Genomic DNA, 45,287 nt, shown 5'->3' on the forward strand with positions numbered 1-45,287 from the left:
TCTCGGCCGTGAAGATCGCTCTGCCGTGAACACTGCTCGGCTCAGCGGCCGTTGCTGCGCACTCCCAGCAAGACATCCTCCCACGACGGCATGGCCGGCTTTCCCCGTTTGTCCTTCGCGTTCGCATGGCCCGGCGCCGGCTTGGGTTGCGTCGGCTCGGGCTCGGGCTCGGCCTGCACTGCGGGTGTCTCCGCGGGTTCGGGCTGCTCCGCCGTGGTTTCCGTGTCCGAGTCCGCGTCGACCCCGTAGTAGTCGTCGAGGGTCTGCTGCGACGGCGAGTCCTCCTCGGCGGCGACGACGGGGGCCAGCCCTCGGAGCTGGCGGCCGAAATCGGGGTCGATCAGCTCGGACGCCGCGTCGTCGAGGGGCGTGACACTGCCGCCGTGGGCATCCGGCTGGAAACGCCAGTGCGCGGTGTTGGTGGTGCGTCCCGCGGGCCACGTCAGCTGAGCGATCCAGTGATTGTCCTCGTCGCGCCACGCGTCCCACTCGGCCTGGTCCATCGAATGCCCGCGGCCGCGGAACGCGAGTCCCACGATCTCCACGAGGGTGAGCACGGCGGGCCCGTCGGCACGCAGGGGGTGGCCCAGCTGGGCGAGTTCGGCGGCGCGGGAGCGTTCCAGTAGAACCGGGTGCGCGTAGCGCTCCACCTTGCTCGCCGGCATACCCGACTCCTTGGCCACCTGCTCGATGGAGGCGCCGGACCGGATGCGCGCCTGGATCTCGCGCGGTCGCATCAGAGAATCCATCTCGATCTCGATCTGTCCGAGTCGCGCGGCGTCACCACGGGCGGCGGCACGCAACTTCTCGTCGGCCGGCAGACGGAACTTCTCACCGGAGGAATCGGCACAGACGATGTGCTTGCCGTCCGACGCCAGGCCGATCACGTGGATCTCTCGCACGATCACTCCTTTGCGTCGCGACGGCCCCTGCCCCTCGGCTGCTCGCTGTCCGAGCACGGGGCCGGATTCGGTGCCACCCCCGACTGTAATGCACCACAGTGCAGCAGTCGGGGGGACACGCACGCTCTCACGCCAGGTGTTCGACCACGTGATCGATGCAGGCGGTCAGGGCGGTGACGTCGTCGGGCTCGACGGCCGGGAACATGCCGACGCGCAGCTGGTTGCGGCCGAGCTTGCGGTAGGGCTCCGTGTCGACGATACCGTTGACGCGCAACGTCTTCGCGACGGCTGCAGCGTCGACCTTCTCGTCGAAGTCGATGGTGCCGACCACCTGCGAGCGATGCTTCGGGTCGACGACGAACGGCGTCGCGTACTCGGAGCGCTCGGCCCAGTCGTACAGCCGCGACGAGGAGTCGGCGGTCCGTGACGTCGCCCAGTCCAGGCCGCCCTTCCCGTTCAACCACTCGATCTGGTCGGCGAACAGGAGCAGCGTCGCCACCGCGGGGGTGTTGTACGTCTGGTTCTTCGTGCTGTTGTCGATGGCGATGGGCAGCGACAGGAAGTCGGGGACCCAGCGCTTGCTCGCCGCGATCTCGTCGACGCGGGCCAGTGCCGCGGGGCTCATCAGCGCGACCCAGAGGCCACCGTCCGCAGCGAAGTTCTTCTGGGGAGCGAAGTAGTAGACGTCCGAATCGGCCACGTTCACGGGCAGACCGCCGGCGCCCGAGGTGGCGTCGATCGCGATGAGGGCGTTTTCCGAGTCCGCGGGACGCGACACGGGAATGGCCACACCGGTCGAGGTCTCGTTGTGAGCCCACCCGATCAGGTCGACCGACGGATCCGACGTGGGCTCAGGAGCACTGCCCGGCTCCGCGGAGACGACGATCGGGTCACCGATGAACGGGTTGGCCTTGGCCACCGAGGCGAACTTCGAGCTGAACTCACCGTTGGTGAGGTGCAGCGACTTCTCCTTGATCAGGCCGAACGCCGCGGCGTCCCAGAATGCGGTGGTGCCGCCGTTGCCCAGCACGACCTCGTAGCCCTCGGGGATCGAGAACAGCTCGCGCAGACCGTCGCGCACCCGACCCACCACGTCCTTCACCGGCTTCTGGCGGTGGCTGGTGCCGAACACCGACGCGCCCACGTCCACCAGGGACTGGAGCTGCTCGGGCCGGACCTTCGACGGACCGCACCCGAAGCGTCCGTCGCCGGGCTTGAGGTCGGAAGGAATGGTCAGGTTCTCGGCCATACGGGGTTCGCGTCCTTAGTTTCGGTGTGGGCGGTACCGGCGAGATCAGGGTAGTGCAGCCGTGACAGGGGTCGTGCACCCCGCTGGGCGTCTCGGTGCTGGTTGCCCGGTGCTGGTGGGCCGGCGGGCGCGGTCACCCCACCCGAGTGGTGCGCGGCCGTGCGCCCCCGCACCCTGCGGCCAGCACCCGACGCAGTTCGCGGCCGAGTTGCGGCGACGTCAGATCGGACCACGTCCAGCGCACCACAGTCCATCCGTGTGCGCGGAGCAGGTCTTCGCGACGCTTCTCCCGCACCAGGACGTCGGCGGGTGACTCGCCGGGGCGTGCGAGAGCCGAGTACTTCGAGACACCGTCGAACTCGCCGATCACACCCTCGTCCTCCCACAAGAAATCGGGGCGGAAGGTGGTGCGGCGGTCCGAGAGCATCAGCGTGACCTGCAGTTCCGGGCACGGAACGCCGAGATGGTGCAGATACACGCGGCTCCGCGACTCCCCGACGCTCTCGCTTCGCCCGTCCAGGAAGCCGAGTACAGACTCGGCGGCGGTGCGTCTGCGATGGGACGGCGTACGGCTCAGCGACTCGCGCACCGACTCCGGCGTCACGAGATGTCGGTGCAGTGCGGAGTCACCGGCGCAGACCGCATCCTCGAACGGGAGGGTCCGCGCGAGGTCGGCGACGGTGCGCGCAGCGGACGTGCAGCGCAGGCCGTCGATGGCGTCGACGTCCCGCTCGGTCAGACCGTCGGCATGCACGTGGCGATGCCGACCGACGTGGCCACCCGACGATCGCGGGATGCCGAGATGCACCCGTTCCGGGACTCGCCACAACGACATCCCGTGCACCAAGGCTGCGGAACCGTGTGCGGCGGCCGCCGCGGGGGCGCTCGCCAGCAGCGTCGCGCGCACCTCGAGCAGGTGCCGGCCGGTGGCGTCGAGCGATTCGAGGACCGCAGCCGGAACGTAGATGCCGCGCCGGACGACGGCGATCTCGCGACGCGCCAGTGCAGCCTTGATCTCGGCGTCGGTGGCGCCGCGTGCCAGTGCGTCACGACGGCTGAGCAGGTGTTCCCCGTAGAAGTTCACGGCCGCAGTGTGCGCACGAGTCGGTCGCCCGCGCTGCGGCCGTCCACAGTCGGCCGTCATCCCCGGGTTCGAGCGCCCGCCCCTTGCCCCGCGCGCACCGCTCGGCTACGCGCGCAGGACGAGAAATGCGCGAAACACCGTGCGGTGCGCGCGGCGGAAACCCGGGCACCCAGCAACTGGGCACCCCGCCTACCTCACGCGATGGTGCCCCACCCCTCGACGCTCTCGGGGGAGCGCGGTGCGGGGCCGGTGTAGATGGCGGCGGGACGCACGAGCTTGCCGAGGCGTTTCTGTTCGAGGATGTGGGCGCACCAGCCGGCGGTGCGGCCGCAGGTGAACATGGCGGGCATCATGTGCGCGGGTACTTCGGCGAAGTCGAGGATGACGGCCGCCCAGAATTCGACGTTGGTCTCGATGGCGCGGTCGGGGCGGCGTTCGCGCAGTTCGGCGAGTGCGGCCTGTTCGAGGGCGGCGGCGACCTCGAAGCGGGGTGCGTTCAGGCGCTGCGCGGTGGCGCGGAGGACGCGGGCGCGGGGGTCCTCGGCGCGGTAGACGCGGTGCCCGAAGCCCATGAGCTTCTCTTTCCGGTCGAGGATGCCCTTGACCAGTGCCCGTGCGTCGTCCGACTTCTCGACTTCCTCGATCATGGGGAGCACGCGGGCGGGGGCGCCGCCATGGAGCGGTCCGGACATGGCGCCGATGGCTCCGGAGAGGGCGGCGGCGACGTCGGCTCCGGTGGAGGCGATGACGCGGGCGGTGAAGGTGGAGGCGTTCATGCCGTGCTCGGCGGCGGAGACCCAGTAGGCGTCGATGGCCTCGGTGTGGGCGGGATCGGGGTCGCCCTTCCACCGAGTCATGAATCGTTCTGTGACGGTGGAGCACTGGTCGATTCGCGTCTGCGGCACGGCCGGCTGGTAGATGCCCCGCGCGGACTGGGCGACGTAGGACAGCGCCATGACGGAGGCGCGGGCGAGGTGTTCGCGGGCGGTGTCGTCGTCGATGTCGAGGAGCGGTTCGTAGCCCCAGATCGGTGCGAGCATCGCGAGTCCGGCTTGGACGTCGACGCGGACGTCGCCGGTGTGGATGGGGAGGGGGAAGGGTTCGGCGGGCGGCAGTCCGGGGCCGAAGCGTCCGTCGACGAGCAGTGCCCACACGTTGCCGAAGGTGACGCCCTTGCCGACGAGGTCCTCGATGTCGACGCCGCGGTAGCGCAGTGCGCCGCCGTCCTTGTCGGGTTCGGCGATGTCGGTGGTGAAGGCGACGACGCCCTCGAGTCCGGCGACGAAGCCCTCCGGTACCACTGTTTCCTGGGCCATGAAGATCCCTCGTTCTCCTGTGTCCGCGGACCCCGCTTTCATGCGTGGACCTGCACCTCACCGCACCCTAGTGGGTAGCGCGGGCCGCACCGTACTCCGGGAGTAGCGTCTGCGCGGTGAGCGAGAACATCGACCTGGCGGATATGCGGGTGGCGTATGGCGGGGACGACGATCTCGAGGAGAGCGACCTCGCCGACGGCTGGCTCGCGCTCGCCCGTGTGTGGTTGCAGCAGGCGATCGACGCGCGTCTGCCGGAACCGAATGCCATCACACTCGCGACGGTGGACGCGGACGGCCGACCGGCGACCCGCACGGTGCTGTGCAAGGAGTTGTCGGAGTCGGGTGTGGTCTTCTACACGAACTACGGATCCGCGAAGGCCCGCCATCTCGAGTCGACGCCCTTCGCATCGGCGACGTTCCCGTGGATCGGCATCCAGCGCCAGCTCACGGTGCGCGGACCGGTCACGCGGGTGAGCGCCGACGAGACGGCTGCCTACTGGTCCACCCGGCCGCGGGGGTCGCAGCTCGGTGCGTGGGCGTCGCAGCAGTCGAGCCCCATCGGATCGCGTCAGGACCTGGAACGGCACCTCGCCGACGTGACCGACAGGTTCGAGAACCAGGATGTGCCGGTGCCTCCGAACTGGGGCGGCCTCCGCATCGCGCCCGAGTCCGTGGAGTTCTGGCAGGGCCGGAACAACCGTCTGCACAACAGGCTGGTGGTCACGGCGTCCGGCGTCGAGCGTCTGCAACCGTGAAACTTCTCGCCGACACCACTCCTCTCCAGAATCCCGATTATCGACGCCTGTGGGCCTCGGGCGTCGTCACGGTCATCGGCGCCCAGCTCTCGGTCGTCGCTGTGCCGCAACAGATCTTCCAGATCACGTCGAGCTCGGCGTACGTAGGACTCGCGGGTGCTTTCGCGTTGGTTCCGCTGGTCGTGTTCGGGCTGTGGGGCGGGGCGTTGGCCGACGTGATGGATCGGCGCACCCTGCTGATGATCACCACGGTGGGGATCGGCGCGACGTCGTTCATGCTGTGGCTGCAGGCGCACCTGGGGCTGAACAACGTGTGGATCGTGTTGGTGCTGCTCGCCGTGCAGCAGGGCTTCTTCGCGGTGAACCAACCCACGCGCAGCGCCATCATCCCGCGCCTGATTCCGGTGCGGCAGTTGCCCGCCGCCAACTCACTCAACATGACGGTGTTCAACTTCGGTGCCATCGCGGGCCCGATGCTGGCCGGTGCGTTGATTCCGGCGTTCGGGCTGCCGACGCTGTACCTGCTCGACACCATTGCGCTGTCGGTGACCCTGTGGGCAGTCGCGCGACTGCCGAAGATTCCGCCGACGGGGGAGTCCCGACGCGCGGGTCTGCGCGAGGTGTTCCAGGGGTTCGCCTACCTGGCGACGCAGAAGGTGCTGCTCGCCTCGTTCGTCGTGGACATCATCGCGATGGTGTTCGGGATGCCGCGCGCACTGTTCCCCGAGGTGGCCACCGAGACGTTCGGTGACCCGGCCGAGGGTGGACTCGTCCTCGGACTGCTGTTCGCGTCGCTGTCGGCGGGCGCGGTGCTGGGCGGAATCTTCTCGGGGTGGTTGCCGCGCGTGCAGCGTCAGGGTGTCGCGGTGATCGCGTGCATCGTGGTGTGGGGCGGCGCGATGATCGGGTTCGGCGTCTCCGTGGCGCTCGCGACCGTCGGTCAGCGAGGGTGGGCGCTGTACCTGGCGCTGGGCTTCCTGGCGATCGGCGGCGGCGCCGACATGATCTCCGCCGCGTTCCGGAGTTCGATGCTGCAGTCCGTGGCCACCGACGACATGCGTGGCAGGTTGCAGGGAGTCTTCATCGTGGTGGTCGCGGGCGGCCCGCGGGTGGGCGACGTCCTGCACGGCGCGGCCGCCTTCATGGTGGGTACCGCGGCCGCGGCGGCGGGCGGCGGGGTGCTGGTCATCGTCGGGGTGATGATCGCAGCCCTTGCGATCCCGGCGTTCGTGAAATACCGCGTCACCGCTCAGACCTGAGCGGTGCGGCGGCACACCTCCGCCCAGGGGGTGGGCTCGATACCCAGCATCTGCTGTGACCGCGTCGATTCGAGGACGTAGGGCGCGGTGCGTTGGTAGGACAGCTGGTTCAACTCTCGCAGCATCGGCACGGCGAGACCCGCTGCCCGCGTGATCGACCGGGGCACCACGCGTACGGGGACCGGGGGCTTGCCCACGGCCTCGAGTGTGTCGGTGATCGCTTGTCGCAGTGTCACAGCGGGATTGGTCGGCGCGTGCCACACCTGTCCCCACGATTCGGGGGTGTCGACGGCGGCGATCAGCGCTCGCGCCTCGTCGAGGACATCGGTGAACGAGTGCGGCACGTCGGCTGCATCGATCGCCCAGACGGCCTTGCCGTCGAGCGCAGCGGGGAGGAGACGCGTGACATGCCCGTTCGCGCCGACTCCCGTTCCCACGTAGTCCGAACCGCGTACCTCGACTGCCCGCAGAGTTCCGGCGCGGTGCGCGTCGGCGAGGTCGCGCCACATCTGCGCTCGCAGCGCGCCTTTGTGGTCGGCGGCGGCGTCGGGCATTCCTTCGCGCATGACACCGTCGGCGACGGGCCCGTACGGGTAGAGGTTGCCCGTGACGGCCAGGACGGCACCTGTCCGTTCGGCGGCGCTGCGCAGCGACCGCGCCAGCGGCGGCCACATCTGCTGCCACTGCGTGTAATCGCCGGGGTTGGCGCAGTTGTACAGCGCACGGGCGCCTTCGGTGAGCGCGCTGAGAGCGTCGGCGTCGGAGGCATCCGCGGCGGCGGCCGTGACACCCGGGACGGCGGTGCCTCGGCGGGAGACGAGGACGACCTCGGAGCCGCGGTCGGCGAGAAGGCGGGCGACATGGGAACCGACGGGGCCGGCCCCGACGACGACGTGACGATCGGACATGGGAAACACCTTCCGTAGTGGAGAGCACCGCTCTCGACACAACTATGAGAGCACCGCTCTCGAAAGTCAAGAGCGGTGCTCTCGGTTACTGTGGGCGCATGCCCACGCCCCGCGAAGCCGCACGCACGGAGACGATGGCAGCGATCCTGAGCGCCGCACGGACGCAGCTCGCCGAGGTCGGTCCCGCGTCGCTGTCGCTGCGGGCGGTGGCGCGGGAGATCGGCATGGTGTCCTCGGCCGTCTACCGCTACGTGGCGAGCCGGGACGACCTGCTCACCGCGTTGATCGTGCAGTGCTACGACGAGCTGGGTGCGGCCCTCGAGGATGCGGATCCGCAGGGTGGGAAGCCTGTCGACCGCTGGGTCGCGGTGTGTGACGCACTGCGATCGTGGGCCGCGGCGCACCCGCACGAGTACGCGCTGCTGTACGGCTCGCCCGTGCCCGGCTATCGAGCGCCGCAGACGACCGTCGGTCCGGCCACGCGCCCGACTCTCGTGGTGGTGAGCATCGTCGTCGATGCGCATCGGTCCTCACCGCCGGTCCGTATCGAGCACGACATCTATTCACCGGCGCGCGACTTCGTCGTGGAGCACTATCGCCAGGCCACCGGTGAGGACGTCGGCGGCGTGATGACGACCGACCTGGTGGCCCGCACGTTGTCGGCGTGGATCACGGTCTTCGGCGCGGTGTCGTTCGAGCGTTTCGGCCATCTGGTCGGCGTCACCGAGGACACCGGCGCGTTCTACGCCGACATCGTGCGGAATCTCGCCGCGACGCTCGACCTCAGTGGAAGGTGACGTGCCACACCGCGAGTGCGGCCAACGCGCCGGCGCCGTTGAGTGCCCAGTGCAGACCGATGGGAGCGAGGATGCTCCCGCCGCGATGGCGCAGCCAGGTGAAGACGAAGCCGGCGACGGTGGTCCCGGCGACCGCGCCGCACACCCCGATGATCTGGCCGAACAGTCCGGTTCCCAGCACGGCGGAGAACCCGTCGTTGCCCACTGTCAGGCCGAGTGACGACGCCACGTGCCACAGGCCGAAAAGTAGCGAGCCGATGACGGCGACCGCGCGAATGCCGAAGCGCCGCGACAACTTCGCGTGCAGGACGCCGCGGAACGCGAGTTCCTCGGGAATGACGGTCTGGAGCGGGATGATGACGAGGGCCGCGAACAGCGTGGCGCCGACGTTGACGCCGTACCGCTCGTTGAGGAAGGCGCTCTGGGTGAGGGGGATCGAGGCGGCGATGGCCACCACCACCAGCGTGAGTCCGGCCGCAGCGGCGCCGTGACGGGCTCCGCGCCCGATGTTGCTCAGCCCGAGGTCGCTCCACTGGACGCCGCGCGCACGAGCGAAGGCGAGCAGGAGCAGGGCCCCGACCGGCACCGCGGCGACCGCGATGGGAGTGGGCGCGAAGTGCGCGGTCAGGTTGAAGACCACGAGGGCGGCGACGACCACGACGATGTCGACGAGGGTCCTGTCGAACCAACGGCGGGATGTCACCGGTTCGGTGGCGACGACGACTGTGGACACCCGATCCACCGTACAGAGAACGGCGCGTCACATCAGGGCGGTAGCGTGCTGCCATGGTCGACGACGCGCCATCCGCCCTGTCCCATTCGCTGCGCCACGGTGCGTACAGAGCCGACGTCGCCGCCACCGGTGCGGGACTGCGAGCCCTCGAGCATGCCGGCCGGCGGCTCACCGAGACGTGGGACGCGGGCAGGCCGGAGGCCGGTCGGGATCGGGTCGCCCTCAAACCCCCGTTGTCGGCGGGGCTTGTTCTCGCACCGTGGCCCAACCGCACGCGCGACGGCCGGTTCACGTTCGACGGTGAGACACATCAGCTCGAGATCACCGAACCGGCCCGGAACAACGCGAGTCACGGACTCGTCCGTCGACGGGAATGGGACGTCGCGGAGCGGTCCGACTCGTCGATCACCCACACCATCGACATCGGTGGCGAGCAGGGATGGCCCTTCGCGCTGCGGCTGACAGCTCGGCACAGCCTCGGTGACGACGGTCTGACCGTGACCCACACGGCGACGAACGTCGGGGATCGCACGGCGCCGTTCGGCATGGGCGTCCACTCGTTCGTCCGCGCAGGCGATGCGCCCCTGGACGAGTGCACGCTCCGACTCTCGGCGGGTGTGCGTCTCCCGCTCGACGGCGAGCGCAACCTGCCCAGCGGCGGCCCCGTGCCCGTGCAGGACACGGACCTCGACTTCGCTGCGGCGCGGAGCCTCGCCGGAGTCTGGCTCGACACCCCGTTCAGTGCCCTCGTCCCGGACGCGGACGGCATCGCACGGCAGTACCTGACGCCGCCGGACAGCGCAGCCACCGTGCTGTGGACCGACGCGAACTTCCCGTGGGTGCAGGTGTTCACGGCGGATCCGGCGCACGATCAGGCCTACCCGGACCGCGGCCGCGCCCTGGCGATCGAACCGATGACGTGTCCACCGGACGCGCTGAACTCAGGGGTGGGGCTGATCGTGCTGGAGCCGGGGGAGACCTGGACCGGGAGCTGGGGCATCCGGGCGGACGACGGGAGCGCCTCGTGACGATCCTCGTGTGCGGCGAGGCGCTGGTCGATCTGGTGCCGGATCGCCAGGGCGGTGGTCCCGCGTTGACGCCGAAGCTGGGCGGCGGCCCGTTCAACGTCGCCGTCGCGCTCGGCCGCCTCGGTGCGGACGTGCAGTTCCTCTCCCGCATCTCCCGCGACCCGTTCGGCCGCGACCTGGTGGCGTGGCTGGAGGCGTCGAAGGTGGGACTCGACCTGCTGCAGCGTGGGCCGGAGCTGACCACGCTCGCCCTGACCGTGCTCGACGCGCACGGCGCCGCCGAGTACTCGTTCTATGCCGACGGCACCGCGGACCGACTCGTCGAGGCGCCCGCGACCATCCCCGAGTCGGTGACCGCGGCGTCGTTCGGCACGTTGTCGCTGCTCTACGAGCCGGGCGCGAGCGTGTACGCGGCGCTGCTCGCGAGGGTGCACGACGCCGGGGTCCTGACGATGCTCGATCCGAACATCCGCCCGGCCGCGATGACGGACGGCGACGGTTACCGCGCCCGGTTCCGTACCTGGCTTCCGTCGATCGACATCCTCAAGGTGTCGGTCGAGGACGCGGGATGGCTGGGGGAGGGGCCGCAGGGCACCACCGTCCGAGACTGGTTGGACGCGGGCGTGACGGCCGTCGTCGTCACGCGCGGCGGGGACGGACTGTCGGTGGTCACCACGGCCGGCGAGACAGTCGTTCCCGGTGTGTCGGTGCAGGTCGCGGACACCATCGGTGCGGGCGACACCGTCCACGGGGCGATGCTCCACCACCTGACGGAGCACGGCGTGCGCTCGTCGGCGGACCTTCTGCGACTCGATTCACAGGCCTGGACGGCGGCTCTCACGTTCGCCGCGAAGGCAGCCGCCATCACCGTGTCACGACCGGGGGCGGACCCTCCCTGGGCGGACGAGGTCGGCGACGACTAGTTTTATCGAGACACCACAAGTTCCGTTACACCGAGCTCGAGAGGGACCCTTCGTGCCCGCTGAGAATGCCGACAACGCCGCCACCGCCAAGCTGATCTATCCCGGCGGCGAACACGAGATGACCATTGCGAGAGCGACCGAAGGCAACGACGGTATCGAGCTGGGCAAACTGCTCGCGAACACCGGGTACACGACGCTGGACGGTGGGTTCGTCAACACGGCCTCCACCAAGTCCGCCATCACGTACATCGACGGTGCCGAGGGCATCCTGCGCTACCGCGGATACCCGATCGACCAGCTCGCCGAGAAGTCGTCGTTCCTCGAGGTCAGCTACCTGCTGATCTACGGGGAGCTGCCCACCACCGTCGAGTTGGAGAACTTCACCGACCGCATCCGTCGGCACACCCTGCTGCACGAGGACCTCAAGCGCTTCTTCGACGGCTTCCCGCGCAACGCCCACCCGATGCCCGTCGTCTCGTCCGCGGTCAACGCGCTGTCCGCGTACTACCAGGACTCGCTCGACCCGAACGATCCCGAGCAGGTCGAGCTCTCGACGATCCGTCTGCTGGCCAAGCTGCCGACCATCGCCGCGTACGCGTACAAGAAGTCGGTGGGCCAGCCGTTCCTGTACCCGGACAACTCGAAGAGCTACGTCGAGAACTTCTTGCGCATGACCTTCGGTTTCCCGGCCGAGCCCTACGAGGCCGATCCCGAGATGGTCAAGGCGCTCGACATGCTGCTCATCCTGCACGCCGATCACGAGCAGAACTGCTCGACGTCGACGGTGCGCCTGGTCGGCTCGTCCGACGCCAACCTCTTCACGTCCATCTCCGGCGGCATCAACGCACTGTGGGGTCCGCTGCACGGCGGCGCCAACCAGGCCGTCCTCGAGATGCTCTACCGCATCCAGAGCGAGGGCGGCGACAGCGCGGACTTCCTGAAGCGGGTCAAGAACAAGGAGGACGGTGTCAAGCTCATGGGCTTCGGACACCGTGTCTACAAGAACTACGACCCGCGCGCGGCCATCGTGCGCAAGACGGCGCACTCGATTCTCGAGAAGCTCGGCACCAACGACGAGCTGCTCGACATCGCGATGAAGCTCGAAGAGGTCGCCCTGTCCGACGACTACTTCGTCGAGCGCAAGCTGTACCCGAACGTCGACTTCTACACGGGCCTCATCTACCGCGCCATGGGCTTCCCCGAGCGCATGTTCACGGTACTGTTCGCGCTCGGCCGCCTGCCCGGGTGGATCGCGCACTGGCAGGAGATGCACCAGGACCCGAACGCCAAGATCGGCCGCCCCCGTCAGATCTACACGGGCTACACCGAGCGCGGCTACGAGGGCATCGACGGCCGCTGATCGGCCCGCCCCTCGCGACACCCCCGACGCGGTGCGTCAGAACTTCCGGTTGGCCAACACCGGCAAGTTCTGGCGCACCGCGTCGATCTCGTTCGGGTCGATGTCGAGCGTGAGCAGACCGGGCGCCGCGCCGAGCTGGTCGAGCACGTGGCCGGTGGGGGACACCACCATCGAGTTGCCGACGCCCACGGGTGCCGAGCCGGAGATCTCGATACCCGACTCGGCGGGGTCCGCCTGCCCGCAGGCCGCGAGGAACGTCGTCGAGTCCAGTGCGCGGGCGCGGGCGAGCAGTGTCCACTGATCCACCTTGCCGGGGCCGCGGCCCCACGACGCGGCGACGACGGTGAGCAGGGCGCCGCGGTCCGCGAGGGTCTGGAAGAGGCCGGGGAAGCGAATGTCGTAGCACGTCGCGAAGCCGACACCCACGCCGTCGATGTCGACGACCACCGGCTCGGTTCCCGGTGCGACGGTGTCGGACTCGGCGAAACCGAACGCGTCGAACAGGTGGATCTTGTCGTACGACGCCTCGACGCCCCCGCCGGTGATCAGCAGGGTGTTGCGCACCCGCTCGTCACCGCCGACGGCCGGGGTGAACATGCCGGCCGCGACGGTGATGCCCGCGTCGTCGGCGATCTCGCGCACCGCGGTGGCCCAGGGGCCGTCGAGCGGCTCGGCGACGTCGGCGATCGATCCGCCGAATCGGCGCATCGTTGCCTCGGGAAGGACGCACAGCCGGGCGCCCGCGTCCGCGGCGTCACGGACCGACGAGCGCACCAGGTCGAGGTTCTCGTTCGGATCGCGGGACGCGGTGATCTGGGCGAGGTTGATTCTCATGCGGTGCTCCTGATGTCGGCGTGCGGGGTGTCGAGGGTCGTGACTGGTATACACACAGTATGCAAGAACAGTCCGGTCGCGAGCGTGCCTATGTCTATCTCCGCGACCGCGTGCTGTCCGAACCGGCGTTCACGGGCACGTTCCTGAACGAGGGCGAGCTGGCGTCGCAGATCGGGGTGTCGCGCACCCCGGTCCGAGAAGCGTTGCTGCTGTTGGTGTCCGAGGGTCTCATCGAGATGGTGCGCGGCAGGGGCGCGTACGTGCCGCCGATGTCCGGGCGCCAGATCGGTGAACTGATGGACCTGCGCGGCGTGCTCGAACGGCACGCCGCGGAGAAGGCGATCGACGCTGGGAACGTACCCATCGCGGCGATGACGGCCACTCTGGAGTCGCAGGAGGCCCTGGCTGCCGGTGCCGCCGAGGATCACGCTCGAACCTTCATCGACCTCGACGGGACGTTCCACCAGGAACTGATCGACTCCGCAGGCAGCGAGTTGCTGTCCCGGACGTACGCCGGGCTGCGGGCGCGGCAGTTGCGTGCCGGGTTGTCCGCGCTGTTCGGCGCTCCCGACCGCAAGCGCCAGGTGTGCACCGAGCATCGCGCGATCGTCGACGCGTTGGCCTCGGGGGATCTGGCCGCGGCGTCCGCGCAGATCGATGCACACCTGGACGTCACCATGCGAATCCTGCTGCGCGGCTAGCTCTCCCGTGCCGAGAGCTGCTCGGCGCCGAGGTTCTGCGCGACGTAGCTCTCCTCCTCCGCGGGATCGGGACCACGGCCGAGTGCCAGGCCGAGGACGGTGAGCACACCCATCGCCATGATGTAGACGAAGACGGGCACCCAGCTGTCGGTGCGGTCGAGCAGGAACGTGAACATGAGCGGAGCGATCGCGCCGCCGAAGACGCCGGCGATCGTGTACGCCAGCGAGGCACCGGTGGAGCGCAGGCGCAGCGAGAACTGCTCCGTCACGAACGCGGCCTGCGGCCCGTACATGAACGAGTGGAACGTCAGTCCGACGACGACGCCCAGGACGAGCATGCCGAACGAGCTGCCGCCGATGAGGAGGAAGAAGACGGCCACCCACACGACGCCGCCCACGGCGGCGACGGCGTAGAGCAGTCGCCGGTTCACGATGTCGGACAGTGCGCCCGCCAGTGGAATGGTGGCCAGCTGGAACGCCGAGCCGATGAGGATGGCCGTCAGCACCTCGCTGCGCACGAAGCCGAGCTTCTGCACGCCGTAGGTGATGGAGAAGACGGTGAAGAGGGCGTAGATGACGTCGGGTGCGATGCGCGAGAGGATCGCGGCGATCAGGGGGCGGCTCTGCTCGCGGAAGACCTCGGTGATCGGTGCCTCGGGTCGGTCGCCGCTCTCCTGCAGCGCCTTGAACACCGGGGTGTCCTCCAGCTCGAGGCGGATCCACAGCCCGAAGCCGACCAGCACGGCCGACAGCAGGAACGCCACGCGCCAGCCCCACGACTCGAACTGTTCCTCGGTGAGGGCGAAGGTCAGGGCCGCGAGAGCGCCGTTGGCCATCAGGTTGCCGGCGGGCGGGCCGATCTGTGCCGCGGACGACCAGAATCCACGCTTGCGCGGATCGCCGTACTCGCTCGAGAGCAGGACGGCACCGCCCCACTCGCCACCGACGGCGACGCCCTGCGCGAAGCGCAACGCCACCAGGATGATCGGCGCCGCGACGCCGATGGTCGCGTAGCCCGGCAGCAGTCCGATGAGGAACGTCGTGACGCCGATGAGCAACAACGTGATGACGAGCAGCTGTTTGCGTCCGATGACGTCGCCGAGGCGGCCGAAGACGAACCCGCCGATCGGCCGCGCGACGTATCCCACGGCGTAGGTCGAGAACGCGAGCAGCGTTCCCGTCAACGGGTCGCTCTCCGGGAAGAAGATGATGGGGAAGATCAGTGCGGCCGACGCGGAGTAGACCGCGAAGTCGTACCACTCCAGTGCCGTACCGGTCAGGCTGGCAGCGAAAGCCTTGGTCAGCGCAGTCCGGTCGGGACGCACCGCCCCTCGGCCGTCGGGTGTCGTGCCGTCCATGGGATGTCCTTTCGGGTGTCGTGGTTCATATACTTGCTGTATACAAGACGTATGCGCAACCCCTCGAGCGCTCCCGAAACAGAGAAGTAACAGGAGAAATGATGACGACACTGACCTTCGAACTTCCCGACGGTTCCACCGAGTCGGTCACCGTGACCACACTCCTGAACGCCGGGTACGCGGGCCGTGACCAGGCCGAGGTCGCGTCCCACATCGCCGAACTGGCCGAGCTCGGCGTTCCCGCACCGACCACCATTCCGGCGATGTACCCCATTTCGCCCTACCTGGCACAGCAGACCTCCGAGGTGCACGTCCAGCACGGACACACCTCGGGCGAGGCGGAGTGGGCACTGGTGATCACGGGTCCCACCCGCGACGACGTGCTGCTGACCGTCGCGTGCGACCACACCGATCGCGATCTCGAGGTGCACAGCGTCGCGTGGAGCAAGAACGCCTCACCCGACGTGCTCGGCACCGGGGCCTGGCGGCTCGCGGAGGTGGCCGACCGCCTCGACGACATCACGCTGCGCGCCCGGGTCGGAGACGACGAGACCTTGATCCAGGACGGCACTCTGGGCGATCTGCTCTCGCCCGATCACTGGCTCGACGTCCTCACCGAGCGGGGGCTCTTCCGGGCGGGCACGGTGCTGATGTCTGGCACGGTGTCGATGGTTCCGGGGGTGGACCAGTTCGCGAGCGCGTGGAAGGTCGAGCTGCGCGACCCGGCGACCGATCGAACTCTGACCTGCGCTTACCGCACCGTCGCCATGCCGTCCCCGATAGGCTGAGCGCAGTCACGTTACAGTCGATCGGTACAGGACATCGTCGTTCGGTATCAGTCGACTACAGGAGTTCATCGTGACCAAGCCCGAGATCGAGTTCCAGGCCGGCCCCCCTCCTACCGACCTCGTGGTCCAGGACATCACGGTCGGTGACGGCGCGGAAGCCGTTCCCGGCGGCACCGTCGAGGTCCACTACGTGGGCGTCGAGTTCGAGAGCGGCGAGGAGTTCGACTCGTCCTGGAACCGCGGCGAGTCCATCACCTTCCCGCTGCGCGGCCTCATCCAGGGCTGGCAGGACGGCATTCCCGGCATGAAGGTCGGCGGACGCCGTCAGCTCACCATCCCGCCGGAGCTCGCCTACGGCCCCGCAGGCGCCGGACATCGGCTGTCGGGCAAGACCCTCGTCTTCGTCATCGATCTGCTGAACGCCTGACCTCTGCTCCGCAGATTCGACGGGCTCACGCCACGTCGAGCACCAACCTCGCACCGCCCAGCGGGCTCGCCTCCAGATGCACCGTTCCACCGTGCAGGTGAGCCTGCTGGGCGACCAGTGCGAGCCCGAGTCCGGATCCGCCCGCCGCGGCCCGTGATCCGCGCTCGAAGCGTCCGAAGACACGTTCCCGCTCGTCCTCCGGGACGCCGGACCCGTTGTCGTCCACGCTGATTCGCGCACCCGCCGCCGTGCGCGCCACGCTGATCACCACGGTCGTCGCGCCGCCGTGACGCACGGCATTGAGCACGGCGTTGTCGAGCGCCAACCGTAGTCCCGTGGGATGGCCCAGGGCGGACACCGGCCCGTCGGCCTCCACCCGCACCCGCGTCTCCGGCAACGTCCGCGCGGCGTCCCGTGCGACGAGGTCGGCGACCTCCACGACGTCCACGCTCACCCGGTCCGCGTCGGTGGTCAGCTCTCCGGTGGCGAGCCGTTCCAGCGCGGCGAGAGTCGATTCCACCCGGCCCTGCGTGCGCTGCAGGTCGTCGAGGATCTCCTGCCGCTGCTCGGCCGAGAGATCGAGCGTGCGCAGCACCTCGATGTCGGTACGCATGGCGGTCAGCGGCGTCCGCAGCTCGTGCGCCGACACGGCGGCGAAGTCGCGGGCCGTCTCGAGGGCGCTCTCGGTGCGCGCCTGGGCGTCCGACACTCGCTGCAGCATGTCGCCGACGGCGGCCGCGAGGGCGTCCGCCTCCCGCACACCCGTCGACTTGCGGGGTGGTGTCGGCGGGTCCTTCGCGACGTCGTGCGTGAGCCTCATCAACGGGCGAACTGCCCGTCCGCCGAGGATCCAGCCGAGTGCCGTCGACGCGCCGACCGCCAGAGCGCCGGCCTGCAGCACCTGCCGCTGCTGGTCGTCGGTGATGTCCTGCGCCTCCGACAACGGCACCGCGATGGACACGGTGACGTCCGTCCGGTCCGGCACCGCGGCGGTGTAGACGCGGAACGGGGTGCCGTCGACGTCGGCGGTCGCCGAACCGAGCGGCATCGCGGGGAGCTGCGGCTGAGTACTGGCCCGCACCTGATCGGTCTGCCTGATCGTGATGGCGAAGGCCTCGGACCTGCTCAGGCTCCCGAGGAACATCTCGAATGTCTGCGCACGCGGTACCACCACCTCCGACGCTGTCTCGAGCCGACGGTCGAGCTGCAGGATGTTGTTGCGGGAGATGGCCGCTGCGACGTACCAACCGACGAGCGAGACGATGATGAGGGCGCCCAGGGCGGTGGCGGCGGCCACGCGGGCGCGCAGCGAGAAGACCCGGGAAGGCCGGAGGCCGGTCGTCATGCGCCGGGAAGGCCGGAGGCCGGTCGTCATGCGCCGGGAAGGCCGGAGGAGCTTCATGAAGCCGTGCGCAGGACGAAGCCGACGCCGCGGACGGTGTGCAGGATCCGTGGCACCCCACCGCTCTCCAGCTTCCGGCGCAGGTACCCGACGAAGACGTCGACGACGTTGGTGTCGGCGACGAAGTCGTACCCCCACACCAGTTCCAGGAGCCGCTCTCGGCTGAGCACCACTCCCGCGTTGTGCGCGAGGACGGCGAGGAGTTCGAACTCGCGCTTCGTGAGGTCGAGGGGCCGCCCGTCGATGGTGGCGCGGTGGCCCGGCTCGTCGAGGCTCAGCGGCCCGACCACCACGGCGGCAGTGGCCGGGACGCTGGTACCGATGGTGCCGCGGCGGCGCAGCATCGCGTTGATGCGTGCCACCAGTTCGGCGAGGACGAACGGCTTGGTCAGGTAGTCGTCGGCGCCGGACTCGAGGCCCGCGATGCGGTCGTCGACGGAACTGCGCGCGCTCAGGACGCACACCGGGACGTCGTTGCCGCGGGCGCGCAATGCGGTGACCACGCCATTGCCGTCGAGGACGGGCATGTTCATGTCCAGCACCACGACGTCCGGATCCTGCGCACCGACGAGGTCGAGAGCGGCGGCGCCGTCGCGAGCGGTGAGCACGGTGAACCCGGACAGCCGCAGTCCGCGCTCGATCGAGGCCAGCACGTCGACGTCGTCGTCCACCACGAGGACGGTGGGCTGGTCCGGAGCGGTCATCCGTCGATTGTGCCGGAACGACCGTGGTGTGCGGATGCGCCCCGCGCCACGTGAGTCGACCTGTGTGCAGTGATCCGCGCTCACCGCGGATCAGTGCACACAACCGGCCGGGCCGGGAACGATCGCGGTGGTCACGTCTGCGCAATCTTCCCGGAACAGAGCGTCTCTATCGTCTCTCGAAGCCGTCGGTGCATCCAGCGCGGTCGGGGTCGAGCATGCAAGGGGTATCACGATGAGCGCGAACACGGTCCGTCTCCAGGCTCTGCGAGCGGTCGAGGCGTACCAGCCTCCCGCCGTCAGCTACACCGACACGGAGACTCCGGGTCAGGTCTTCGGCGAGAACGTGTTCAACCGCGTGGTGATGCAGAAGCGCCTGCCGAAGTCGGTCTACAAGTCGGTGATGAAGACGATCGAGCACGGTGCGCCGCTCGATCCGATGGTGGCCGACGCGGTGGCGTCCGCGATGAAGGACTGGGCCATCGAGAAGGGGGCGACGCACTACGCGCACGTGTTCTACCCGCTGACGGGTCTGACGGCGGAGAAGCACGACAGTTTCCTCGAGCCGGTGTCGGACGGTTCCGCGTTGGCGGAGTTCGCCGGCAAGACGCTGATCCAGGGCGAACCCGACGCGTCGAGTTTCCCGAACGGCGGTCTGCGCAACACCTTCGAGGCGCGTGGTTACACGGGGTGGGACGTCACCAGCCCGGCGTACGTCCTCGAGAATCCGAACGGCAACACGCTGTGCATCCCGACGGTGTTCGTGTCGATGACCGGTGAGGCACTGGACCACAAGACGGGTCTGCTGCGCTCCCAGCAGGCGATGGGCCGGCACGCCGAGCGCATCCTGACGCTCTTCGGACACGAGGATCCCGAGCACGTCGTGTCCTTCTGCGGACCGGAGCAGGAGTACTTCCTCGTCGACCGGCACTTCTTCCTGGCGCGTCCGGATCTGCTCAACGCGGGGCGCACCCTGTTCGGTGCGAAGCCGCCCAAGGGCCAGGAGTTCGACGACCACTATTTCGGCGCGATTCCCGAACGCGTCCTGGGCTTCATGATGGACACCGAGCGCGAACTGTTCAAGCTCGGCATCCCGGCCAAGACCCGGCACAACGAGGTGGCGCCCGGACAGTTCGAGATCGCGCCGATGTTCGAGCGCGGCAACATCGCCGCGGATCACCAGCAACTGCTCATGACGACGTTCAAGACCATCGCCAAGAAGCACGGCATGGAGATCCTGTTCCACGAGAAGCCGTTCGAGGGCGTCAACGGGTCGGGTAAGCACGTCAACTTCTCGTTGGGCAACTCGGAGCTCGGCAGCCTCCTGGTCCCGGGGGACACCCCGCACGACAACGCACAGTTCCTCGTCTTCTGTGCCGCGGTGATCCGCGCGGTGCACAAGTACGCCGGGCTGCTGCGCGCATCGGTGGCGTCGGCCACGAACGATCACCGACTCGGCGCGAACGAGGCTCCGCCGGCCATCATCTCGATCTTCCTGGGTGACCAGCTCGCCGACGTCTTCGACCAGATCGCCAAGGGCGCGGCGACGTCCTCGAAGGGCAAGGGCACCATGATGATCGGGGCGGACACGCTACCCGTGCTGCCCACCGATCCGGGCGACCGCAACCGTACGAGCCCGTTCGCGTTCACCGGCAACCGATTCGAGTTCCGCGCTCCGGGGTCGATGCAGACGGTGAACGAGCCGATGGTCGTCATCAACACGATCATGGCCGAGTCGCTCGACCACATGGCCACCGAGCTCGAGACGGCCGTCGCGGACGGCGTCGACTTCGACACTGCGGTCCAGAATCTGTTGACGCAGATCATCACCGACCACGGGGCCGTCGTCTTCAACGGTGACGGGTACTCGGAGAACTGGCCCATCGAGGCGGAGGCGCGGGGTCTCGCCAACCTGCGCACGACTCTGGACGGATTGCCGGAGCTCATCACCGACGAGGCACTGGCCCTCTTCTCGAAGTACGACGTGTTCAACTCGCGAGAGATGCACAGCCGCTACGAGATCGGGCTCGAGCAGTACGCACTCACCATCGGTGTGGAGGCTCGGTTGACGCTCGAGATGGGCACCACCATCGTGCTGCCGGCAGCAGTGCGGTACCAGACGGAGGTCGCCCAGAACCTGGCCGCGCTGCAGGCGGTGGGCGTGGAGATCGACAGGGCACCGCTGGACACCGTGTCCGTGCCGCTCGCGGCTCTGCGGGCCGGGCTGGCGACGCTGAAGGGCGCGCTGGACGCCGACACCGGGCACGACGCGCTCGGCGAGGCCACCCACGCCAGGGACGCACTCCTTCCGGCCATGGCGGAGGTGCGGGCGGCGGCCGATCAGCTCGAGGACATCGTCGCCGACGACCTGTGGCCGCTGCCGACCTACCAGGAGATGTTGTTCGTCCTGTGATGCACGCGGCGCGCTGGTGACATTCACTCGAGGCGTGCCGAATGTCCGTTTTCCGTGCGGCACCACCTCCGGCGGGCGGTAGCTTCCCCGTCGGGGGTGATGCGGCATGGGGTCGTCGGGATCAGGATCGTCAGGGTGGAATGCAGGGTCGTTGTTCGCGCTACCGGTTCGGGTCGGGTTGGTCCTGACCGCGGTGGCGGCGACGGTGGTGGTCAGCGCCGTCACGGCGGTCGCAGCGCCCGCCGACCCGGCCGTCGGCTCCACCTACGCGTGCAGCGGCGACGTCGCGGGTGCGGCGGAGGACCCTGTGGTGTTGGTGCACGGCACCTGGACGAACAGTGTCGAGGACTTCGGCGCGGTGCTCGAACCGTGGCTCACGCAGACCGGTCGACCGTTCTGCACGGTGGAACTACCTCGGCGCGCGACGGTCGACGTGCAGATCAGCACCCGCTTCGTCGTGGACGCCGTGCTGCGCACCGCGAACACCCGCGGTGGCCCGGTCGATCTGGTCGGCCACAGCCAGGGCGGAACTCTCGCGGCGTGGGCGGTGAAGTCCGATCCCGAGGTCGCCGCGGTGGTGGACGACGTGGTCGGGCTCGCTCCGGTGGGTGCTCCGCAGGACACCGATGCGGTGTGCGCGGCGCTGGGCGGCTGTGCGGCGCCCATCTGGCAGTTCTCCGAGGGGTCCGACTTCATGGCCGCACTGACGTCGACGCCGTTCCCGGCGGGCACGTCGGCCACCACGATCTCGACGGCATTCGACGAGCTGGTCCGACCGGCTCCGATCGCCGGCGCGATGGCAGGGGCGTCGAATCTGGTGATCCAGGACGTCTGCCCCCTGAAGTACGTCTCCCACGTCCTGCTTCCGTCGGACGCCACGGCGATCGCGATGCTGGCCGACGCGTTGGACAACGACGGCCCGGCCGTCGAGTCGAGGGTGGGCACGCAGAGTTGTCTCCAGCTCACTCCGCCCGGAACCGATCCGCTCGGCCCGCTGCGTACCGCGCCCACCGCCATCGCCGGCCTGGTGGACGCGCAGATCCAGACGCAGGTGCTTCCGGCCGAGCCGGCCTACACCGGACCCTGACGTTCGGCCGGGGCGCGGAACGGGTACGAACGTCTGTCATGAGCTCTTCTGCACCCTCCGTCCTGTGGTTCCGCCGCGACCTGCGCCTCGGTGACCACCCGGCACTGGCCCACGCCGCCGAGGACGGCCGGGACGTGCTGGCGCTGTTCGTGCTCGACGATCACCTCCTCGGCCCGTCGGGTGCCGCGCGCCGCGACGTGCTGTTCCGGTCGTTGACAGCGCTGGACGATCAGCTCGGCGGCCGCCTGATGGTGGTGAAGGGCGATCCGGTGGCCGCGGTTCCGGCCGTGGCGAAGGCCGTGGGAGCGGGCGCCGTGCACGTGAGCGAGGACTACGGTCCGTACGGTCGACGCCGCGACGACGCCGTCGCCGAGAAGGTCGACCTGGTGCGGACGGGGTCGCCGTACGCGGTGTCGCCCGGCCGCATCGTCAAGGACGACGGCGAGGGTTTCAAGGTCTTCACGCCGTTCTACCGCCGCTGGCAGGACCACGGCTGGCGCGGCCCCGCCGACACCTCCGCGTCGTCGGCGTCGTGGATCGATCCGGACGACGTGTCGGGCGGCCGCAAGCGAGTGACCATTCCGACGGAGAAGACCCGTGCGGACGTCGAGGCCGGCGAGCAGGCGGCGCTGTCCTCGTGGGCGGACTTCCGCGACGACCGTGCGACCGGGTACGACGACGAGCGCAACCGTCCGGACAAGGACAGCACCAGCCGGATGTCGGTGCACCTGAAGTACGGGACCATCCATCCGCGCACCATGCTGGCCGATCTGGCCTCACTGAAGAACGACGGCTCGGAGGCGTACCGACGCGAGTTGTGCTTCCGAGACTTCTACGCCGACATCCTCTTTCGCCGACCGGACAGCGCTCGGGAGAACTACGACAAGAGGTTCGACAAGATCGAGCTCGACTCCGGGCCGCACGCGGACGAGCTCTTCCAGGCGTGGTGCGACGGCACGACGGGCTTCCCCATCGTCGACGCGGGCATGCGCCAACTGGTCTCGGAGAACTGGATGCACAACAGGGTGCGGATGATCGTCGCATCCTTCCTGGTGAAGGACCTGCACCTGCCGTGGTGGCGGGGTGCACGCTTCTTCCTGCAGCACCTGATGGACGGCGACATCGCCAGCAACCAGCACGGGTGGCAGTGGACCGCGGGCACGGGAACCGATGCGTCGCCGTACTTCCGGGTGTTCAACCCCACGACGCAGGGCGAGAAGTTCGACCCGAACGGCGACTACGTGCGTCGCTGGGTTCCCGAGCTCCGCGGTGTCGAGGGTAAAGCCGTGCACGCTCTGAAGAACGGACGGCCGGAGGACTATCCCGAGCCGATCGTCGACCACAAGCACGAGCGGAAGGAAGCGCTCCGACGCTTCGGCGCGCTCAAGTCTTGACTGTGCGGTCCGTTCAGGGCCTGAAGAGGGCCGCCAGGGCGTCGAGCACGGACGCGTCCTCGATGGTCGACGGCACCACCACCTCGTCGCCGTCGACCATCTGGCGCATCGTCTTGCGCAGGATCTTGCCCGAGCGTGTCTTGGGCAACGCCTGTACGACGGTCACGTCACGGAACGTGGCAACGGCGCCGATGTCCTCGCGAACGGCCGCGACGAGTTCGGAGCGCAGGGTGTCGTCGTCGATGTCCACGCCGGTCTTGAGCACGACGTAGGCGCTGGGCCGTTGACCCTTCGTCTCGTCGTGGATGCCGATCACGGCGCACTCGGCGACGGCAGGGTGGGCGCCGACGACGGCTTCGATACTGCCCGTGGACAATCGGTGCCCCGCGACGTTGATGACGTCGTCGGTGCGCCCCAGGACGTAGACGTAGCCGTCCTCGTCGACGTAGCCCGAATCGCCGGTGAGGTAGTACCCGTCGAACGCGGCGAGATACGACGACAGGAACCGGTCGTCGTCCTGCCAGAGTCCGGCGAGTGTGCCGGGCGGCAGGGGAAGTTCGAGCACGATGTTGCCCTCGGTGCCGGCGGGTACCTCGGCCCCCGAACCGTCGACGATGCCGACGTGGAACCCGGGCACCGGCACCGTCGGTGAGCCCGACTTCAGCGGCATCGGTTCCAGCCCGCGGAGATTCGCGCAGATAGCCCACCCCGTCTCGGTCTGCCACCAGTGGTCGACCACCGGTCGGTCCAGGATGCGGGACGCCCACGCGAAGGTGTCCGGATCCAGGCGCTCGCCGGCGACGAACAGGGTTTCCAGGGACGACACGTCGTGATCGCGCAGCAGCGCGGCCTCCGGATCGACCTTGCGTACGGCGCGCAGTGCCGTGGGCGCCGTGAACAGCGCACGCACCCCGTAGTCCTCGATCACTCGCCAGAACGCGCCCGCGTCGGGGGTGCCGACGGGCTTGCCCTCGTACAGCACCGTCGTCGCTCCGGCCAGCAACGGGCCGTAGACGATGTAGCTGTGGCCGACCACCCAGCCCACGTCCGAGGCGGTCCACATGACCTGGCCGGGTCCGACGTCGTAGATGTTGGTCATCGACCAGCGCAGCGCGACGGCGTGTCCGCCGTTGTCCCGGACGACGCCCTTCGGCTTCCCGGTGGTGCCCGAGGTGTAGAGGATGTAGAGCGGATCGGTCGCCGCGACCGACACGGGATCCGCGGGGGTCGCGGCGTCGAGTTCCCGATGGAAGTCCAGCCAGTCGCCAGGCGCCTCGATGTCGATCTCCGGTCGGCGCGTGAGGAAGACCGCACGCGGGGACGACGTCGACATGGCGAGGGCCGCGGCGACGGGTGTCACGTAGTCGACGGTGCGTCCGGGTTCGAGACCACCCGTGGCGGTCACGATCGCGACGGGATCCGCGTCGTCGATGCGCGCGGCCAGTTCCTTCGCGGCGAACCCGCCGAACACCACCGAGTGGACCGCACCGAGGCGCGCACAGGCGAGCATCGCGACGACGGCCTCCGGAATCATCGGCATGTAGAGCACGACGCGATCACCCGAACCGACGCCGCGAGCGGCGAGCGCCCCCGCGAAGCGGGACACCCGGTCGAGGAGTTCGGAGTAGGTGAACGACACGCGAGCGCCCGTCATGGCGGAATCGTGGATCAGCGCGGTCCGATGGCCGGCACCGGCCGCGACGTGGCGGTCGAGCGCGTTGACGCACGTGTTCAGTCGACCGTCCGGGAACCAGCGGTGGAAGGGTGCGTTCGACGAGTCCAGGGCGATGGTCGGCGCGACGTCCCAGTCGATCGCCCGCGCCGCCTCGAGCCAGAAGGCGTCGGGGTCGGCGGCAGCGGCGTCGTAGGCCTGGCGGTAGGCGCCCGATTCGGTCATGAGCCGACTGTAATCTCGGCCGCACTTCCGTAAGGTCGAGACATGACCCTGATTGCCGAGGATCTGCTGCTTCTTCTGCTGGACGACGGAACGGGCAAGCCCGTCGTCGACAGCACCAAGCTGCCGCGGGTGCTCGCCGGCGCGGTGATCCTCGAGCTCGCGATGGACGGCACCGTGTCGGTGGCCGGCGACAACGAGACGACGAAGAAGGGCCGGCTCGCGGTGTCCGGCGCTCGAACGGTGTCGGATCCGATACTCGAGCGGGCCGTGGAGGCGATCGAGACGGCCAAACGTCCGATGACGCCGAAGTCGGCCGTCGAGAAGTTGCACAAGGACATTCGCGAGCAGGTGGTCGCCCGCGTCGTCGAGCGGGGGTTCGTCGGCGAGGAGAAGGGCAAGGTCCTGGGGCTTTTCCCCACCACCACGTGGCCGACGCTCGATTCGTCGCACGAGGACCGGGTCCGCGAGACGCTGCACTCCGTCCTGATCGACGGTCTCGATCCCGATGCGCGGACGTCCGCGGTGGTGGCGTTGCTGTCGGCGATCGACGCGACGCACAAGGTCTTTCCCGATGCGGACAAGCGCGCGGTGAAGAACCGTGCCAAGGACATCGCGCAGGGGGAGTGGGCGAGCGATGCCGTGCGCAAGGCGGTGCAGGACGTCTACACCGCGGTCACCGTGGCGGTGATGGTTCCCGTCATGGCCGGTACGTCGGGGAGCTGATCCCGACCGCTTCCTGGACCGGGGTCTCCCGGGTGACGCGGTGCCGTCCGCAGTGGCACCGGTGATAGACGACGGTGCCCTCGCTGGTGCGGTGGCGGGACTCGACCGTCCATCGATGCAGACATTCCACGGTGCTCATGACGACGAGTCTGCTGTAATGGTCATGTGCACCTCAACCCTTACGGAGAATATGCGGTCCGGCTGGCCGTCGACATCGTGAACTCGCCCCCGACCGATGCGGTGGAGTTCGAGAGCCGGTGCCTCGAGGCGGGCATGTCCGACGACACGGTGGCCATGCACACCGATCTGGCCCGCGCGGAGGTGTTCTTCGAGGAGTGGCTCGGCGTGGTCGACGCGCCGACGCACGAGCAACGGGCGCTCGCACTGAACGCGTTGCTCGCGCAGACCTCGGCATACCCGAGGTTGACGAACCACGCCGACGACGGCTGGCACCTGCACTACCGGGATCCGGATCTGCCGCTCGCGGACGTCGTGCGCGCGCTGGTGAGCGTCGGTACCGCGCTGCATCTGGTGGGCCGCGGCATGCACCGTCTCGGTCGGTGTTCGGCGGACGACTGCGACCGTGTCTACGCCGACTTCTCCCGTACCGGTCGCCAACGGTACTGCGGCACGGCCTGTTCCAACCGCGACGCGGTCCGGCGGCACCGCGCGAAGGCTACTGCCCCAGCGTCCTGAACCGACGCAGTCGCTCGGACTGTCGGACGCCCGGGTCGAGGGCGGTGACGGTGTCGAGTTCGCGGGCGATCGCGGTCCCGAGGCGACCCATGAACCGGTGCGGTTCGTCGGCGGCATCCGGGTCCTCGGGCACGATGGTGTCGACGATCCGGGCCGACCGGAGGTCGACGGGCCGGATGCCCTGCGCCTCGGCCATCGCGGGCGCGTGTGCGGTGTCGCGGTGCACGATGGCACTCGCCCCTTCCGGCGGGAGCGGCGCCAGCCACGCGTGCTGCGCGGCCACGACGCGGTCGGCGGGAAGCAGTGCGAGCGCGCCGCCGCCGGTGCCCTGCCCCAGCAGGACCGACACAGTGGGAGTGCGCAGCGTGATCAGCGTCGAGATGCAGCGCGCGATTCCGGGAGCCAACCCGTGCTCCTCGGCCTCACGTGAGAGCGATGCGCCGAGCGTGTCGATCACCAGGACCAGCGGCAGGCCCAATTGCTCCGCGAGACGCATGCCGCGCAACGCTTCTCGGAGAGCGCCCGGACCCATGGTGTTCTCCGGCGTCTGCCCGGTGCGATCCTGCCCGAACACGACGCACGATCGTCCGCGGAACCGGGTGAGGGACAGGGTCACGGTGGAGTCGAAGTCGCCGCGCCCCGTCCCGCTCAGCGGGATGTGATGAGAGACGTTCGTCGCCAGCAGCTCTCGCACACCGGGCCGATCGTCGCGCCGACTGAGGAGAACCGAGTGCCACGCCGACACGGAGGTGTCCGCACCTTCGTCGGACGGCTCCGCGTTCTCGGGGGTCGCCTCCGGTTCGTCCTGCAGAACCACCAGGACCCGTTCGAGGACGCCGCGGACATCGGCGGGACGGACGACCGCGTCGATCACGCCGCAGCGGAACAGGTTCTCGGCCGTCTGCACGCCCTCGGGGAAGTCCTGGCCGTAGAGGGCCTGGTAGACCCGCGGTCCGAGGAACCCGATGAGGGCACCGGGTTCGGCGAACGTGACGTGGCCGAGCGATCCCCACGACGCGAACACGCCGCCCGTCGTGGGGTGCCGGAGATGGACGAGGTAGGGCAGGCCGAGGTCCTTGTGCAGGGTCACCGCCGCGGCGATCTTCACCATCTGCACGAACGCCGCGGTGCCCTCCTGCATGCGCGTGCCGCCGGAAGTGGGGGACGCGATCAGCGGAAGCCGCTCCGCCGTGGCGCGTTCCACGGCCAGGGTGATGCGCTCCGCCGCGGCCACACCGATGGATCCGGCGAGGAACGCGAACTCGCACACCACCACGGCGACGCGCCGCCCGCCGACGGTGCCCGCACCCGTCAGGACCGCCTCGTCCACTCCGCTCCGGGTTCGTGCGCGCTCGAGGTCGGCGAGGTACTGTTCGTCCGCCGCGACGACGAGCGGTGCCCGATCCCACGAGAGAAACGTCCCGGGATCGAGCACCGCGTCGAGGAACTGCTGCGCCGAGGTCGTCATGCGCTCAGTATGGCGTGCGATCAGGCGCGCCCGAGCGCCTCCTTCCAGGACACCGTGCGGCCGATGCGCAGGATGGAGCGCTGGTAGATCTTGGCCGCGACGACGGCGAGAACCAGGGTGGCGACGATCATCAGCACGATGGTGCCGACGATCTGGATCGGGTCCGCGACGCCCGCCGCGATGCGCAGCGGCATGAGGATGGCGGAGAACGGGGGAATCCACGACAGGACGGTCGGCAGTGTCGCTCCCGGGTCGTCGATGGACGAGAACGCCGCGAAGAACATCGCCAGGATCACGATCAGCAGCGGCATGGTCGTCGAGTTGACGTCCTCCTGGCGCGACACCATGGAGCCGCCGGCGGCGTAGAGCACCGCGAAGAACGCGAAGCCCAGCACGAACCAGCCGATGGTGGAGACGAAGACGCTGACGGCGGTACCGGTGACCGTGAGCGTGCCGGTGGCCGTGCCCGCGATGAGGCCGGCGGCGCCGTACGCGGTGAGCTGCACCAGTCCGACCACACCGATGCCGATCACCTTGCCCCACAGCAGCTGCAGCGGGCGCACGGTGGAGAGCAGCAGTTCGACGACCCGGGACGACTTCTCCTCCACGACACCCATCGCGACGTACATGCCGAAAGTGATGATCTGGGCGTACAGCAGGATGACGGCGATGAAACTCAGCGCGAGTCGTTGACCCTGTGCGGGATCGGGCGGATCGACGGCCTCGACCGTGACCGTGGCGGCGCTCGTCGCCGAGGTGACGGTGGCGGGATCGACTCCCAGCCCGGTGAGGGCGTCGTTCTGCGCCTGCGCGGCGACCGCGCTGTCGATGACGGCCTTCAGGGTGCCGTCGACGGTGTCCTCGGTGACGGCCGTGTACGCGCCGCCGGTCCCGGGGACGAGCGCCACGTCCACGTCGCCGTCGGTGACCTGCGTGCGAGCCTCGTCCGCCGAGCCGATCTCGCGGACCTCGACGGGAGCGCCGAGTTGATCGCCCACCGCGGTGAGGGTCTGGGACAGGCTTTGGTCACCGACCAGCCCGAGGGGCGTCCGGTCCTCGGAGTCGCTGCCGCCGGAGAAGATCGAGAACGCGACGATGCCGCCGACGATGACCAGCAGCACGATGGCGTTGGAGATCAGGAAGCTCTTCTTCCGCACCTGGACGTCGAACTCGCGCCGGGCGACGAGCGCGATGGCTCGTCCCGCCGAGAGCGGTGATCGGGTGGTCGACTTCTCGCTCATGCCACTACCTCTCGGTACAGGTCGGTCAGGGACGGTGTGCTGCGGGCGAACTCGTGCACGGGTCCGGTGGCGAGCGCTGCGGCGAGCACCGCCTGGTCGTCCGCCTCGGGCGCCAACGACAGGCTGGTGCGCCCGTCGGAGTGCGACACGGTGGTGACCCCGGTCAGCGCGTCGGCCCAGCCGGCGGGAGCGGCCGGGGCGTGCACCTCGAGGGTGGTGCCGGACTTGCCGCGCAGTTCGTCGACGTTGCCCACGGCCTTCATCCGGCCGGAACCGATGATGCCGACCCGATCGCACAGGCGCTGCACCAGATCGAGCTGGTGGCTCGAGAACAGCACGGGGACACCGGTGCGGGCCTTCTCGAGAAGCACCTCGCTCATGGTGTCGACGGCCACGGGGTCGAGACCCGAGAAGGGTTCGTCCAGCACCAGGACGGCGGGATCGTGAATCAGGGCTGCGGCCAACTGGACTCGCTGCTGGTTTCCCAGTGACAGTGAATCGACCGTGTCGTTCACCCGGCCGTCGATGCCGAGGCGCTCGGTCCAGGTCGCGACCGCGGCGGAGGCGTCGGACGTGGACAGCCCGTGCAGCTCGGCCAGGTACTTCAGCTGCGCCCCCACCTTCATCTTCGGGTACAGCCCACGCTCCTCCGGCATGTACCCGATGGTGCGGCGCACGTTCAGGTCGATGGGCTGCCCGTTCAGGCGTGCCTCTCCCGAATCGGCTCCCAGCACGCCGAGGGTGATGCGCATCGTCGTGGTCTTGCCGGCACCGTTGCTGCCGACGAACCCGAACACCTCGCCGGGATTCACGGTGAACCCGACGCCGTCGAGTGCGACGGTCTCGCCGTATCTCTTGTGCAGGTCGTCGATCTCGAGAGTCGAGCCGCTCATGCTGATCCTTTCTCGGGGGAGTGGGGTGTGGGAGTGGGGAATTCGTCCGGTTCGTCGACCGGCGCCGTCCAGGCGAGGATGATGCCGGGAGAGCAGATCCCGACAAGTAGACCACTCAGTATGATGAATCCGCCACCGAGTGCCAGTCGGGGATCGTCGGTGAAGGTGGTCGCCCACACCAGTGCGAGCGCCGGAACCGTCACCGCGCCCTGGGTGATCGCGAACCCGATCGAGCGAGCCGCGTTGCGACGTTCCAGGTCCCACTCGTCGAGCGCATCGGCGGGAGCATCGCTGCGGCGGCCGGTGACGATCTGCAGCGTCGTCCACGACACGCTCATGAGGATCGCGCCGGGAAGCCAGGTGAGCGGCGCCCACTCGGGCCCGACGAGAATGAAGATCGACGATGCCGCGAGCGCGACGAGCGAGGCGACGAGAATCCACACCAGCAGCCGGCGCCGTGACCTGGTGCGCCAGCCGGGGAGGTAGTGCGCGTACCGCGCCTCGTTCTGCAGGTATCGACGGGTGCGGAACGCCTGATAGCGGTCCAGAACGGTGTCACTCATCGTGGTGTCCCTTCCTCGGGCTGGGTGCGTCGGTAGACCTCCGTGGACAGCGGCGCGAACTCGGTACGCGAGAACACCGCCTCGACCGGCAGCCCGAACACGTCGCAGATGCGCATCGCGAGATCGAGGCTCGGGTAGTGGTCGCCGCGTTCGAGTGCGCCGACCGTCTGCGGGTTGACCTCGACGAGTTCCGCGAGCTGGGCGCGGGTCATCCGACGCTCGGCGCGCAGCACACCGATGCGGTTGTGGATGGGGAGCGTGGTCCCGCGTTTGACCGGACTCATATATCGAAGTGTTGTATAAACCCAACGATGTGTCAATACCGGAGGCAGCACTGTTCGCGCGAGCGCGCGCTGAACCACACGATCGCTCAGTCCTGGTGCAGAACGCCCTGCGCGACGGTCCACCGGCGCGTGCTGCGCACCGAGTCGAGCATCCGCCGGTCGTGGGTGACCAGGAGCATCGTTCCCTCGTAGGTCTCCAGTGCCGATTCGAGCTGCTCGATGGCGGGGACGTCGAGGTGGTTGGTGGGCTCGTCGAGCACGAGCAGGTTCACCCCTCGTGCCTGCAGCAGCGCGAGTCCCGCTCGGGTGCGCTCGCCGGGGGACAGGGATGCCGACGGCCGCAGGGCGGCCTGTCCGCGGAGACCGAACTTCGCCAGGAGTGTGCGGACGTCGGCGTCCGGCCAGTCCGGAACGGAGGCTGCCAGCGCGTCGGCGACCGAGTCGGGTCCGTCGAAAGCCGAACGCGCCTGGTCCATCTCGCCGATCTCGACTCCGGAACCGATGCTCACGGATCCACTGGTCGGCGTGATGCGGCCCAGCAGCAGGTGCAGCAGGGTTGTCTTGCCCGAGCCGTTGGCGCCGGTGACGACGATGCGGTCCCCGGCGTCGATCTGTGCCGTCACCGGCCCGAGCCGGAACGCCCCCCGCTCCACGACGGCGGAGTTCACGGAGACCACGACGCTGCCGCTGCGGGGCGCCGCCGCGATCTCCATGCGCAGTTCCCACTCCTTGCGCGGCTCCTCGACGACGTCGAGCCGTTCGATGCGTCGCTGGGTCTGGCGCGCCTTCGCGGCTTGCTTCTCCGTCGATTCGGCGCGGACCTTCCGGCTCGCCTTGTCGTTGTCCTTGCTCTTGCGTCGAGCGTTCCGCACGCCGTGCTCGAGCCAGTTCCGTTGCATCCGAGCGCGATCCTCGAGCCCGGACCTGGTGTCGGCGTACTGCTCGAACTCTTCCCGTGCGTGACGGCGCGCCACGTCGCGCTCGACGAGGTAGGCCTCGTACCCGCCGTCGTAGACCGCTATCTGCTGCTGCGCCAGGTCCAGCTCGACGATGCCGGTGACGGTGCGCGCCAGGAACTCACGATCGTGACTGACGATCATCACGGCGCACTGGGTACTCGTCACGAAGTTCTCGAGCTGGTCCAGTCCCGCGAGATCCAGATCGTTGGTGGGCTCGTCGAGAAGCAGGACGTCGTAGCGCGCCAACAGGATTCCCGCGAGTGATGCGCGGGCCGCCTGCCCACCGGACAGGGCGGACATCTCGGTGTCGAGCGCCGCGTCCAGGCCCAGGCCGGCGAGCACCGACTCGGCTCGCTCGGGCAGATCGGCGCCGCCGAGCGCCAACCACCGCTCCAGTGCCGGTGTGTAGAGATCGTCCGACGCGCTCGCGTCGCCGAGCGTCTCCGCCGCCGCGTTCATCGCGTCCTCGGCCGCGCGCACTCCGGTGCGGCGCTGCAGGAACATCTCGACGGTCTCACCGGGAACGCGGGAGACCTCCTGCGCCAGGTGGCCGACGGTGGCGTCCGACGGGGTGAGCGTGACCGTGCCGTCGTGGTCGACCCCGGTCGCCGTGCCCGCCAGCAGGCCGAGCAGCGTCGACTTGCCGGCTCCGTTCGCGCCGACCAGCCCGACGACGTCGCCGGGTCCGACGGTGAGGTCGAGACCGTCGAACAGCGTGCGCTCGCCGCGATAGGCGGACAGGTCGTCGACACGGACCACGGCACTCACGTCTCGCCCAGCTCCTGAAGTAGTTCCCGCACGGCCGTGCGTCCCGCACGGTTGGCGCCGATGGTGCTGGCCGACGGACCGTATCCGATCAGATGGACGCTGGGCCGCGCGGCCACTCGAGTGGCCGACGCGCCGGTCATCGTGATGCCGCCGCCCGGCCCGCGCAGTCGGAGTGGCGCGAGGTGATCGAGCGCGCTGCGAAACCCGGTGGCCCACAGGATGACGTCCGCCCGGGTGGCGGTGCCGTCGTCCCACCGCACTCCGTCGGGTGTGACCTCCGCGAACATGGGCCGCCGTACCAGGACGCCGCGATCGCGGGCCTCGCGCAAGCTGGGGGTGAGGATCAGACCGGTCACCGACACCACCGATCCTGGCGGCAGTCCGCGGCGCACTCGATCCTCGACCTGCGCGACGGCAGCGCGGCCCACCTCGGGTGTGAAGTCCCGCTCGAGGAAGACGGGCTCGCGGCGGGTCACCCACGTCGTGGTGGTCACGCGTGAGATCTCGTCGAGCAACTGCACCGCGGAGATCCCGCCTCCGACGACGACGACGTGCTCGCCGCGGAACTCCTCCGCCGAGTCGTAGTCGCGCGTGTGCAGTTGGCGCCCCGTGAACGTCTCCATGCCGGGGTAGCGCGGGACGAACGGGTGCTCCCAGGTGCCGGTGCAGTTGATCAAGCCCCGTGCGTGGACGTCGCCCTGCTCGGCCTCCACCCGGTACCGCATCGTCGTCTCGTGTCGGTCGCAGACGACCGACACCCGTCCCGGCCGCCGCACGGGCAGCGCGAAGTGCTTCTCGTACGCCGCGTAGTACTCGGGCACCGCCGACGACGCGGGCACGTGCGCGGGGTCGACGTCGGGGGCCAGCGTGTCCGCGAACGCCATGCCCGGGAGGTCGTGCACCCCGTTGACGGTCTCGAGGGTCAGGGAGGGCCAGCGGAACTGCCACGCCCCACCGGGAGCCGGCGCACCGTCGAGCACGACGTAGTCGTCCCATGCCCGCAGCCCCGCTCGCTGCAGGAAATAGGCCGCGGACAGACCGGCCTGCCCGGCACCGATCACTGCGACGTCGACGTGTTGCACCCGTCCAGTACACCAGTCAGGGCTCCGCACCCGGTAAATTCGCGTAAGGGGGTCTCACAGAACACTTCGTTCCACGCAGAGAGAAGACACAACGTGACCATTGGTATCACCAGGAACGGCGCGGTTCTCACCGTGGAACTGCAGCGACCGGAGCGCCGCAACGCTCTGAACACGGCTCTGTGCACCGAAGTGCGTGAGGCGGTGGAGGGTGCCGAGGCGGACGGCACCCGCGTCGTCGTGATCACCGGCGAGGGCACGAGCTTCTGCGCGGGCGCCGATCTGTCGGGCGAAGCCATCGCCGACGAGTTCCCCGAGGCGCTGCTGTCGATGAACCGCGCGCTCCAGACCGTGTCGGTCCCGGTCATCGCCGCCGTGAACGGGCCTGCTGTGGGTGCGGGCACGCAGTTGGCCATCGCCGCAGACCTGCGGGTGGTCGACTCGGGCGCCTTCTTCGCCATTCCCTCCACCCGGTTGGCCATCGCCGTGGACAACTGGACCGTCAAGCGGCTGGTGTCGCTGGCCGGCGGCGGTCCCGCCCGGACGGTGCTCCTGGGTGCCGAGCAGTTGTCCGCCGAGCAGGCGCTGGCGTGCGGACTGGCCAACAAACTCGGCGACCTCGACGTCGCGCACGCGTGGGCCGAGGAGATCGCGCAGCTGGCGCCACTGTCGCTGCGTCACCTCAAACTCGTCTTCAACGACGACGGCACACGTGACGAGGCGAACGCCACGCAGCTCGACGCGTTCGCGGCCGCCTGGGCGAGCAACGACGCCGTGGAGGCGCGGATCGCGCGCAAGGAGAAGCGACGCCCGGTCTTCCAGGGCCAGTGACGACATCGGGGTCGCTGACCTGCCGATTCGGACAAAGGCGACACCCCGGCACCACGTAACGCACTCGACACAGAGTGCGTACAGTCCGGCAACACAGCGTTCCTACGGTCATCTCGCATCGCGCCGCCACGGCGTGCGACACGACCGGAGGCACCCGACCATGACCGCTCTCGGAGACGTTCCACCCGACTCCACGCTCACGTCCGACAGTCAGAAGCAGTCGGCGGCACTGAAGGAGACGCTCGAGGACTACACGCTGCGCTTCGCCCCGCGCAGCTACCGCAAGTGGGGGACCGGCGTCGTGGCGACGTCGGCTCTCGGCGGAATCGCCTATCTCGCGGACTTCGCCATCGGCGCCAACATCGGCATCTCCTACGGCACCGGCAACGCGCTGTGGGGAATCCTGGTGTTCGCCGTCGTCATCTTCCTGACGGGTCTGCCGCTCGCCTACTACGCGGCGCGCTACAACATCGACCTCGATCTGATCACGCGCGGAAGCGGATTCGGCTACTACGGGTCGGTGGTCACCAACGTCATCTTCGCGACGTTCACGTTCATCTTCTTCGCGCTCGAAGGGTCGATCATGGCCCAGGGCCTCGAACTGGGGCTGAACATCCCGCTGCCCATCGGGTACGCGGTGTCCACCCTGATGGTCATCCCGTTGGTCATCTACGGCATGAAGGCGCTCGCCACACTGCAGGTGTGGACGACCCCGCTGTGGCTGATCCTCATGGTGCTGCCGTTCGTCTATCTCGTGGTGAGCAACCCCGACTCCATCGGTCAGTTCATGGCCTACGGGGGTGCCGACGGTGCCGCCGGCACCGGTGTGAACCTCGGATCCGTCATGCTGGCCGCGGGTGTCTGCCTCTCGTTGATCGCTCAGATCGCGGAGCAGATCGACTACCTGCGCTTCATGCCGCCCAAGACGCCGGAGAACTCGCGTCGCTGGTGGACGGCCGTCCTGCTCGCGGGGCCGGGCTGGGTCATCTTCGGTGCGCTCAAGCAGATCGTCGGACTCTTCCTCGCCGTGTACCTCATCGCGAACGTGGTCGACGGATCGTCGATCGCCAACGAGCCGGTGCACCAGTTCCTCGAGATCTACGAGAACTTCATGCCGGGCTGGCTCGCCATGACCCTCGCCGTGGTGCTCGTCGTCATCTCGCAGATCAAGATCAACGTGACCAACGCGTACTCGGGCTCCCTGGCGTGGACCAACTCGTACACCCGCGTCACCAAGTCCTACCCCGGACGACTGGTCTTCGTGCTGTTCAACCTCGCGATCGCGTTGATCCTGATGGAAGCCAACATGTTCGACTTCCTCAACAACATCCTCGGGTTCTACGCGAACTGCGGTATCGCCTGGATCGCGGTGGTCGCCTCCGACATCGTGTTCAACAAGTACTTGCTGAAGCTGTCCCCGAAGGTGCCGGAGTTCCGCAGGGGGATGCTCTACGCGGTGAACCCCGTCGGTTTCGGTTCCATGGCGGTGTCCGCGATCCTGTCCATCCTCGTGTTCTTCGGGGCGTTCGGGCCGGCGATCAAGCCGTACTCGCCCATCGTGGCGCTGGTACTGGCGATCGTGCTGCCGCCCGTGCTGGCGATCGCGACCAAGTGCAAGTACTACCTGCGGCGCACCGACGACGGCATCGACCTGCCGATGTTCGACGAGTACGGCAACCCGTCCGACGCGACGCTGCTGTGCTCGGTGTCGGGAATGGAGTTCGAGCGGCCGGACATGATCGCGTCGGCCAAGAAGGGGCCGAACGGGGAGACGCTCTACATCTCGTCGCTGTCGCTGAGCACCGACAAGACGGGGGAGCACATCCTGCCGGAACAGACGTGAGCCGATACTTGTGAAGTCGGTACACATCAACCGTGGACTAGTGTCGGAGGCGTGAAACCAGCCACCGCAGCAGTGTCCATCGGGCTCGCCGCCGCAGGGTTGTCCTGGCTCGCGCGCGCGGCGTGGGGTGTGCCGTCCGCCGTCGGCGCCGGACGCGGTGCCATCCGTCCGTACGCCGCCGCGTCCTCGCACTACCGGGACCGCAAGTTCCACAACACACGCAGCAGCTCGCCGGTCGCGGCGGGGGAGCAGGCGAGCATCGGAGCCGCGATGCTCACGCGCGGCCGCTCGGGACGACCCGAGCGCGCCGTGCCGTTGGCCACCCCGCTCGCGCCGGCGGAGGCCGGGGACCTGGCCGTCACCTGGTTCGGGCACTCCTCGGTGGTCGTCGAGATCGACGGTCACCGCGTGCTCACCGATCCGGTCTGGAGCCGGCGGGTCTCACCGTCGCGGGTTCTCGGACCGGCCAGGTTGCACCCGGTACCCGTTGCGGCCGAGGCGCTTCCGCAGGTCGACGCCATCGTCATCTCGCACGATCACTACGACCACCTCGACCGTGACACGGTGGCCACGCTGCTCACGTCGCAGTCGGCGCCGTTCCTGGTGCCGCTGGGGGTGGGCGCCCATCTGCGCCGCTGGAAGGTTCCCGAGGACCGGATCGTCGAGCTCGACTGGAACGACGACGTCCGCATCGGATCGCTCACCGTCACGTGCCTGGAGGCACGACACTTCTCGGGCCGGTCCCTGGTGCGCGACACCACGCAGTGGGCGTCGTGGTCGGTGGTGGGTCCGGAGCACCGGGCCTTCTTCGGCGGCGACACCGGCTACACCGAGGCGTTCGCGGACATCGGCGCGCGGCTCGGTCCGTTCGACGTGACCCTGCTTCCCGTCGGTGCCTACGACGACCGGTGGCCGGACATCCACATGAACCCCGAGGAGGCGGCGCGGTCGCACGGTGACCTGCAGCAGGGCACCCCGTCCTCCGGCGTCGTCGTGCCCGTCCACTGGGCGACCTTCAACCTCGCGTTCCACCCGTGGTCCGAACCCGTGGAGCGGCTGCTGACGGCCGCCGAGGCGGAGCGGATCTCGGTGGTGGTGCCGATGCCGGGCCAGCGTGTCGATCTCGCGCGTCCTCTCCCGCACCGGCGTTGGTGGTCCGGCGCGGTATCGTGACGACCATGGCACTCGTGGACAACCTCAAGAAGCTGATCGGCCAGGGCAAGAAGGCCGCCGCTCAGAACAGTGACAAGATCGAGAAGGCCGTGGACAAGGCAGCGGACTTCGCCGACAAGAAGACGCAGGGCAAGTACGCCGACAAGATCGACAAGGTCCAGGACGCCGCCAAGAAGGCGATCCCCGAGAAGTAGCAGACCCGCGCGGTAGTCGAGTCGATGGACGGGTGGCTCCTGCTTCTGGTGATCGTCGGGGCCGTCGTCATCGCCGGCTTCGCCAAGCGCCTCGATCTGCAGGTGCCCCTCGTTCTCGTCGCCGTCGGGTCGGTCGCCTCGTTCGTCCCCGGGCTGCCGCGTCCCGCTCTCGAACCCGAACTCCTTCTGGGCGTGATCCTTCCGCCCCTGCTGTACTCGACAGCGTTGAACTTCTCGTTCCGCTCCTTCGCGCACAACTTCCGCTCCATCGTCCGGCTCGGCGTCGGTCTCGTCGTCGTCACGACCGTCTCGGTGGGGTACTTCTCGTACTGGCTCGTCCCGGAGCTGACACTGGGCGCCGCCCTGGTCCTCGGCGCCGTGGTCGCGCCGCCCGACGCCGTCGCCGCGGTAGCCGTGGGGCGCAAGCTGGGTCTGCCCGCGCGCATGATGGCGATCCTCACCGGCGAATCACTCGTCAACGACGCGGCGGCGCTGACCCTGTTCACCATCACCGTCGCCTCCGTGACGGGAAGCCGGGTCGGCATCGACTCGCCGCTCCTGTTCTTCGTCTACGAGGTCGTGGGCGGCGTCGCCGTGGGATACGTGCTCAGCCGACTCGTGCGCTTCGTCCGCAGCCGTATGGCGGACAGCGCGCTGGAGACCGTGCTGGGCATCCTCGTTCCCTTCACCGCCTACCTCGCCGCGGAGCAGATCCACGCCTCGGGTGTGCTCGCCGTCGTCACCGCCGGATTCGTGCTCGGTTCGGCGCGCAGCGGCGACGCGATCCCGACGCGAATCCAGGAGCGGCACGTCTGGCCGACGCTCGATCTGCTCCTCGAGACCTTCGTCTTCGCCTACATGGGCCTGCAGCTCAAGTTCGTCATCGACGACATCAGCCGCGAGGGGCTGCCCGTCCACCACATCTTCCTGTACGGACTTCTGGTCCTCGCGCTCGTCATGGCGGTGCGTCCGGTGATGCTGTTCGCCGGCTCGGCGCTGCGACGCGTCTACCACCGGGCTCGATCGACCGAGGACGCGGAACTGACCTGGCGCCAGAACGTCGTCCTGTCCTGGGCCGGGATGCGCGGAGTGGTGACCCTCGCGGCGGCCGCCGGTGTCCCCTTCACCACCCTCGCGCGGGACGACTTCCCGGGGCGTGGAGTCATCCAGGCCATCGCCTTCACCGTGGCCGTCGGAACCCTGCTGATCCAGGGGGTGACATTGCCGCTGGTGATCCGACGGCTGGACATCTCCGACCCGGACGAGGCCCGGCATCTCGACGAGCAGCGCGCACTCGCTCGGCAGATCGCCCGCCGTGCGGTCGAGGAGTCGCTCGACGAGGCGATGACGAAGGTCGAGGGAACCGAGGCCGCCGAGGTCGTCGATCGGGTGCGCCGCGTGATGCTGGGCCGTCTCCGGACGGAGCAGGACGAGGACGATCAGGAGAGGGCCGCGCGGGCGCGGTCCTCCGGCGCGGTGTTCGATCGATGGCGGCGCACCGCACTGCGGCGACAGCGCGAGGCGTTGCTCGCCGCACGCGACGCGGGGGACCTCGACGACGAGGTTCTCGCCGCGGTTCTGGACGGGCTCGACATCGAGCAGGCCGCCACCGAGACACGGTTGCAGCGATTCATGGCGGAAAGAGGTCGAGAGTGAACGTGTGCAGGATCGGTTCGAGACCAGGACTGCGCGGCAGGGTCCCGGTCCTGCTGGGATCGGCACTGGCGGCGTCGATGCTGATGCTGTCGGGATGTGCGTCCTCGGATCCCGCGCCCACCCCGGGGAACGACGCGACCACCGACGCGGCACCCCGCTCTCCTGCCCCCACGGGCGACGAGCGCGGCTCGCTGGTCGCCGACGTGCTCCTCGGTCAGGTCGACCAGGCGGTCACCAATCTCGGCGCCACGGCGCACCGCATCACGTACCGCTCGACGTCCGGGGTGGACGGCGGCGGTGTCGACGTCACGGGCACGGTGTTCGTCCCGGCCGGCGCACCGCCCGAGGGGGGATGGCCGGTCGTGTCCGTCGGGCACGGCACGACGGGTGTGACCGACGAGTGCGCACCGTCCCTCTATCCCAATCTGCTCGGCTCCATCGGCCTGGTCACGCCGATGCTCGAACGCGGCGCCGTCGTCGCGGTGACGGACTACGAGGGCCTGGGAACCGACGATCCGCATCCGTACCTGAACGCGCCGTCGGCCGGTCACGACATCATCGACGCTGTCCGCGCAGCGCGGAACGTGGCGCCCGGCAGCGGAACTCGCTGGGCGGCGCTGGGCGTGTCGCAGGGTGGGCAGGCCACCTGGGCCGCCGCCGAGATGGCCTCGGAGTACGGCGACGGGCTCGAGTTCCTGGGATCGGCCAACCTGTCCCCGGCCGCGGACATCAGCCCGATCGCCCCGGAGTCCGGACTGGGGCAGCTCACGTTGCCGCAGAAGGCGATCATGCCGTTCGTCGTCGAGGGCTTCCTGGTGGACCATCCGGAGTACACCGACGCGGACTTCCTCAGCGGCGGACTGCTGGAGAACAAGGACGTCCTCTTGGCCTGCACGGGACCCCTGGCCGCCGGGAAGTTGACGGCCGCGGGATCCATCGGACCGGACGACGTGCGCCCCAGCTCGCCGGAGGCGTACGCCGCCATTCGAGAGTGGTTGTCGGACAACGCCCTACCGCAGGGGCGGGCCGCGGCGCCGATGATGGTGCTGGTCGGCTCGCGAGACGATCTCATCCTGCCGCAGTGGACCGAGGACGCGTCCCGCCGAGCGTGCGCGCAGGGCGACGTCATCGACTACCGGGTCCGGGCGGACCAGGGCCACGCCGACTCGGCCGCCAACATCGAGGGCATCGACTGGATCACCCAGCGGTTCGCGGGAACCGGACAACCGACGAACACGTGTGACCAGGTGCCGTGACAGCCACCACGGCGGTCGTCCTGTTGGTGATGGCCGCGGTCGTCGCCGGTGCGGTCGTCGTCATCACGCGCCGGGGGACGCGCCCGCTGACCACGCCCACCGAACGCGCGGTGCACGCCGCGCTGCACACCGCGTCGCTCGCGGCACGCCCGTTGCGGCGGGGCCTCGACGCCGCGTCCGCGTCGGAGGCGGCGCCGCACCTGCGCACGCTGACCGGTGCCGCCGCCGTCGTCCTGGCGGGACCGGACGGGACGGTGTTGGGCCACGACGGTCCCGTCGACGGGACCCTGGACGAGTTCCCCGTGGTCGCCCGCCGCGCCGTCGACACCGAGCGTCGGGTGCTGCTGCGCACCGCCGCGACCGCGGACGCCCCGGCACGTTCGGTGGTGGTGCAGCCGGTCCTCACCGAGGGCGCCGACGTGGTCTGCGTGCTGGGCGTGGTCACGCTGGAGGAACCCGGTCCCGGTCTTCTCGGGGCTTGCACCGAGGTCGCGCGGTACGTCGGCGAGCAGGTCGAGCTGGCCGAACTCGACGCGAGCAGAGCACGCCTCGACCGGGCCGAGGTCCGGGCGCTGCGCGCCCAGATCAGCCCGCACTTCATCTACAACGCCCTGACGACCATCGCGTCGTTCGTGCGGACCGATCCCGATCGTGCGCGCGAGTTGGTCCTCGAGTTCGCCGACTTCACGCGCTACTCGTTCCGCACGGCGGGGGAGTTCACGGTGCTCTCCGACGAGCTCCGCAACATCGACCGGTACCTCACGCTCGAGCGCGCGCGTTTCGGTGACTCCCTCGACGTGACGGTGCAGATCGCTCCCGAGGTACTCGGAGTGGTGTTGCCGTTCCTGGCGCTGCAGCCCCTCGTCGAGAACGCGGTGCGCCACGGCGTCGCAGGCCGGGGCCGCGGCCGTATCACCGTGATCGCGGCGGACGCGGGTACGGACGCGGCCATCAGCATCGAGGACGACGGTGTCGGCATGGATCCGGAACTGCTGCGCTCCGGCGACCTGGGATCGGAAGAGGGGGTGCACGTCGGACTCGCCAACGTCGACGACCGGTTGCGCGCCGCCTTCGGCAACGACTACGGCCTGGTGGTGGAGACCGCGCCGGACGCCGGCACCAAGGTGAGTATGCGGATCCCGAAATTTCGGGCAGGCATCCGGCCCTGACGTGCGCGCGCGACATGGCACGATGAAGACGCCATGAGCCCCACCCATGCCACCGAGGCGACCACGCCCCCCGCTGCCGACCGGCCCCTGCGGCTGCTCGCCGTGGACGACGAGCGGCCGGCCCTGGACGAACTCGTCTACCTGCTGCGCCGCCACCCGGCGGTCGGATCGGTCGAGGGAGCGAGCGACGCCACCACGGCGCTGCGCATCCTGCGCGACGCGCCGGTCGACGGTGTCTTTCTCGACATCGACATGCCCGGACTCGACGGCATGGAACTGGCCGGAGTGCTGAGCAACTTCGCCTCACCGCCGGCGGTCGTCTTCGTGACGGCCCACGACGATCGCGCCGTCGCCGCCTTCGAGATCGGGGCCGTCGACTACCTCCTCAAGCCGATCCGTGACCAGCGCCTGTCCGACGCTGTCCGCCGCGTCGTCGACAAGAGGTCCGGCGCGGTACCGGGTCCCGCGGGGCGCAGCGACCAGGACGACGTGATCCCGGTGGAGCTCGGCGGTGTGACGACGATGGTGCCGCGATCCACCGTCGTCTGGGTGGAGGCCGAGGGCGACTACGCCCGGCTGCACACGACGACCGGCACCCACCTGGTGCGGATCGCCCTCTCGACGCTGGAGTCCCGCTGGGCCGACCACGGATTCCTGCGCGTCCATCGGTCGTACCTCGTGTCCGTCGGCCAGGTCGGGGGGACCCGCACCGTCGGGTCCGGACTGGTGGTCTGCCTGCGCGGCACGGGTGCCTGCCCACCCGTCGAGCTCCCGGTGAGCCGTCGCCACACCCGCGAACTCCGCGATCGGCTCGTCCGCGGCCCACGAGCGGCACTCGCCGGACAGCACCGTTCCTGAGATGGCGGCGCAGCGAGAGAAGGTGGTGTTGGCCCAGCGCCGCGGCGCACGCATCGTGCGCACCCGGGTGGAGGTCCAGGAGCAGACCGAGGTGGGCGAGGCCATGATCAACGGCCTGGTCCGCGCACAGTTGGCGCTCGCGTTGCGCACCGCGGCCGTCGTCGTCCTGATCCTCGGCATCGTCCCGCTGGTGTGGGTGTTCGCGCCGGCCGCGGGTACCGCACGCATCGCCGGCATCGGGGTCCCGTGGTGGTCGCTCGCCGTCGCCGCGTACCCGGTCCTGCTGGTCGCCGGGTACCTCTTCGTCCGTTCGGCCGAGCGCAACGAGCAGGAGTTCACCGAACTGGTGGAGGACTGATGGCCGGCGCTCTCACGTCCGGCACGCGCTGATGGTGTCCGTCCCCACGGTGCTCGCCGTCATCTTCTCGGCGGTGGCCACCGTCGCGGTGGGCGCGTACGGAGTCCGGTTGGCGCGCACCACCTCCGACTTCCTCGTCGCCTCCCGTAGCGTGGGTCCGCGGTGGAACGCCGCGGCCGTGTCCGGTGAGTACCTCTCGGCCGCATCGTTTCTCGGGGTCGCGGGCCTGATCGCCAAGTACGGTGCCGACGCACTGTGGTACCCGGTGGGCTTCACGGCCGGGTATCTCGGGCTGTTGCTGTTCGTCTCGGCGCCGCTGCGACGGTCCGGTGCGTACACGGTGCCGGACTTCGCCGAGTTCCGCCTCGGTTCGGCGCGGCTCCGCACGTTGGCCATGCTGGTGGTCGCCGGGGTGTGCGCGCTGTACCTCGTCCCGCAGCTGCAGGGCGCCGGGCTCACCCTCAACATCCTTCTCGGCGTTCCCAGTTGGGTCGGCGCGGCTGTCATCGGAGTGATCGTGATCCTCAACGTGGTCGGCGGCGGCATGCGCTCCATCACGTTCGTCCAGGCGTTCCAGTACTGGCTCAAGCTGACGGCCGTCGCGGTACCGGCGCTGGTGCTCGCGGTGCATTTCGCGGCCGATCCGCGCGAGATGGGCACCCCCGCACCGCCGTCCGTGGACACCGCCACGACTGTCGACATCAGTACCGACGTCGTCGTGCAGGTGCAGGAGAACCTCGACGTCGTGGTCCGCGGCACCGTCGACGGCGCCGCGGTGGACGGACCGACGACACTCGACGCGGGCGACCACACCCTGCAGTCGGGCACGGTGCTCGAACTCGAGGCCGGATCGCCGGTCCCCGTGGTGGCGGGCGCACCGGTCGAGGGCTCCGACTGGCTCTCGCCCGGCAACGGTTTCGGTGGTCCCTTCCCGCTGTACCAGGTGTACTCGCTGATCCTCGCCACGTTCCTCGGCACGATGGGGCTGCCACACGTCCTCGTGCGCTTCTACACCAACCCGGACGGGCCGGCGGCCCGCTGGACGGCGCTGACCGTGGTGGGTCTGCTGTCGGTGTTCTACCTGTTCCCGACGGTGCTGGGTGTGTTCGCACGCCTGTACGTTCCCCAGTTGCTGATCACCGGAGCATCCGACGCGGCCGTGCTCCTGCTGCCGTCGGCGGCCATCGACGGGGTGCCGGGGCTGCTGCTCGCCGCACTCGTCGCCGCGGGCGCGATGGCGGCGTTCCTGTCCACGTCGTCGGGACTGCTGGTGACCATCGCCGGAGTGCTCAGCACCGACGTCCTGCGCGGGCGGGTACGCGACTTCCGGATCGCCGCGATCGTGGCCGGCACCGGTCCGCTGCTGCTGTCGGTCGGGCTGGTGACGCTCGACCTCTCCCGCACCGTCGGGCTCGTGTTCGCCGTCGCGGCGTCGACGCTGTGTCCGCTGCTGGTGCTCGGCATCTGGTGGCGCGGTCTCACCGCCGCAGGGGCCGCCGCGGGGCTGATCGTCGGCGGCGGGGTCTCCACGGCCGCCGCATCCCTCGCCGTGCTCGGCGGGGTGTCCGATCAGCTCCTGGGTGGGTGGGCCGCGGCGATCGTCGGCTACCCGGCGGCGGTCAGCGTGCCCCTCGCCTTCGCCGTCATGGTGACGGTGTCGCTGGCGACTCGGTCCTCGATACCGCTGGACATCGGCCGCATCATGTCGGCCATGCACGCACCCGAACGCCTCGGTCTGGGCGTGGAGCGACTGCGCAAGCAGTGAGCGGCACGACCGTTCGTCCCGCCCGGCAGACCGTTCGGCGCACCGGCGCGCTGCTCGGCGTGTGATCGGCGCCACGCCGTATCGGTGTGATGGTGGTCTCACTACCGTCATCCGAGTATCTCCCGACACGTAGGAGCACCCGTGACCACCGCACAACCCCATTCGGGCGCACACCCCGAACCCCGGACCCCGTC

Annotated in this window: 42 protein-coding genes; 24 read left to right on the plus strand and 18 right to left on the minus strand. The window is 69.3% G+C overall.

Annotated elements, in window-relative coordinates:
* Nucleotides 1-41 precede the first annotated feature (41 nt).
* From sepH to HQ308_RS13305, 4 genes are all read right to left on the minus strand, one after another.
* Nucleotides 42-902 (minus strand): septation protein SepH, encoded by an 861-nt coding sequence (gene sepH / locus HQ308_RS13290; protein ID WP_222640911.1) that lies wholly within the window; start codon nt 900-902, stop codon nt 42-44.
* 127 nt (nt 903-1,029) lie between these two features.
* Entirely contained in the window at nt 1,030-2,151 is a 1,122-nt protein-coding gene (gene serC / locus HQ308_RS13295; RefSeq protein WP_222646640.1) for a phosphoserine transaminase, read from the minus strand.
* A gap of 133 nt (nt 2,152-2,284) precedes the next feature.
* A complete protein-coding gene (locus HQ308_RS13300; RefSeq protein ID WP_222646641.1) occupies nt 2,285-3,235 on the minus strand; it encodes a hypothetical protein in 951 nt (316 codons plus the stop codon).
* Between the two features lie 194 nt (nt 3,236-3,429).
* Nucleotides 3,430-4,551, minus strand: coding sequence for a citrate synthase 2 (locus HQ308_RS13305; RefSeq protein ID WP_027504219.1), 1,122 nt, complete (start codon nt 4,549-4,551; stop codon nt 3,430-3,432).
* Between the two features lie 143 nt (nt 4,552-4,694).
* On the opposite strand from HQ308_RS13305, the gene pdxH reads away from it, so the two are divergent.
* Together pdxH and HQ308_RS13315 are read left to right on the plus strand one after the other, a co-directional pair.
* Nucleotides 4,695-5,306, plus strand: a complete 612-nt coding sequence (gene pdxH / locus HQ308_RS13310; RefSeq protein WP_056447512.1) for a pyridoxamine 5'-phosphate oxidase — start codon at nt 4,695-4,697, stop codon at nt 5,304-5,306.
* Nucleotides 5,303-6,565, plus strand: coding sequence for an MFS transporter (locus tag HQ308_RS13315; protein ID WP_222646642.1), 1,263 nt, complete (start codon nt 5,303-5,305; stop codon nt 6,563-6,565). The genes pdxH and HQ308_RS13315 overlap by 4 nt, the downstream gene beginning before the upstream one ends.
* On the opposite strand, the gene HQ308_RS13320 is transcribed toward HQ308_RS13315, so the two are convergent.
* Entirely contained in the window at nt 6,556-7,473 is a 918-nt protein-coding gene (locus HQ308_RS13320) for an NAD-dependent epimerase/dehydratase family protein (protein ID WP_222646643.1), read from the minus strand. The genes HQ308_RS13315 and HQ308_RS13320 overlap by 10 nt on opposite strands.
* Before the next feature lie 98 nt (nt 7,474-7,571).
* Here HQ308_RS13320 and HQ308_RS13325 point away from each other — a divergent pair, with 98 nt between their 5' ends.
* Nucleotides 7,572-8,270, plus strand: a complete 699-nt coding sequence (locus HQ308_RS13325) for a TetR/AcrR family transcriptional regulator (protein WP_222646644.1) — start codon at nt 7,572-7,574, stop codon at nt 8,268-8,270.
* Here HQ308_RS13325 and HQ308_RS13330 read toward each other — a convergent pair.
* Nucleotides 8,257-9,003, minus strand: a complete 747-nt coding sequence (locus tag HQ308_RS13330; protein ID WP_307109221.1) for a CPBP family intramembrane glutamic endopeptidase — start codon at nt 9,001-9,003, stop codon at nt 8,257-8,259. The genes HQ308_RS13325 and HQ308_RS13330 overlap by 14 nt on opposite strands.
* A gap of 53 nt (nt 9,004-9,056) precedes the next feature.
* Between HQ308_RS13330 and HQ308_RS13335 the strand changes: the two genes are divergently transcribed.
* Genes HQ308_RS13335 through HQ308_RS13345 form a run of 3 tightly spaced genes read left to right on the plus strand, consistent with a single transcriptional unit; the run spans nt 9,057 to nt 12,314 of the window.
* Nucleotides 9,057-10,031 carry an aldose 1-epimerase family protein gene (locus HQ308_RS13335; RefSeq protein WP_222646645.1) on the plus strand — a complete coding sequence of 325 codons (975 nt, stop codon included), beginning with the start codon at nt 9,057-9,059 and terminating at the stop codon, nt 10,029-10,031.
* A complete protein-coding gene (locus HQ308_RS13340) occupies nt 10,028-10,954 on the plus strand; it encodes a carbohydrate kinase (protein ID WP_222646646.1) in 927 nt (308 codons plus the stop codon). The genes HQ308_RS13335 and HQ308_RS13340 overlap by 4 nt, the downstream gene beginning before the upstream one ends.
* Before the next feature lie 52 nt (nt 10,955-11,006).
* Entirely contained in the window at nt 11,007-12,314 is a 1,308-nt protein-coding gene (locus tag HQ308_RS13345; protein WP_037183979.1) for a citrate synthase, read from the plus strand.
* Between the two features lie 36 nt (nt 12,315-12,350).
* Here HQ308_RS13345 and HQ308_RS13350 read toward each other — a convergent pair whose 3' ends face one another.
* Nucleotides 12,351-13,148, minus strand: a complete 798-nt coding sequence (locus HQ308_RS13350) for a carbon-nitrogen hydrolase family protein (RefSeq protein ID WP_222646647.1) — start codon at nt 13,146-13,148, stop codon at nt 12,351-12,353.
* Between the two features lie 59 nt (nt 13,149-13,207).
* On the opposite strand from HQ308_RS13350, the gene HQ308_RS13355 reads away from it, so the two are divergent.
* Nucleotides 13,208-13,849 (plus strand): GntR family transcriptional regulator, encoded by a 642-nt coding sequence (locus tag HQ308_RS13355; protein WP_027504209.1) that lies wholly within the window; start codon nt 13,208-13,210, stop codon nt 13,847-13,849.
* On the opposite strand, the gene HQ308_RS13360 is transcribed toward HQ308_RS13355, so the two are convergent.
* The gene (locus HQ308_RS13360; protein ID WP_222646648.1) at nt 13,846-15,207 is read right to left on the minus strand and encodes an MFS transporter; all 1,362 of its coding nucleotides are present in this window, start codon (nt 15,205-15,207) and stop codon (nt 13,846-13,848) included. The genes HQ308_RS13355 and HQ308_RS13360 overlap by 4 nt on opposite strands.
* Before the next feature lie 101 nt (nt 15,208-15,308).
* Here HQ308_RS13360 and HQ308_RS13365 point away from each other — a divergent pair, with 101 nt between their 5' ends.
* Nucleotides 15,309-15,995 carry a DUF2848 domain-containing protein gene (locus tag HQ308_RS13365; RefSeq protein ID WP_056447514.1) on the plus strand — a complete coding sequence of 229 codons (687 nt, stop codon included), beginning with the start codon at nt 15,309-15,311 and terminating at the stop codon, nt 15,993-15,995.
* Between the two features lie 70 nt (nt 15,996-16,065).
* Nucleotides 16,066-16,422 (plus strand): FKBP-type peptidyl-prolyl cis-trans isomerase, encoded by a 357-nt coding sequence (locus tag HQ308_RS13370; protein WP_027504206.1) that lies wholly within the window; start codon nt 16,066-16,068, stop codon nt 16,420-16,422.
* Nucleotides 16,423-16,447: 25 nt separating this feature from the next.
* On the opposite strand, the gene HQ308_RS13375 is transcribed toward HQ308_RS13370, so the two are convergent.
* Both HQ308_RS13375 and HQ308_RS13380 read right to left on the minus strand, forming a co-directional pair.
* Nucleotides 16,448-17,767, minus strand: coding sequence for a sensor histidine kinase KdpD (locus HQ308_RS13375; RefSeq protein WP_200933721.1), 1,320 nt, complete (start codon nt 17,765-17,767; stop codon nt 16,448-16,450).
* A gap of 53 nt (nt 17,768-17,820) precedes the next feature.
* Nucleotides 17,821-18,528: a response regulator transcription factor gene (locus HQ308_RS13380; protein WP_222646649.1), complete on the minus strand. Its 708-nt coding sequence runs from the start codon at nt 18,526-18,528 to the stop codon at nt 17,821-17,823.
* A gap of 232 nt (nt 18,529-18,760) precedes the next feature.
* Here HQ308_RS13380 and HQ308_RS13385 point away from each other — a divergent pair, with 232 nt between their 5' ends.
* From HQ308_RS13385 to HQ308_RS13395, 3 genes are all read left to right on the plus strand, one after another.
* A complete protein-coding gene (locus HQ308_RS13385) occupies nt 18,761-20,938 on the plus strand; it encodes a glutamine synthetase III (protein ID WP_222646650.1) in 2,178 nt (725 codons plus the stop codon).
* Between the two features lie 151 nt (nt 20,939-21,089).
* On the plus strand, nt 21,090-22,025 hold the full coding sequence (locus HQ308_RS13390; RefSeq protein ID WP_222646651.1) for a triacylglycerol lipase: 936 nt from the start codon (nt 21,090-21,092) through the stop codon (nt 22,023-22,025).
* 38 nt (nt 22,026-22,063) lie between these two features.
* Complete coding sequence (locus HQ308_RS13395; protein ID WP_222646652.1) at nt 22,064-23,419, plus strand: deoxyribodipyrimidine photo-lyase; 1,356 nt, start codon at nt 22,064-22,066, stop codon at nt 23,417-23,419.
* Nucleotides 23,420-23,432: 13 nt separating this feature from the next.
* Here the strand turns inward: HQ308_RS13395 and HQ308_RS13400 are convergent, their stop codons facing one another.
* Complete coding sequence (locus HQ308_RS13400; RefSeq protein ID WP_222646653.1) at nt 23,433-25,316, minus strand: AMP-binding protein; 1,884 nt, start codon at nt 25,314-25,316, stop codon at nt 23,433-23,435.
* A 42-nt stretch (nt 25,317-25,358) separates the two neighbouring features.
* Here HQ308_RS13400 and HQ308_RS13405 point away from each other — a divergent pair, with 42 nt between their 5' ends.
* Together HQ308_RS13405 and HQ308_RS13410 are read left to right on the plus strand one after the other, a co-directional pair.
* The gene (locus tag HQ308_RS13405; protein ID WP_222640862.1) at nt 25,359-26,039 is read left to right on the plus strand and encodes a GPP34 family phosphoprotein; all 681 of its coding nucleotides are present in this window, start codon (nt 25,359-25,361) and stop codon (nt 26,037-26,039) included.
* A 165-nt stretch (nt 26,040-26,204) separates the two neighbouring features.
* Nucleotides 26,205-26,735, plus strand: coding sequence for a CGNR zinc finger domain-containing protein (locus tag HQ308_RS13410; RefSeq protein WP_027504199.1), 531 nt, complete (start codon nt 26,205-26,207; stop codon nt 26,733-26,735).
* Here HQ308_RS13410 and HQ308_RS13415 read toward each other — a convergent pair.
* The 7 genes from HQ308_RS13415 to HQ308_RS13445 all read right to left on the minus strand — a co-directional run bounded on the left by HQ308_RS13415 (nt 26,716) and on the right by HQ308_RS13445 (nt 33,993).
* Nucleotides 26,716-28,203, minus strand: a complete 1,488-nt coding sequence (locus tag HQ308_RS13415; RefSeq protein WP_222646654.1) for a carboxyl transferase domain-containing protein — start codon at nt 28,201-28,203, stop codon at nt 26,716-26,718. The genes HQ308_RS13410 and HQ308_RS13415 overlap by 20 nt on opposite strands.
* A 20-nt stretch (nt 28,204-28,223) precedes the next feature.
* Nucleotides 28,224-29,444 carry an ABC transporter permease gene (locus tag HQ308_RS13420; RefSeq protein WP_027504197.1) on the minus strand — a complete coding sequence of 407 codons (1,221 nt, stop codon included), beginning with the start codon at nt 29,442-29,444 and terminating at the stop codon, nt 28,224-28,226.
* The gene (locus tag HQ308_RS13425; RefSeq protein WP_027504196.1) at nt 29,441-30,337 is read right to left on the minus strand and encodes an ABC transporter ATP-binding protein; all 897 of its coding nucleotides are present in this window, start codon (nt 30,335-30,337) and stop codon (nt 29,441-29,443) included. The genes HQ308_RS13420 and HQ308_RS13425 overlap by 4 nt, the downstream gene beginning before the upstream one ends.
* On the minus strand, nt 30,334-30,900 hold the full coding sequence (locus tag HQ308_RS13430; protein ID WP_037183974.1) for a hypothetical protein: 567 nt from the start codon (nt 30,898-30,900) through the stop codon (nt 30,334-30,336). The genes HQ308_RS13425 and HQ308_RS13430 overlap by 4 nt, the downstream gene beginning before the upstream one ends.
* The gene (locus HQ308_RS13435) at nt 30,897-31,184 is read right to left on the minus strand and encodes a helix-turn-helix transcriptional regulator (protein ID WP_027504195.1); all 288 of its coding nucleotides are present in this window, start codon (nt 31,182-31,184) and stop codon (nt 30,897-30,899) included. The genes HQ308_RS13430 and HQ308_RS13435 overlap by 4 nt, the downstream gene beginning before the upstream one ends.
* Nucleotides 31,185-31,270: 86 nt before the next feature.
* Nucleotides 31,271-32,911: an ABC-F family ATP-binding cassette domain-containing protein gene (locus HQ308_RS13440; RefSeq protein WP_056446899.1), complete on the minus strand. Its 1,641-nt coding sequence runs from the start codon at nt 32,909-32,911 to the stop codon at nt 31,271-31,273.
* Nucleotides 32,908-33,993: an NAD(P)-binding domain-containing protein gene (locus HQ308_RS13445; RefSeq protein ID WP_222646655.1), complete on the minus strand. Its 1,086-nt coding sequence runs from the start codon at nt 33,991-33,993 to the stop codon at nt 32,908-32,910. Before HQ308_RS13445 ends, HQ308_RS13440 begins: the two co-directional genes overlap by 4 nt.
* Nucleotides 33,994-34,086: 93 nt before the next feature.
* Between HQ308_RS13445 and HQ308_RS13450 the strand changes: the two genes are divergently transcribed.
* The 10 genes from HQ308_RS13450 (at nt 34,087) to HQ308_RS13495 (ending at nt 45,093) form a co-directional block, all read left to right on the plus strand.
* Complete coding sequence (locus HQ308_RS13450; protein ID WP_027504192.1) at nt 34,087-34,821, plus strand: enoyl-CoA hydratase; 735 nt, start codon at nt 34,087-34,089, stop codon at nt 34,819-34,821.
* 160 nt (nt 34,822-34,981) lie between these two features.
* On the plus strand, nt 34,982-36,664 hold the full coding sequence (locus HQ308_RS13455; protein ID WP_222646656.1) for a cytosine permease: 1,683 nt from the start codon (nt 34,982-34,984) through the stop codon (nt 36,662-36,664).
* A gap of 51 nt (nt 36,665-36,715) precedes the next feature.
* The gene (locus tag HQ308_RS13460) at nt 36,716-37,837 is read left to right on the plus strand and encodes an MBL fold metallo-hydrolase (RefSeq protein ID WP_308115779.1); all 1,122 of its coding nucleotides are present in this window, start codon (nt 36,716-36,718) and stop codon (nt 37,835-37,837) included.
* 5 nt (nt 37,838-37,842) lie between these two features.
* Nucleotides 37,843-38,031 carry an antitoxin gene (locus tag HQ308_RS13465; RefSeq protein ID WP_042575922.1) on the plus strand — a complete coding sequence of 63 codons (189 nt, stop codon included), beginning with the start codon at nt 37,843-37,845 and terminating at the stop codon, nt 38,029-38,031.
* 24 nt (nt 38,032-38,055) lie between these two features.
* Nucleotides 38,056-39,687 carry a Na+/H+ antiporter gene (locus tag HQ308_RS13470; RefSeq protein WP_222646657.1) on the plus strand — a complete coding sequence of 544 codons (1,632 nt, stop codon included), beginning with the start codon at nt 38,056-38,058 and terminating at the stop codon, nt 39,685-39,687.
* A gap of 77 nt (nt 39,688-39,764) precedes the next feature.
* A complete protein-coding gene (locus HQ308_RS13475; RefSeq protein WP_222646681.1) occupies nt 39,765-40,943 on the plus strand; it encodes a lipase family protein in 1,179 nt (392 codons plus the stop codon).
* Between the two features lie 29 nt (nt 40,944-40,972).
* Entirely contained in the window at nt 40,973-42,112 is a 1,140-nt protein-coding gene (locus HQ308_RS13480) for a sensor histidine kinase (protein WP_222646683.1), read from the plus strand.
* A 33-nt stretch (nt 42,113-42,145) separates the two neighbouring features.
* Entirely contained in the window at nt 42,146-42,970 is an 825-nt protein-coding gene (locus HQ308_RS13485; RefSeq protein WP_222627733.1) for a LytTR family DNA-binding domain-containing protein, read from the plus strand.
* Nucleotide 42,971: 1 nt separating this feature from the next.
* The gene (locus HQ308_RS13490) at nt 42,972-43,328 is read left to right on the plus strand and encodes a hypothetical protein (protein ID WP_222627731.1); all 357 of its coding nucleotides are present in this window, start codon (nt 42,972-42,974) and stop codon (nt 43,326-43,328) included.
* Between the two features lie 31 nt (nt 43,329-43,359).
* Complete coding sequence (locus HQ308_RS13495; RefSeq protein ID WP_056446914.1) at nt 43,360-45,093, plus strand: cation acetate symporter; 1,734 nt, start codon at nt 43,360-43,362, stop codon at nt 45,091-45,093.
* Nucleotides 45,094-45,287: the final 194 nt, after the last annotated feature.

Origin of the sequence: Rhodococcus sp. BP-241 (assembly GCF_019836145.1) — a bacterium.
Lineage (GTDB): Bacteria > Actinomycetota > Actinomycetes > Mycobacteriales > Mycobacteriaceae > Rhodococcoides.

Coding starts and splice junctions, on each gene's coding strand:
- HQ308_RS13385 (WP_222646650.1), top strand. CDS start 18,761: ATGAGCGCGAACACGGTCCGTCTCCAGGCTCTGCGAGCGGTCGAGGCG.
- HQ308_RS13420 (WP_027504197.1), bottom strand. CDS start 29,444: ATGAGCGAGAAGTCGACCACCCGATCACCGCTCTCGGCGGGACGAGCC.
- HQ308_RS13455 (WP_222646656.1), top strand. CDS start 34,982: ATGACCGCTCTCGGAGACGTTCCACCCGACTCCACGCTCACGTCCGAC.
- serC (WP_222646640.1), bottom strand. CDS start 2,151: ATGGCCGAGAACCTGACCATTCCTTCCGACCTCAAGCCCGGCGACGGA.
- HQ308_RS13350 (WP_222646647.1), bottom strand. CDS start 13,148: ATGAGAATCAACCTCGCCCAGATCACCGCGTCCCGCGATCCGAACGAG.
- HQ308_RS13360 (WP_222646648.1), bottom strand. CDS start 15,207: ATGGACGGCACGACACCCGACGGCCGAGGGGCGGTGCGTCCCGACCGG.
- HQ308_RS13495 (WP_056446914.1), top strand. CDS start 43,360: ATGGTGTCCGTCCCCACGGTGCTCGCCGTCATCTTCTCGGCGGTGGCC.
- HQ308_RS13325 (WP_222646644.1), top strand. CDS start 7,572: ATGCCCACGCCCCGCGAAGCCGCACGCACGGAGACGATGGCAGCGATC.
- HQ308_RS13475 (WP_222646681.1), top strand. CDS start 39,765: ATGCTGATGCTGTCGGGATGTGCGTCCTCGGATCCCGCGCCCACCCCG.
- HQ308_RS13425 (WP_027504196.1), bottom strand. CDS start 30,337: ATGAGCGGCTCGACTCTCGAGATCGACGACCTGCACAAGAGATACGGC.
- HQ308_RS13380 (WP_222646649.1), bottom strand. CDS start 18,528: ATGACCGCTCCGGACCAGCCCACCGTCCTCGTGGTGGACGACGACGTC.
- HQ308_RS13415 (WP_222646654.1), bottom strand. CDS start 28,203: ATGACGACCTCGGCGCAGCAGTTCCTCGACGCGGTGCTCGATCCCGGG.
- HQ308_RS13435 (WP_027504195.1), bottom strand. CDS start 31,184: ATGAGTCCGGTCAAACGCGGGACCACGCTCCCCATCCACAACCGCATC.
- HQ308_RS13400 (WP_222646653.1), bottom strand. CDS start 25,316: ATGACCGAATCGGGCGCCTACCGCCAGGCCTACGACGCCGCTGCCGCC.
- HQ308_RS13305 (WP_027504219.1), bottom strand. CDS start 4,551: ATGGCCCAGGAAACAGTGGTACCGGAGGGCTTCGTCGCCGGACTCGAG.
- HQ308_RS13490 (WP_222627731.1), top strand. CDS start 42,972: ATGGCGGCGCAGCGAGAGAAGGTGGTGTTGGCCCAGCGCCGCGGCGCA.
- HQ308_RS13405 (WP_222640862.1), top strand. CDS start 25,359: ATGACCCTGATTGCCGAGGATCTGCTGCTTCTTCTGCTGGACGACGGA.
- HQ308_RS13480 (WP_222646683.1), top strand. CDS start 40,973: ATGGCCGCGGTCGTCGCCGGTGCGGTCGTCGTCATCACGCGCCGGGGG.
- HQ308_RS13465 (WP_042575922.1), top strand. CDS start 37,843: ATGGCACTCGTGGACAACCTCAAGAAGCTGATCGGCCAGGGCAAGAAG.
- HQ308_RS13365 (WP_056447514.1), top strand. CDS start 15,309: ATGACGACACTGACCTTCGAACTTCCCGACGGTTCCACCGAGTCGGTC.
- HQ308_RS13395 (WP_222646652.1), top strand. CDS start 22,064: ATGAGCTCTTCTGCACCCTCCGTCCTGTGGTTCCGCCGCGACCTGCGC.
- HQ308_RS13375 (WP_200933721.1), bottom strand. CDS start 17,767: ATGACGACCGGCCTCCGGCCTTCCCGGGTCTTCTCGCTGCGCGCCCGC.
- HQ308_RS13430 (WP_037183974.1), bottom strand. CDS start 30,900: ATGAGTGACACCGTTCTGGACCGCTATCAGGCGTTCCGCACCCGTCGA.
- HQ308_RS13335 (WP_222646645.1), top strand. CDS start 9,057: ATGGTCGACGACGCGCCATCCGCCCTGTCCCATTCGCTGCGCCACGGT.
- HQ308_RS13485 (WP_222627733.1), top strand. CDS start 42,146: ATGAGCCCCACCCATGCCACCGAGGCGACCACGCCCCCCGCTGCCGAC.
- pdxH (WP_056447512.1), top strand. CDS start 4,695: ATGCGGGTGGCGTATGGCGGGGACGACGATCTCGAGGAGAGCGACCTC.
- HQ308_RS13470 (WP_222646657.1), top strand. CDS start 38,056: ATGGACGGGTGGCTCCTGCTTCTGGTGATCGTCGGGGCCGTCGTCATC.
- HQ308_RS13320 (WP_222646643.1), bottom strand. CDS start 7,473: ATGTCCGATCGTCACGTCGTCGTCGGGGCCGGCCCCGTCGGTTCCCAT.
- HQ308_RS13355 (WP_027504209.1), top strand. CDS start 13,208: ATGCAAGAACAGTCCGGTCGCGAGCGTGCCTATGTCTATCTCCGCGAC.